At 38.8% G+C, this 57,671-nt stretch carries 50 protein-coding genes (1 of these 50 running past the window's edge); 41 read left to right on the top strand and 9 right to left on the bottom strand.

The features are described 5' to 3' along the window. From BM176_RS31655 to BM176_RS31625, 7 genes are all read left to right on the top strand, one after another. Positions 1 to 228: the final stretch of a FecR family protein gene (locus BM176_RS31655; protein ID WP_090108427.1), read on the top strand. 969 nt of this gene lie to the left of the window's left edge; 228 of the gene's 1,197 nt are visible here — the last part of the coding sequence; its start codon lies beyond the left edge, outside the window; the stop codon is at positions 226 to 228. A gap of 215 nt (positions 229 to 443) precedes the next feature. Then, on the top strand, positions 444 to 3,704 hold the full coding sequence (locus tag BM176_RS31650; RefSeq protein ID WP_177230626.1) for a SusC/RagA family TonB-linked outer membrane protein: 3,261 nt from the start codon (positions 444 to 446) through the stop codon (positions 3,702 to 3,704). Positions 3,705 to 3,715: 11 nt separating this feature from the next. Then, positions 3,716 to 5,101, top strand: a complete 1,386-nt coding sequence (locus BM176_RS31645) for a RagB/SusD family nutrient uptake outer membrane protein (RefSeq protein ID WP_090108425.1) — start codon at positions 3,716 to 3,718, stop codon at positions 5,099 to 5,101. An 11-nt stretch (positions 5,102 to 5,112) separates the two neighbouring features. Further along, positions 5,113 to 6,198 (top strand): TlpA disulfide reductase family protein, encoded by a 1,086-nt coding sequence (locus tag BM176_RS31640; RefSeq protein ID WP_090108424.1) that lies wholly within the window; start codon positions 5,113 to 5,115, stop codon positions 6,196 to 6,198. 182 nt (positions 6,199 to 6,380) lie between these two features. Continuing rightward, positions 6,381 to 7,613 carry a PQQ-dependent sugar dehydrogenase gene (locus BM176_RS31635; protein ID WP_090108423.1) on the top strand — a complete coding sequence of 411 codons (1,233 nt, stop codon included), beginning with the start codon at positions 6,381 to 6,383 and terminating at the stop codon, positions 7,611 to 7,613. A 125-nt stretch (positions 7,614 to 7,738) separates the two neighbouring features. Continuing rightward, positions 7,739 to 9,643, top strand: coding sequence for an eCIS core domain-containing protein (locus tag BM176_RS31630; protein WP_090108422.1), 1,905 nt, complete (start codon positions 7,739 to 7,741; stop codon positions 9,641 to 9,643). A gap of 423 nt (positions 9,644 to 10,066) precedes the next feature. Further along, entirely contained in the window at positions 10,067 to 11,665 is a 1,599-nt protein-coding gene (locus tag BM176_RS31625) for a PAS domain S-box protein (RefSeq protein ID WP_177230625.1), read from the top strand. On the opposite strand, the gene BM176_RS31620 is transcribed toward BM176_RS31625, so the two are convergent. Beyond that, positions 11,643 to 12,092: a response regulator gene (locus tag BM176_RS31620; protein ID WP_090108420.1), complete on the bottom strand. Its 450-nt coding sequence runs from the start codon at positions 12,090 to 12,092 to the stop codon at positions 11,643 to 11,645. The genes BM176_RS31625 and BM176_RS31620 overlap by 23 nt on opposite strands. Before the next feature lie 471 nt (positions 12,093 to 12,563). Between BM176_RS31620 and BM176_RS31615 the strand changes: the two genes are divergently transcribed. The 10 genes from BM176_RS31615 (at position 12,564) to BM176_RS31570 (ending at position 24,062) form a co-directional block, all read left to right on the top strand. After that, positions 12,564 to 13,691 carry a sensor histidine kinase gene (locus tag BM176_RS31615; RefSeq protein WP_090108419.1) on the top strand — a complete coding sequence of 376 codons (1,128 nt, stop codon included), beginning with the start codon at positions 12,564 to 12,566 and terminating at the stop codon, positions 13,689 to 13,691. Next, complete coding sequence (locus BM176_RS31610) at positions 13,660 to 14,415, top strand: LytR/AlgR family response regulator transcription factor (protein ID WP_090108418.1); 756 nt, start codon at positions 13,660 to 13,662, stop codon at positions 14,413 to 14,415. Before BM176_RS31615 ends, BM176_RS31610 begins: the two co-directional genes overlap by 32 nt. 147 nt (positions 14,416 to 14,562) lie before the next feature. Continuing rightward, the gene (locus tag BM176_RS31605) at positions 14,563 to 15,693 is read left to right on the top strand and encodes an efflux RND transporter periplasmic adaptor subunit (protein ID WP_090108417.1); all 1,131 of its coding nucleotides are present in this window, start codon (positions 14,563 to 14,565) and stop codon (positions 15,691 to 15,693) included. Between the two features lie 20 nt (positions 15,694 to 15,713). Beyond that, a complete protein-coding gene (locus tag BM176_RS31600) occupies positions 15,714 to 18,857 on the top strand; it encodes an efflux RND transporter permease subunit (protein WP_090108416.1) in 3,144 nt (1,047 codons plus the stop codon). Then, complete coding sequence (locus BM176_RS31595; RefSeq protein ID WP_090108415.1) at positions 18,857 to 20,260, top strand: efflux transporter outer membrane subunit; 1,404 nt, start codon at positions 18,857 to 18,859, stop codon at positions 20,258 to 20,260. The genes BM176_RS31600 and BM176_RS31595 overlap by 1 nt, the downstream gene beginning before the upstream one ends. 231 nt (positions 20,261 to 20,491) lie before the next feature. Beyond that, positions 20,492 to 20,821, top strand: a complete 330-nt coding sequence (locus BM176_RS31590) for a DMT family transporter (protein WP_090108414.1) — start codon at positions 20,492 to 20,494, stop codon at positions 20,819 to 20,821. A 298-nt stretch (positions 20,822 to 21,119) separates the two neighbouring features. Then, complete coding sequence (locus tag BM176_RS31585) at positions 21,120 to 22,556, top strand: cellulase family glycosylhydrolase (RefSeq protein WP_090108413.1); 1,437 nt, start codon at positions 21,120 to 21,122, stop codon at positions 22,554 to 22,556. A 39-nt stretch (positions 22,557 to 22,595) separates the two neighbouring features. Next, on the top strand, positions 22,596 to 23,054 hold the full coding sequence (locus BM176_RS31580; protein WP_090108412.1) for a hypothetical protein: 459 nt from the start codon (positions 22,596 to 22,598) through the stop codon (positions 23,052 to 23,054). A 198-nt stretch (positions 23,055 to 23,252) separates the two neighbouring features. Then, a complete protein-coding gene (locus BM176_RS31575) occupies positions 23,253 to 23,645 on the top strand; it encodes a hypothetical protein (RefSeq protein ID WP_090108411.1) in 393 nt (130 codons plus the stop codon). A gap of 33 nt (positions 23,646 to 23,678) precedes the next feature. Next, positions 23,679 to 24,062, top strand: a complete 384-nt coding sequence (locus BM176_RS31570; protein ID WP_090108410.1) for a hypothetical protein — start codon at positions 23,679 to 23,681, stop codon at positions 24,060 to 24,062. Positions 24,063 to 24,132: 70 nt separating this feature from the next. Here the strand turns inward: BM176_RS31570 and BM176_RS31565 are convergent, their stop codons facing one another. Further along, on the bottom strand, positions 24,133 to 24,870 hold the full coding sequence (locus BM176_RS31565; RefSeq protein ID WP_090108409.1) for a hypothetical protein: 738 nt from the start codon (positions 24,868 to 24,870) through the stop codon (positions 24,133 to 24,135). A gap of 68 nt (positions 24,871 to 24,938) precedes the next feature. Between BM176_RS31565 and BM176_RS31560 the strand changes: the two genes are divergently transcribed. After that, positions 24,939 to 25,331 carry a hypothetical protein gene (locus BM176_RS31560; RefSeq protein ID WP_090108408.1) on the top strand — a complete coding sequence of 131 codons (393 nt, stop codon included), beginning with the start codon at positions 24,939 to 24,941 and terminating at the stop codon, positions 25,329 to 25,331. A 547-nt stretch (positions 25,332 to 25,878) separates the two neighbouring features. Here the strand turns inward: BM176_RS31560 and BM176_RS31555 are convergent. The 3 genes from BM176_RS31555 to BM176_RS31545 all read right to left on the bottom strand — a co-directional run bounded on the left by BM176_RS31555 (position 25,879) and on the right by BM176_RS31545 (position 29,496). Beyond that, a complete protein-coding gene (locus BM176_RS31555) occupies positions 25,879 to 26,472 on the bottom strand; it encodes a dihydrofolate reductase family protein (RefSeq protein WP_090108407.1) in 594 nt (197 codons plus the stop codon). Positions 26,473 to 26,585: 113 nt separating this feature from the next. Continuing rightward, entirely contained in the window at positions 26,586 to 27,461 is an 876-nt protein-coding gene (locus BM176_RS31550) for an alpha/beta fold hydrolase (protein ID WP_090108406.1), read from the bottom strand. A gap of 529 nt (positions 27,462 to 27,990) precedes the next feature. After that, a complete protein-coding gene (locus BM176_RS31545; RefSeq protein WP_090108405.1) occupies positions 27,991 to 29,496 on the bottom strand; it encodes a DUF1565 domain-containing protein in 1,506 nt (501 codons plus the stop codon). Between the two features lie 349 nt (positions 29,497 to 29,845). On the opposite strand from BM176_RS31545, the gene BM176_RS31540 reads away from it, so the two are divergent. Next, positions 29,846 to 30,418, top strand: a complete 573-nt coding sequence (locus BM176_RS31540) for an NUDIX hydrolase (RefSeq protein ID WP_090108404.1) — start codon at positions 29,846 to 29,848, stop codon at positions 30,416 to 30,418. 66 nt (positions 30,419 to 30,484) lie between these two features. On the opposite strand, the gene BM176_RS33045 is transcribed toward BM176_RS31540, so the two are convergent. Further along, the gene (locus BM176_RS33045) at positions 30,485 to 30,619 is read right to left on the bottom strand and encodes a hypothetical protein (RefSeq protein WP_255373625.1); all 135 of its coding nucleotides are present in this window, start codon (positions 30,617 to 30,619) and stop codon (positions 30,485 to 30,487) included. Positions 30,620 to 30,765: 146 nt separating this feature from the next. Between BM176_RS33045 and BM176_RS32675 the strand changes: the two genes are divergently transcribed. Both BM176_RS32675 and BM176_RS31535 read left to right on the top strand, forming a co-directional pair. Next, positions 30,766 to 30,918, top strand: coding sequence for a hypothetical protein (locus BM176_RS32675; RefSeq protein WP_177230624.1), 153 nt, complete (start codon positions 30,766 to 30,768; stop codon positions 30,916 to 30,918). Continuing rightward, complete coding sequence (locus BM176_RS31535) at positions 30,902 to 31,372, top strand: DUF6169 family protein (protein WP_090108403.1); 471 nt, start codon at positions 30,902 to 30,904, stop codon at positions 31,370 to 31,372. The genes BM176_RS32675 and BM176_RS31535 overlap by 17 nt, the downstream gene beginning before the upstream one ends. Positions 31,373 to 31,429: 57 nt before the next feature. On the opposite strand, the gene BM176_RS31530 is transcribed toward BM176_RS31535, so the two are convergent. Continuing rightward, entirely contained in the window at positions 31,430 to 31,711 is a 282-nt protein-coding gene (locus BM176_RS31530; RefSeq protein ID WP_143097975.1) for a hypothetical protein, read from the bottom strand. A gap of 410 nt (positions 31,712 to 32,121) precedes the next feature. Here BM176_RS31530 and BM176_RS31525 point away from each other — a divergent pair, with 410 nt between their 5' ends. The 15 genes from BM176_RS31525 to BM176_RS32670 all read left to right on the top strand — a co-directional run bounded on the left by BM176_RS31525 (position 32,122) and on the right by BM176_RS32670 (position 47,160). Then, positions 32,122 to 32,511 carry a hypothetical protein gene (locus tag BM176_RS31525; RefSeq protein WP_090108401.1) on the top strand — a complete coding sequence of 130 codons (390 nt, stop codon included), beginning with the start codon at positions 32,122 to 32,124 and terminating at the stop codon, positions 32,509 to 32,511. Positions 32,512 to 32,783: 272 nt separating this feature from the next. Beyond that, a complete protein-coding gene (locus BM176_RS31520) occupies positions 32,784 to 35,147 on the top strand; it encodes a TonB-dependent receptor (protein WP_177230623.1) in 2,364 nt (787 codons plus the stop codon). Between the two features lie 32 nt (positions 35,148 to 35,179). Continuing rightward, entirely contained in the window at positions 35,180 to 35,371 is a 192-nt protein-coding gene (locus tag BM176_RS31515; protein ID WP_090108399.1) for a hypothetical protein, read from the top strand. 72 nt (positions 35,372 to 35,443) lie between these two features. Then, positions 35,444 to 35,635, top strand: coding sequence for a hypothetical protein (locus BM176_RS31510; protein ID WP_090108398.1), 192 nt, complete (start codon positions 35,444 to 35,446; stop codon positions 35,633 to 35,635). Positions 35,636 to 35,794: 159 nt separating this feature from the next. Then, positions 35,795 to 35,986: a hypothetical protein gene (locus tag BM176_RS31505; protein ID WP_090108397.1), complete on the top strand. Its 192-nt coding sequence runs from the start codon at positions 35,795 to 35,797 to the stop codon at positions 35,984 to 35,986. A gap of 181 nt (positions 35,987 to 36,167) precedes the next feature. Beyond that, positions 36,168 to 37,463 carry a radical SAM/SPASM domain-containing protein gene (locus BM176_RS31500; RefSeq protein ID WP_090108396.1) on the top strand — a complete coding sequence of 432 codons (1,296 nt, stop codon included), beginning with the start codon at positions 36,168 to 36,170 and terminating at the stop codon, positions 37,461 to 37,463. A 10-nt stretch (positions 37,464 to 37,473) separates the two neighbouring features. Next, the gene (locus BM176_RS31495; protein ID WP_090108395.1) at positions 37,474 to 38,316 is read left to right on the top strand and encodes a hypothetical protein; all 843 of its coding nucleotides are present in this window, start codon (positions 37,474 to 37,476) and stop codon (positions 38,314 to 38,316) included. Positions 38,317 to 38,351: 35 nt separating this feature from the next. Then, entirely contained in the window at positions 38,352 to 38,555 is a 204-nt protein-coding gene (locus tag BM176_RS31490) for a hypothetical protein (protein WP_090108394.1), read from the top strand. 6 nt (positions 38,556 to 38,561) lie between these two features. Continuing rightward, positions 38,562 to 38,768 (top strand): hypothetical protein, encoded by a 207-nt coding sequence (locus BM176_RS31485; RefSeq protein WP_090108393.1) that lies wholly within the window; start codon positions 38,562 to 38,564, stop codon positions 38,766 to 38,768. 43 nt (positions 38,769 to 38,811) lie between these two features. Next, a complete protein-coding gene (locus BM176_RS31480; protein WP_090108392.1) occupies positions 38,812 to 41,112 on the top strand; it encodes a peptidase domain-containing ABC transporter in 2,301 nt (766 codons plus the stop codon). Positions 41,113 to 41,123: 11 nt separating this feature from the next. After that, positions 41,124 to 41,858 carry a putative HlyD family type I secretion protein gene (locus tag BM176_RS31475; RefSeq protein ID WP_090108391.1) on the top strand — a complete coding sequence of 245 codons (735 nt, stop codon included), beginning with the start codon at positions 41,124 to 41,126 and terminating at the stop codon, positions 41,856 to 41,858. Positions 41,859 to 41,966: 108 nt separating this feature from the next. Continuing rightward, complete coding sequence (locus BM176_RS31470; protein ID WP_090108390.1) at positions 41,967 to 45,032, top strand: lantibiotic dehydratase; 3,066 nt, start codon at positions 41,967 to 41,969, stop codon at positions 45,030 to 45,032. Between the two features lie 79 nt (positions 45,033 to 45,111). Beyond that, a complete protein-coding gene (locus tag BM176_RS31465; protein ID WP_177230622.1) occupies positions 45,112 to 46,122 on the top strand; it encodes a sensor histidine kinase in 1,011 nt (336 codons plus the stop codon). A gap of 21 nt (positions 46,123 to 46,143) precedes the next feature. Then, positions 46,144 to 46,872 carry a LytR/AlgR family response regulator transcription factor gene (locus BM176_RS31460; protein WP_218162323.1) on the top strand — a complete coding sequence of 243 codons (729 nt, stop codon included), beginning with the start codon at positions 46,144 to 46,146 and terminating at the stop codon, positions 46,870 to 46,872. Positions 46,873 to 47,022: 150 nt separating this feature from the next. After that, entirely contained in the window at positions 47,023 to 47,160 is a 138-nt protein-coding gene (locus BM176_RS32670) for a hypothetical protein (protein ID WP_177230621.1), read from the top strand. Between the two features lie 315 nt (positions 47,161 to 47,475). On the opposite strand, the gene BM176_RS31455 is transcribed toward BM176_RS32670, so the two are convergent. Beyond that, complete coding sequence (locus tag BM176_RS31455) at positions 47,476 to 48,177, bottom strand: family 16 glycoside hydrolase (protein WP_177230620.1); 702 nt, start codon at positions 48,175 to 48,177, stop codon at positions 47,476 to 47,478. A gap of 533 nt (positions 48,178 to 48,710) precedes the next feature. Between BM176_RS31455 and BM176_RS31450 the strand changes: the two genes are divergently transcribed. Together BM176_RS31450 and BM176_RS31445 are read left to right on the top strand one after the other, a co-directional pair. Beyond that, positions 48,711 to 51,725, top strand: a complete 3,015-nt coding sequence (locus BM176_RS31450) for a SusC/RagA family TonB-linked outer membrane protein (RefSeq protein ID WP_090108446.1) — start codon at positions 48,711 to 48,713, stop codon at positions 51,723 to 51,725. 5 nt (positions 51,726 to 51,730) lie between these two features. Further along, positions 51,731 to 53,491, top strand: a complete 1,761-nt coding sequence (locus BM176_RS31445) for a RagB/SusD family nutrient uptake outer membrane protein (protein WP_090108386.1) — start codon at positions 51,731 to 51,733, stop codon at positions 53,489 to 53,491. 121 nt (positions 53,492 to 53,612) lie between these two features. Here the strand turns inward: BM176_RS31445 and BM176_RS31440 are convergent, their stop codons facing one another. Further along, on the bottom strand, positions 53,613 to 54,356 hold the full coding sequence (locus BM176_RS31440) for a hypothetical protein (protein WP_090108385.1): 744 nt from the start codon (positions 54,354 to 54,356) through the stop codon (positions 53,613 to 53,615). 363 nt (positions 54,357 to 54,719) lie between these two features. Between BM176_RS31440 and BM176_RS31435 the strand changes: the two genes are divergently transcribed. The 3 genes from BM176_RS31435 to BM176_RS32665 all read left to right on the top strand — a co-directional run bounded on the left by BM176_RS31435 (position 54,720) and on the right by BM176_RS32665 (position 57,517). Next, positions 54,720 to 55,256, top strand: coding sequence for a Panacea domain-containing protein (locus BM176_RS31435; RefSeq protein ID WP_090108384.1), 537 nt, complete (start codon positions 54,720 to 54,722; stop codon positions 55,254 to 55,256). 11 nt (positions 55,257 to 55,267) lie between these two features. Continuing rightward, on the top strand, positions 55,268 to 57,265 hold the full coding sequence (locus tag BM176_RS31430) for a hypothetical protein (RefSeq protein ID WP_090108383.1): 1,998 nt from the start codon (positions 55,268 to 55,270) through the stop codon (positions 57,263 to 57,265). 102 nt (positions 57,266 to 57,367) lie between these two features. After that, positions 57,368 to 57,517: a hypothetical protein gene (locus BM176_RS32665; protein WP_177230619.1), complete on the top strand. Its 150-nt coding sequence runs from the start codon at positions 57,368 to 57,370 to the stop codon at positions 57,515 to 57,517. The last annotated feature ends 154 nt before the right edge of the window (positions 57,518 to 57,671 follow it).

Genomic DNA, 57,671 nt, shown 5'->3' with positions numbered 1-57,671 from the left:
AAGAACGGGCTGTTCAATTTTGAAGATGCCAGTTTACGGGAAGTAATGCAGGAACTGGCTCGCTGGTACGATTTGCAGATTGTTTATGAACAAAATGTACCGGATATGTATTTCGAAGGAGAAATGAGCAGAGATATGAACTTATTACAGGTACTGACCGGTTTGCAGAAAACCGGAGTGCGGTTCAGAATAGAAGAGGGGAAACGGCTGGTAGTGTTAAAACAATAGGGTCAACCAATTAATACAGAGGATCAGTCATTAAAAAAAAGAAGCCGGAGGTGCTTGGAACCACTTCCGGCTGTATTGTCAGGCCGATCCTTATTGAGCAATGTGAATGTCAATTATTTAATCAACCAAACTATTGCAAATCTATGCAAAAATTCGATGTTTTGCTTTTGCCGCGCCCGTGGCGGCGTGACTGTGTCAACCAAATACTGCGTGTCATGCGAGTAATTGCTTTTTTCCTGTTCGTGTGTTTAACGCATGTTTCAGCCGGTGTTTTTTCTCAGACTATTACCTTATCGGCCAGGGAATTTCCTTTAAAGAAGGTATTTGCAGAGATCAAGTTGCAAACCGGTTATGTGTTTTTTTATAACAAAGGCGCGCTGGAAAATACACAGCCAGTTTCTTTTTCCGTGCGTAATATGCCCTTGACGGATCTCCTGGATATTGTTTTAAAAGATCAGCCGCTTACTTATACGATTGCACCAAAAACCGTTTTCATCTCGCGTAAGCCCGATGTTACTCCGCTTTTCAATGAGCCTGTAATACCGGTAGATACAATTCACGATGTGAATGGAGTGGTACTCAATGAAAATGGTCAGCCTCTTCAAAACGCTTCCATCAGGATCATTGGCCGGAACAAATCTGCAGCCGCTAATGAAAATGGTGCGTTTACATTGAAGAATATGGCGAACGGAAAATACAGGGTAGAGATATCTTTTGTGGGATACGAAAAATATATCACCAACATTGATGTAACAGACAATGCGGTGAAAGTAACGGCAGTACTGAAACAGGCGCAAAGCAAGCTGGACGAAGTGCAGGTAGTAGCTTATGGTACTACCATTCAGCGTTTCAATACAGGTGGTTTAAGTACTATAAAAAGTGCAGACATAGAAAAACAACCGGTTACGAATATACTGGCAGCTTTACAAGGCCGTATGCCTGGGGTGTTGGTTACCAGTGCCAACGGTATTCCCGGTTCCGGCATTACAATGCAGATAAGGGGCAATAACTCTATTTCCGCGCTTTCCAATCCGCTGTATATAATAGATGGTATCCCCATTCCGGCTACATCTCTCAGTAACGTTAACACCGCTGCCGGGGCTGTAAGCCCCCTGAATGGTATCAATCCGCTGGATGTGGAAAGCATTACCGTTTTAAAAGATGCAGATGCTACGGCCATTTATGGTTCCCGCGGTTCTAACGGAGTAGTATTGATCACCACGAAAAAAGGAAAGGCAGGTAAAACAAAATTTGATGTAAATGTATATTCCGGTGCAAGCGTTACTACCCGTGTGCCAGAATTTTTGAATACCGATCAATACCTTAACATACGAAAAAAAGCCTTTGTTGCTGACAATATCACACCCACTACAAGTAATGCACAGGATCTTTTATTATGGGACCAAAAAGCCTATACGAATTTTCCGAAACTGATACTTGGTAATACAGCTCCACTTACCAATGTAAAGACTTCCTTATCCGGTGGTAAGGAAAACACCCGTTATCTGTTAAGCACAGGTTATCATCATGAGGGGGCCGTCATTTATGGAGATAATTATTATAACAGGGTAGATGGTCATATTAATATTGACCATAACTCCACCGATAAGCGATTCAATGTAAATACATCCGTTACCTATACGAATGATAATATTAAAACGCTGGCATCAGATCCTTACCTGGCTATTTATGCGCCACCAAATTTTCCGCATTACGATACTACCGGCAAACTATATTGGATACAGAGTAATACAACGGCGCCACTTACAAATCCCTGGTCATATCTGAATAAAGTGGGTAAAACGGCGACTGATAATTTTATAACAAATGCATCGTTGAGATATGCGCTAACACCTGGATTGATTGCCAGGGTGAATATGGGATTCACCAAGATGCATATGAGCCAGCAAGTAGTGGCTCCTACTACTGCTTTCAATCCTACATCCAGCTCTGCGACTAAAAGCTCGGCTACTTTTGGTAACAGCAGTGTGCAAACTTATATTGTAGAACCACAATTGGATTATACCAGGAAGATAAGTAAAGGGGTACTAAATGCTATGGCCGGTGGAACTATACAGTCCAGCGCTTCCCAGAGCAATTCCATAACAGGAATCAATTTTACCAGCGACGATCTGATAGAAAGTATTTCCGCTGCAAGTACTATTACGGCTACAACGCTTACCAGCTCACAGTATAAATATATCTCCGGATTTGGAAGATTGAATTTTCGCTGGCAGGATAAATATATCTTCAATGGTTCATTCAGGAGAGATGGCTCTTCCCGTTTCGGTCCAGGAAAACGGTTTGGTAATTTCTGGTCGGTTGGAGGTGCCTGGATATTCTCCGGAGAGAAGATGATGGAACAGCTAGCTCCGGTTTTAAGCTTTGGAAAACTGAGAGGCAGTTATGGTATTAGTGGTAATGACCAGATCAATGATTACAGATATCTTGAAACATATACCAGCAATCAACAGGCTTATAATGGTAACCTGGGCTTGTATGCCAACAATATTGCTAACCCGGAATATCGCTGGGAAACCAATAAGAAGTTGGAACTGGCACTGGAATTGGGTTTTCTGAAAGACCGTATTTTATTTACATCCACTTTTTACCGCAGCCGTTCGGACAATCAACTGGTACAGACTCCTCTGCCTGCACAAAGCGGATTTGGTTATTATCAGGCCAATATGCCTGCGCTGGTACAAAACACCAGCTGGGAGTTTGAGCTGAGTACGACTAACGTCGCTACTAAAAACTTCCGCTGGCAAACCACTTTCAATATTACCATTCCGAAAAATACATTGGTGAAATTTCCCGGTCTGGCTTCATCAGCATATGCCAACTACTATGTAGTCGGACAGCCTCTAAATTTATTCAGGGGCTATCATTATACAGGTATTTCGGATTCAACCGGCGTACCTCAGTTTGAAGACCGTAATAAAGATGGCAGCCTTACTTCCTCTAACGATTATGTGAACATTGGCTCTTTAGACCCTAAGTATTATGGGGGAATGGGTAATACGTTCAGCTATAAAAACTTCAGCCTCGATTTGTTTTTTCAATTCGCGAAACAAAATGGTTTTAATGCTTTGAGAGCGTATTACTTCCCGGTAGGTTACAAGGTCAATCTGCCCGCTTATCTGGCAGAAGATTACTGGTCGCTCACCAATCCTCAGGCCAGTCGTCCCGGGTTAACTACCAGCGCTTCCCTGCCAATAGGATCAGCGTATGTGAACAGGTTGTATGCATCCAATGCTGCTTATTCGGATGCCTCCTATATCAGGTTGAAAACGCTTTCTTTTTCCTATCAGCTACCCGTTAAGCTGGTGCAAAAAATAAGAGCGCAAAATATGATCATCTATGTGCAGGGGCAAAACCTGTTCACGATAAGTCCGTATAAAGGACTTGATCCGGAAGTAAAGAATGCAACACCTGTATTGAAGACTTTAACAGGCGGTGTTAAATTAACTTTTTAAAGCAAAAGCTTATGCAAAATATTAAACGTATCATATTTATGATGGCCGCCCTGTATTTTACAGGTACACTGAGCGGTTGCCGCAAATACCTTGAAATAGATCAACCAAAAGATCAGATCACATCCGAAGCTGTTTTTGATAATGCCACAAATACCCTGGCAGCTGTAAACGGGCTCTATACCTATGCTTTAAAACCTTCCAACTTTCTTACTTACCAGGGAGATTTCCTGATGGGCGTTAATGCAGATGAGTTTACGTATGGACTTGACACTTACGATGGCTTTATGAATAACAGCATACCGCCTGCTAATAATGATCTGCTGAATATCTGGACAATATTTTACCAGGTGATTTACCAGGCGAACAGCATTATAGAAAAAGTACCAGGCAGTCCTGTATCAGACAGCTTAAAAGCTGTATATATCTCTGAAGCAAAAATATTCAGAGCATTTTGCCATCTTTATCTGACTTGTTATTTCGGCGATGTGCCGCTGATCAAAACAACAAATGTAACGATAACCTCCACGATGCCACGTACTCCCAAAGCTACTGTGCTGGAGGCCATAACCACAGACTTGAAAGAAGCGGAAGCAGTATTGCCTGTTGGTTCGGTAAGAAACGGACGCTTTAATAAATGGATGGCAACCGCACTGCTGGCAAGGGTATATTTATATCAGCAGGACTGGGCGAATGCAGAAGCCAAAGCCAGTGTTTTAATTTCTTTATCAGATTTTTCGCTGTTGCCGGATCTGAACAAAGTTTTTTTAAGAGGCAGCAAGGAAGCCATCTGGCAGGTTAATACTGCCGGTGGAGCTAATGATAATTATACCTATTTCGCTGGTATAAATGTGCCCACGGCCAATACTGCTTTAATACGAATTACACAGATCCGTCCGGAGCTTTACAATGCATTTGAAACAGGTGATGCCCGTAAAACGGCGTGGATTGGCACCGGTACTATTTCAGGTACTACCTTTAATTATGATTATAAGTATAAAGCTACCAGCACACCTACCAGTTCTGCCGCAATAGAAGATTTTATGCTGCTACGTTTGGCGGAACAATATCTGATCCGGGCAGAGGCAAGAGCCCAACAGGATAATCTGCAGGGAGCTATAGATGATATCAATGTCATACGGGCTAGAGCGGGACTTACAGGGACCAGCGCTACTACTAAAGATGATGTGCTGCTGGCCGTAGAACAAGAGAGGAGAGTAGAGTTGTTCGGAGAGGGTTATGGTCATCGCTGGATAGACCTGGTGCGTACTGGTCGTATTGATGCGGTGATGACTGCAGAAAAACCCAATACATGGAAAAACACTTCTGTACTGCTTCCTATTCCGGCTACAGAACTGGCAAATAATCCAGCGCTTAAACCGAACCCTTCCAATTATTAACCGACAATGAGATGAATAATATATTAGCTTGTATAATCGCAATAATATTTCCGGTGCTTGCAACAGCACAGGAAAAGAAATTTAACATCAGAGGGGAAATAGCAAAACTGGAAGCGCCTGCAAAAGTTTATCTTATGTATAGATCAGGTGATAGTTTTTTCCGAGATTCTATACTGCCTGAAAAAGGTAAGTTCAACTTTAACGGTAATATAGAAGAGGCAGTCCTGGGCACTGTGTTTATCAATGAACATGGAACAGGAATGGATGATATCCCTGCCGACCACCGGTTTAACTTTTACCTTGAGCCCGGTGTGATCACTATTAAAAGTCTTGATTCTGTTAAGGATATTAAAATCAGCGGCACCCCGCTGAATATGGACCTTAATAATCTGCGGCTGGCATTAAAGCCTGTCAGCGATAAAAAGGCCGCAGCCGATGAAGCTGACAGAAAGGCCTTACAACAACAACGTAATGATATTTTAGAGCAATTCATTAAAACACATCCTGGTAGCCTTGTGAGTTTTGATGCATTGAAAGAGTATGCCGGTATAATGCCTGATCCCGAACGCGTAATACCTGTTTATGATTATTTGTCTGATGCATTAAAGGCCAAAAAAGCCGTAGCGGCTTATTACCAGCTGCTGCAGGATATTAAGAAAACCGCCGTTGGCCAGATGGCTCCTGATTTTACCGAAGCAGATACATCCGGCAATAACGTGTCATTACATGATTTTAAAGGCAAGTATGTTCTGCTCGATTTCTGGGCTAGCTGGTGTAAACCCTGCAGGCATGAGAATCCAGCTGTTGTGAGTGCTTTTAACCAATACAAGGACAAGGATTTTACTATCATCAGTGTTTCGCTGGATGCGCCGGGGGCCAAAGCCAAATGGATAAAAGCGATCCACGACGATGGACTTACTGGCTGGACACATCTATCAGACCTGAACTTTTGGGGGAACGTTGTGGCCAGATTATATGCTATACAAAGCATACCACAAAATTTCCTCCTGGATAAAGAAGGGAAAATCATTGCAAAAAACCTTCGCGGAAAAGACCTGGAAATTAAGCTGCATGAAATACTGGGAAACAGTAATTAGTTGACTATTTATTCCTCTACCTTTGTATCGTCGGAATCACAAGAGGGCGTCTTTTAAAAACAGAAGGCACCCTCTTTTTCAAAGTTATGAAATTCAGATAAAATTGTACCTTCAGGACCTCAAAGAAACCAACGCCAGCACGTGTGAAGAACAAATCAATTTTTTAAGATAAATTGAAACTTATGGGAAAACCTATTCTGACAATTATTTCAGGGATAATATTTGGCCTTGCAGCCTGTAGCTCACCATCGGTGAAACCTGTCGAAAATGGGCCGGATAGCAGTGCTCATGCTCCCGTTGAAACTAAATCTCCCAATTCAGATTATAAGCCGGCATTTGCCGGGCAAACCCGGATTGCGGGTGTGAAAACTAAAACTCCTTATGAAGCGACGGTTTTAACCAGCGACCTCAAAAGTCCGTGGGGTATTACCAGCTTACCAGATGGAAGATTGCTTATTACTGAAAAAGAGGGTGTGATGCTTATAGCTACGGTATCAGGACAGCTGAGCGCTCCTATTACAGGCATTCCCAAGGTAAATTCTGCCGGACAGGGTGGACTGCTTGGACTTCGGGTAGATCCGGATTTTAGTAATAACAGAATGGTGTATTGGGTATTCTCCGAACCGCTTACTGAAGGGAATTTAACTTCAGTAGCCAAAGGAAAACTCTCTGCAGATGAGAAAACTATTGAAGGCGCAACTGTTATTTATAGGGCAACACCTGCCTACAAAGGAACGCTTCATTATGGAGGAAGAATCGTTTTTGATAAAAATGGTAATTTAATAATAAGTACAGGAGAACGTTCAGATCTGGAAACAAGACCACAGGCTCAATACCTTAACTCTGCGTTAGGGAAAGTTTTACGCATTACAAAAGACGGAAAACCAGCGGCAGGAAATCCATTTACTGGTCAGAATGATAAGCGTCCTGAAATCTTTAGTTATGGCCATAGAAATGTACAGGGACTTGCCTTTCATCCGGAAACAGGCGATCTTTGGGAAACAGAATTTGGTCCGCGGGGAGGAGATGAATTAAATCGTATTGAACCTGGGAAAAATTATGGTTGGCCCATCATAACTTATGGGATTGAGTATAGCGGACCAAAGGTAGGAGATGGTATCCAGCAGAAAGAAGGACTTGAGCAACCCGTTTATTATTGGGATCCTGTTATATCTCCCAGTGGTATTACCTTCTACTCAGGTAGCAATATTCCTGAATGGAAAAATAACCTGTTTATCGGTGGTTTGAGCGGCATGCATATTGACAGGCTTGTTATTGAAAAGAATAAGGTAGTGGGAGAGGAAAGACTGCTGGTTAGCGAAGAGCAACGCTTTCGTGATATAACAGAAGGGAAAGATGGAGCATTGTATACCATCACAGACAACGGCAGGTTATACCGCATTCATAAAAAATAGTTTCTCAGCGCCGGATAGAATCCTTTAGAACGATTTTTAATCATTAAAATCCACTTGCTATTTTTCACTCATTTTATATTATCTTAGTAATAGTTTAGCCCATTTGTTATTATTAACCCTATTCTATGCGTCAACAGTATACCAGCCGGGTTGACCGGACTGCAAAAGACCCTACTCCTGTTAAGGAAAATTCTTTTTTTACAGCCAGAAAATCAACAGATTCAGCTACTCCTCAGGCATTTTTTACTAAAAGAACTATAGGGCGGAATACGCTTCCAATTCAGGCAAAGCAATCTTCCCCAAAGCAGACAGATACTCCTGCAGCAAAAAAGAATAATACGGGATTGCCCGACACTCTTAAAGTTGGTATAGAAAATATGTCTGGATTAGCAATGGATGATGTAAAAGTACATTACAATTCAGATAGGCCGGCACGGCTTCAGGCAGCTGCTTTTACACAAGACCGGGATATTCATTTAGGCCCCGGAGAAGAGAAACATTTGCCCCATGAAGCCTGGCATGTAGTACAACAATCGCAGGGCCGCGTGCAGCCTACAACACAGTTAAAAGGCGTATCTGTAAATGACAACGCCACGTTAGAGCAGGAGGCAGATGTAATGGGAACAAAGGTTGCTACAGGGCAGAGTCAACACATGGATACTATTGCTCAAAATGGGAAGGCCACTTCGCAGCAATTTACCTCATCCGGGCCGGTTGCGCAATTAGTGAGAAAAAAGCTGCCAGTTACTGAAAAGCCTAAAAAAGATAAAGAGAAGAAAGAAGAAACATCTGATGATGAAAAAATTCCTGAAACTCCCATTGACGTATTAGTGATATTCTTTGGTATAAAAGAAGATGATGCAAAAGAGTTGTTTGTAAAAACAAGTGAGTTTAAATTTTTAAATGATCTTGATAAAAATGGTTTAACCCGTATAATTTATAATTCTAAACCTAGTCAAGCTGAACGAGAGAATAAGGGATTAACTCCAGAAACGCTGGAGAAGGCACGGGAAAAGCTGAAAAAATATGTAGTGCTGGAGTCAATCTTAGGCAAGGATGAGGATCTGCTTTATTTTGCTATTAATCATTCAGCACTTTCAGAAGAAGTATTTGGTTTTGACACAGATATGAAGATCTCAAAAGAGGCCTTCATAGAGGATAAGAAATTCTCTACCTTTTTGAAATTTATAAGCTATCTGGAAAGAAATAAAATGGTTTTATCTGCTGAGGAAAAAGATAATGATTCAAAAGGGTTAAAGGATTCAAGAGCACTATTAAGAAAACATAAATTTAATGACCCGGGAAGTATAAAAGAATTGATAAAGGGACTAAAGGAAGAACAGATTGACCTGGAACGATTTGGTGCACTAATTAGCGATATACATTCACAGGCCTTAACTGGATTTAGTGAGAATATCCAACAAGAACAGGAGAACTATTATGCTAATCTTCCATCTGCAGGTGGAGGAGGTTCCGGAGATTGGGCTATGGGGCGCATCCGGACTGAAGCTAGAAATTTGGCTTCGGATTCACGTAATAAATCAATTTTCCCAAATGGAAAGTACACCATTCATCACAAAGTTTCACAATCAAAGCTGAAAAAACTCCATGAGGGATTTGAGTTGCATCCGAGCGTGGCTGCTTCTTTTGGAAATAAATTACTATCTATTGGACAAGATTATTTTAATGGTAGCACTAACACTCGTAAGATTTTATTAAACCTCCCTTTTAATCTTGAAGTCGGCCCACCGGGAGATAGAAGAATAGATGATCCTGGAAGCGGATTTGATTATAACAGATCGGGCAATGGCATCATAACCCCACGTAGTAAAGTTTTGGAGGATATTGATGCTGCTGCTGGAAATGAAGATCAAATGGGACAAAAACCATTCTGGGATGAGCTTGCAGTAAAACTAGAACGGCTCAGGAAATTACAAAATGATGAAGAGAAGAATAATTCCTCAGCTCTTTCAACTCCTAAGCTGGAGCAGTGGCAGGAAGAAAAAGGTAAACACAAGCGTGTTAATTAACTCTTTCAAAAACGATACGCAATTCATCTTTCAACCTAACAACAACTTTCATCTCAGTCCATTTAAAGATTGCGGAACTATATACTCATCCAATTGGGGAATTCAGTAACAGAGTGGGGTCATAAACGACTTTTCCAGTCACGGAAGAGGCTGTAATATAATATGGAACAGTTTTAGTATGTGATAAGAGAGGATTTAATTTGGGTATTTGACTTTACAGGTATTGCTGCAGCTGCGTCCGGTATAGTCAAAAGAATCTTCTTTATATTTATTGTTATGATACTGGTTTTATAACTCAATAATTCCCAACCAGAAATTTATGCTTAACTGATTTCCATGAATAATTTACCTTCTGAACATGATGTTTATGGGCTTTTTTTTGATGAAATAAATAATATAAGATCACATCAAAAAAATGGATCAATGTATCATGAGTTAATGGAAAATTTGCCCGTTGCTATATATACTACTGATGCTAATGGTTATGTTTCTTCTTACAATCAGGAAGCTGTAATGCTTTGGGGGCGTGAGCCGGAGATAGGAAAGGAGCTCTGGTGTGGATCCTGGAAAATTTACAATACAGATGGTTCACTGCTTCCATTGGATAATTGCCCGATGGCGATAATATTGAAAGGAGGCAAAACAGAGGGCGCATCGCGGATAATAATTGAACGGCCAAATGGAACCAGACGTTATGTTAAACCATATCCAAGCCTTTTTTATGATGAGCAGGGAAAAGTAGCAGGAGCTATTAATATGCTGATTGATCTCACTGATTTGCTGGAGTCAGAGCAGGCATTGTATGAAAACCACCAGCGGTTAGAGGTCCTGACAACCAATCTTGAAAATAAAGCAGGGGAGAGTGCTGCAGAAATGGCACAGAAAAGCTATCAGCTTAAGAATAGTGAAGAACGTTATCATAAGATGGTTGATGAGGTGGAGGATTATGCCATAATAATGATAGATCAGGATGGGTTTATTCAGAACTGGAATAAGGGAGCGGAAAAAATAAAAGGGTATAAGGAAGCAGAAATTTTAGGAAAGCATTTCAGGATATTCTATCTGCAGGAGGATCAACAAAAGAAAGTGCCTGAAAGATTAATACAAAGTGCCAGAAAAATGGGAAGGTCCGATTATGAAGGATGGCGTGTGAGGAAGAATGGTACCACATTTTGGGGAAGTATTGTATTGACAGCCCTGCACGATGAACAAGGAGAAGTTATAGGCTTCACCAAAGTAACACGCGATCTTACCGAAAGAAAAACATTTGAAGATAAGCTTAAACAATATACCCGTGAACTGGAAACCAGGAATGCAGAACTGCAACAATTTGCCTATGCCGTTGCGCATGATATGAAAGAACCGCTGAGAAAGATATCTTATTACACTTCAGCCATCAGTGGAGGTGCTGGAAGATTGCTGCCTGTAAAAGAGAAGAACTACCTGGAACGCTCTGCCAATGCGGCAATCCGGATGCAAACTTTTATTGAAGATCTGTTGGCATATACATGGGTGTCAGGAAAGGCTTCATGTTTTGAGCAGGTGAACCTGAATATTATTCTTGAAGAAGCACTGGTACTTCATGAGGAAACAATTAAACAGACAAATGCGGTTATTGAAACATGCCTGCTCCCTGTTATATCAGGAATACCTTTTCAGATGCGGCAATTGATGAATAATCTCATTGGTAACGCTCTTAAGTACCATCATCCGGAACATGTTCCTTATATCCAGATAAGCTATAACAATACTGATAATGTGCTTTCCTCTGAAAACAACGGCATAGATAATCTGAAGCGTTATCATATTATTACTATACAGGATAACGGAATAGGTTTTGAGCCGGAATACGGTGAGAAAATATTTGAGATTTTTGAACGGCTCCACGGGAAGGAATTTTATCCGGGTACCGGTATTGGTCTTGCTTTATGCCGGAAGATCGCTGAGAATCACAAAGGGCTGATAAAAGCACAGGGTATGCCGGGACAGGGGGCAGTTTTCATAATATATCTTCCCCGTTAACTTTGTGACTGGTATATTCCTGCTTATCGCATATTTCGAATATTTCAGAAACCAGTTTGTTTAATTCCTGTCCTGAATTTGGTTTGGTGAAATAGCGTATAGCTCCGGCTTTCATACATAATTTAATATGCTCCGGCTGACTTGAGGTACTCCATACTACTTTGGGTATATGTGTATAACGGGGGTTCTCCAAAAGTATTTGTAAAACTTCCACTCCATTCAGAAATGGCATTTTGTAGTCCAGGATTAGCAGATGAGGTAACATACTGTCAGCTGTTTGTTCCAGATAATCAACCATCTGCAGACCATTGCATACACAGCGTAGGGAAGCAAATGGCTTGCTTTCCTGAATAGCTTCCTGTAAGATCTCCTGGTCTTCCAGATCATCATCAGCTAAAAGAATATTGTATGTAATTTTATTTGTCATTAACGAATTACTTTATTTTATAGCCCCGAAATAAAGAACTAGCCTGCACAGATAAGGTATACTAATACGGGTACTGGTGGAGAACTACAAGGTACGAGATTATCACATGGTAAATTGAATTTGAATTTTGATTATATGTTGTTTGTTTTTGCTCTTTAACCGGACAATAATAATACCAACCATACATAAACTAATGACAGGAAAGGATTCTGGAGGATATTGAAGAGATATCCGGGCATATTTTCCATTATCTGTGGACACAATAATACAGAATGAGGAAATGTCAATTAAAACGACCCTCTTGCTGTTTCAGTTAACCAATTTGAGGAATCAGCAGTGAATCTATACGGTTAAGACACAAAACCGGACTTTGAGACTAATAAAAATCCCACCTTCGGTTAAAAACAGAACAGCTGTGAACACCTATACAGTATGATCTCTGTCTAAACAATAATTGGCTATTTTTACAAAATGGATATTATAAAAGATACATTCTTAAGTAATAAAGGCAAACGGATTCTGTTTGTGTTTTTTGCTTTTCTATTGTTGTATCTGGTTGCTTATATAATAGATCCCTATTCAGATTACTGGATAAACTACTTTGAGCGTAGTACCAGTTCAATTATTGGTGAATGGGTTATTTCTTTCCTCTCTTGCCTTTTGATTTCTGAATCAAGCATTTTTATTCAGACCAAACTAAATAAAGTACTTCCCTGGACGGAAAACCCTGTTAAAAGATTAGTTACAGAAACCGTGATTAATGTAGCTACAGTACTTTTTATAATCTTTCTTACCACATTGTATTTCTATTTAGTAGACCATAACTACAGGCATGGAAGTCTTTCAATTGAAGAAATAAGAGGTTTTATGCAATGGATTATTGTTAGTTTGATGATAGCTTTTATCATTAGCGCGATCAATACAGGCAATTACCTGATCGTAAACTGGAAGAATACTGCTATCGAAGCTGCGGAACATAAACTGGCTGCGGCAGAACAGAAACAGGTAGCGATGGAAGCAGAATTACAGGCTTTAAAACTTCAGATTGACCCGCATTTTGTTTTTAATAATCTCAGTGTACTTTCAGAACTTATCCTTGAAGATCAGCAACTGGGACATGAATATGCAGAAAACTTTTCCAAGGTATACCGCTACCTGTTAGTTAATTCAAAAAAGGATGTAATAACATTGGAGGAAGAGCTGAGGTTTTTGAATGCTTATGTTTTTCTATTAAAGAACCGGGCTGGAGAAGGGGTGATTTTTAATATAGAGATTGATAAAACCTATTACAACTATCATCTGCCACCACTCACCTTACAGTTGCTGATTGAAAATGCCTTGAAACATAATAAAACACTAAGAGGTAACCCTCTTATTATTTCAATATCCAGCAATGAGAATGAACAACTGGTTATTTCAAATACGCTGATACCACTGGAAAAACAAGCTCCGTCATCAAAAACCGGACTGAATAATATAATAAACCGATACAGACTATTGGGTGATAGTGTCCCGGAAATAACAAATAACGGACTTTCATTCACAGTTTCTATTCCCTTGCTAAAATATGATACAAAACATACTGATTTTAGAGGATGAAAAGCCTAATGCAGACAGGCTTAAACGGCTGATTAAAATGATTCGCCCAGGCATAAACATAATTGCTGTGCTTGAAAGCGTGACCGAAGCCGTAACCTGGATCTCACACAACGAGTCTCCAGATCTTGTTATGATGGATGTTAGGCTGGCAGATGGTTTGAGCTTTGATATATTTGAGAAGGTTGAATTAAAATGCCCGATTATATTTACAACAGCTTATGACGAATATGCTATAAGAGCCTTTAAATATAACAGTATAGACTATCTGCTAAAACCTGTTGAGACGGAAGAACTGGAACGTGCATTTACCGTGCTTGAGAGTCGTTTGCAAAATGATACGCAAAAATCGATAGAAAACGTATTAAACTTTATCAATCCAAAGGATTACCGGAGCCGCTTTTTACTGCCCTTTCGGGATGGTTACAAAACACTACTTGTGGATGATGTGGAATATTATTATTCTGAACTTAAAATAACAAGAGCGAAACTACTCAACGGTAACGAAGAAATTTTACAACAGTCTATGGAAGAACTGGAGCTGCAACTTGATCCAACACGTTTCTTTCGTGCCAACAGACAATTCATTATCCACATAGATGCAGTTCAGCAAATACACAATTACTTCAACGGTAAATTGAAAGTAATTCTTAAAAATAATAAGAACGTTGAAATTATAGTGAGCCGGGATAAAGCCAGCCTCTTAAAAAAATGGATGGATTTCTGATCTTCCCCAGCCCGAATTACCGCAAAATCCACCTTGTTTCGGTTTAGCAAAATATCGATTCAGGATCCAATAAATACGTTTCGGCATTCTATTAAAAAATGCGCCCGCTTTACGTTGTTAATTTGCCTTTAAATCAATCATAGGAAAATGATAAGGCAAATTTTAAGGACCGAAATACTTATTGTTATGGTAGCCTCTGCGCTTGTTTCATGCAGCAATGCAGGCGGATATCCAGGTACGGGTCAATATCCTGCACCAGAGGTAGATTTTTTTCAAACCGCTGCTACTACTGTAGCCGTTGAGAAGAAATATCCTGGCATGATAGAAGGTAGCGCCAACGTAGACATCAAAGCACAGGTATCCGGCTACCTGGAGGCTATATTCGTAAAAGAGGGCGACTATGTAACGAAGGGCCAGGCATTGTTTAAAATAAAAGGAGACGTATTTAATGAGCAGGTTAATAATAGTCAGGCTGCCCTAAGGACTGCCCTGGCAAACCAGGCAAATGCGAAACTGGAAGTAGAAAAAATAAAACCCCTGGTAGAAGGCAATGTAGTATCAAAACTACAACTCGAAACCGCTAAAGGGAATTATGAGGCTACTACTGCTCAGGTGGCTCAGGCAAAAGCATCTCTGGGCACTGCTACCATAAACGCTGATTTTTCAGTGATTAAATCCCCTGTTAGCGGGTATATAGGACGGATCCCCAACCGTATAGGCAACCTGGTTACTCCATCAGATGCAATACCGCTGACAACACTCTCTGATATCAATACCGTCTTTGTATACTTCTCCATGAGTGAGGCTGAATATTTGTCTTTTATGAAAGATAAACAGGCAATGAACGGCAATACAGTGAACCTGATTATGGCAGATGGAAGCGTATATGAACATAAAGGAAAATTGGAAATTGCCAGTGGGAATATAGACCGCGCAACAGGCAGCATAGCTCTCAAAGCCGTTTTCTCCAATCCTGATAAACTGCTTCGTTCCGGTGGATCTGGGAGAGTCATATTGAACAAAACTCACCCGGCTGTTGTCACAATTCCTATGGCCAGCGTAAGGGATATTCAAAATAAATATTTCGTATTCGTACTGGCTGACAGTAACAAAGTATCAATGAGGGCACTCGAAATTGCAGACAGATCCGGCGAAAAATACCTGGTATCGAGCGGTGTACAGTCTGGCGAAAAGGTTGCATTGACCAGCATTGAATCCCTGGTTGATGGTATGCCTGTAGTACCTAAAATGATTGCCATAGACTCTTTGGGCAAATAATCAACAACAAAAAGCATAAGATGTTAAAGAAAATAATAGGCAGGCCCGTAATGGCTACGGTCATCTCCATCGTGTTGGTAATATTGGGTATCATTGGCTTGTCGAGATTATCGGTAACCAGGTTCCCGGATATTTCACCTCCAACTGTAATGGTAAGCGGTTCTTATCCGGGAGGGAATAGCCAGGCAGTGATCCGTTCTGTAGTAACACCATTGGAGGAAGTGATTAACGGGGTAGAAGATATGCAGTACATAAAATCTACTGCAAGTAATGATGGGAGCTTTTCAATCAGTATAATATTCAAACAGGGGGTTAATGCTGATCAGGCTGCAGTAAATGTTCAGAACAGAGTGCAACAGGCAACTCCAAAGTTGCCAGAGGAGGTAATAAGAATGGGGCTTACTACTTCCAAACAGCAGAACAGCATGATCATGATCTTTAACCTGTATACGGACGACAACAAAAAATATGATGAGTTGTTTTTGCAGAACTATGCCAATATTAATTTAATTCCGCAAATCAAACGTGTTCCGGGTGTTAGTCAGGCGCAGGTATTCGGGGCAAAGGATTATTCTATGCGTATCTGGCTTAACCCAAGAAAAATGGCAAATGCCGGGTTGATTCCTGAGGATATCAGAGCAGCTATTGCAGACCAAAGCCTGGAGTCGGCACCTGGTAAACTGGGAGAAGAATCTGACGCAGCACTGGAATACGTGATACGCTACGAGGGTAAGAAAAATCTTCCTGAACAATATGAGAACATAGTTGTAAAAAACAACGGCAGTAATCTGCTTCGTTTGAAAGATGTTTCCAGGGTTGAGTTTGGCTCTATTTCTTATAGCGGAAATAACAAGTCGAATGGTAAGAATGCCGTCACGATGGCCATAATCCAAACTTCAGGTTCTAATGCAAATGAAATTGAAATTGGTGTAAGAAAAGAGATACAAAAGCTATCCAGGTCATTTCCTCCCGGGATGAAATATAACTCCCTGATGAGTACCAAAGAGCGTTTGGATGAAGCTACGGGCCAGGTGAAATCAACATTGATAGAAGCGTTTATATTGGTATTTATTGTTGTGTTCCTGTTTCTTCAGGACTTCCGTTCCACTATTATACCAGCCATCGCCGTACCTGTTGCAATAATCGGTACATTTTTCTTTCTGCTGATATTTGGCTTCACTATAAATGTGCTTACCTTATTTGCATTGGTGCTGGCCATTGGTATTGTTGTGGATGATGCCATTGTGGTAGTGGAGGCCGTACATAGTAAAATGGAGGGCACACATCTTTCAGGTAAAGAGGCTACATATAGTGCCATGAGTGAGATAACAGGAGCCGTTGTGTCCATTACTCTGGTAATGTCTGCCGTATTTATTCCAATCGGTTTTATGACCGGCTCTTCAGGTATTTTCTATAAACAGTTCGCGTATACCTTAGCTATTGCTATTATTATATCAGCATTGAATGCACTGACGCTGACTCCTGCCTTATGCGCTTTGTTTCTGAAGAACAATCATGCGGATGGAAACATTAAGAAAATGAATTTCAGTCAGCGATTCTTCACGGCCTTTAACTCAGGCTTTAATAACTTAACCGGAAAATACACAAAGGGATTAAAGTTCCTTACCAGGAAAAAATGGTTAGCCATTGGGTTGATAGCCGGTGTCAGTGGTTTGGCAATTTGGTTTATGATGGTTACACCAAAGAGTTTTGTGCCTATGGAAGATGATAATTTCATTGTGTATAGCGTAAGTATGCCTCCTGGTACAGCGCTGGATCGTACGACTAAAGTGGTCGATAAAATTGACAAATTATTAATTGATGTAGAGGCCATTGAGAATAACACGAACATCACCGGATTTAATATTTTAAGTAATAGTGCGAGTCCTGCATATGCTATGGGTTTTATTAAACTTAAGGACAAAAAAAACAGGGGAGCAGTTAAGGATATTGATCAGGTGATGGGTATTATCAGCGGCAAATTGGCAGCTATAAAGGAAGGATCGGTAATGGCATTAAGGATGCCTCCTGTAGAAGGCTTCGGAATAAGCGGTGGAGCTGAAATAGTATTACAGGATAAGTCGGGGCGTGATTTATCTATCTTAAAATCAACGGCAGATAAATTGATAGGTGAAATTATGCAGCAACCTGGTGTACAGTATGCATATACTTTGTTTCGTGCCGATTATCCGCAACTGGAATTGGAAGTGGATGAGGACAAAGCCCGGCAGATGGGTGTAAGCGTAAGTGGGTTGTTGAATACTATTCAGACCTATTTTGCAGGAGACCAGTCATCAAACTTTTCCCGGTTCGGTAAATTTTACAGAGTAAACGTTAAGGCGGATGGGATATTCAGGACAGATGAAGATGCCTTCAATGAGATATTTGTCCGTAATAACGAGGGACTTATGGTGCCTGCAAAATCGCTGATAACATTAAAGAAAGTATATGGACCTGAAACGGTAAACCGTTATAACCTATATAACTCGGTTAACATTAACGTGGTCGCATTGCCGGGATACAGTAATGGACAGATTATGGAAAACCTTGAGAAAGTTTTGAACAAACTGCCATCGGATTATAGCTACGAATGGACAGGATTAAGTCTGGAAGAAAAGGCTGCAGGAAATCAAACACTCATCATCTTCAGTCTGGTATTACTGTTTGTGTATTTTCTTCTGGCTGCTCAATACGAAAGTTATCTGTTACCATTATCGGTGATCTTATCCATTCCAACAGGGTTGCTGGGAGCATTTGCAGGAATAAAACTGGTAGGGCTGGACAACAATGTATATGTACAGGTAGGTTTGATTATGCTTGTCGGACTGCTTGCAAAGAACGCTATTTTGATTGTGGAGTTCGCTGTGCAAAGACGGCGCTCCGGATTATCTATTGTTGATGCAGCACTTGATGGAGCAAAAGCAAGACTTCGTCCCATCATCATGACCTCCCTTGCCTTTATCGTAGGTATGATACCGTTAATGATTGCTTCGGGTGGTACTGCTGTTGGAAACAGATCAATCAGTATTGGTGCAGCATTCGGAATGCTGACAGGCGTAGTGCTGGGTGTGTTTGTAATACCGTTGTTGTTTATGTTGTTCCAATATTTACAGGAAAGCGTTTCAGGAAAAAATAAGATTGTCCAACTTACAAATCCTTCTTAATGAAATTTCATAATAGATATATAGCAGTCGGCCTGGTCACTATTTCCCTGCTTTCATCATGTACTGTGAGCAGAAAATACAGCCGGACGGACCTCAATATGCCGGAGAAATTCCGGCAACAGGCAACCGTCACCGGTGATACCGTATTATTACCGTGGCGCACATTCTTCAAAGATGCACAATTGGTAAGTCTTATTGAAAAGGCCTTGGCTAAGAATAGCGAGGTGTCCATTGCTATGATGAATATGGAACAGCTGGAGCTTGCCTATAAACAGGCAAAATCGGGGCTCTTACCAACGCTTGATTTAAATGTAGGTGCCAGCAGGAATTACCTTTCTAAAAATTCATTAAATGGCTCGCTGAGTTCCCAGTTTTTGGGAACCAGCTATATGGACGACTATAGTGCAACCCTGAGATTATCCTGGGAAGCGGATATATGGGGAAAGGCAAAAATGCAGAAACGCTCAGCCTGGGCTAATTATTTCGCAGAGAAAGAAAACCTTTTGGCTTTGAAAACAAGAATTATAGTACAGGTAGCACAAGCATACTATAATCTTATAAGTCTGGATGAGCAATTAAAAATTGCGCAGAAGAATATCGCTCTCAGTGATAGTACGCTGTCTATGATACGTTTGCAATTCAACTCAGGTCAAATAAATTCTTTGGCTGTAGAGCAGGCCGAAGCGCAGAAGAAAACGACGGAGCTTTTAGTACCATTGGCTTTGAAGAATATCGCCGTACAGGAAAATGCGCTAAGCTTATTAAGTGGAAGTTATCCAGATTCGATTGAACGTACTACAAATCTGATTTCTGAAGAGGTATTCTCTTCAGGTGTCCCTGCACTATTATTGAGCCGCAGACCTGATATAAAAGCTGCAGAATATGCCGTAGTTTCAGCCAATTCAAAAACGGGTTTGGCCAAAGCTGCCATGTATCCTGCAATCAGTTTAACACCATCTATTGGTGCTAATTCATTCAAAATAAATACATGGTTCGATCTGCCAGGTTCATTGGTGAAAAATATAGGAGTCAATCTTACTCAGCCTATTTTCCAGAAACGATCTTTGAAAACGGCCTATGAGGTAGCGGAAATTGAGCAGAAGAAATCAATAGTACAGTTTAAGCAATCGGTATTGACTGCTGTAGGTGAGGTTTCAGACGCGATGGCCCGGTCACAATATGCCAGTGAGCGTATTGAACTTGCAAACAGAAAATCTGCCTCACTGGCAAAGGCGACGAAGGATGCGATGATGTTATATCAAAGTGGAATGGCTACTTACCTTGAAGTGATTACTGCGCAGAACAATGCATTACAAAATGACCTTGAAGCTATAAGCATCAAACAGGAAAAGGTAAATGCTATCACAGATCTTTACAGAGCATTAGGAGGGGGGACTGAATAGGTGGTTCTTCTGCCACTTTGGATTCAGTTGGGATTGCGGTCTGTACCCATTTGGTATTAATTTTACCTGGCATTATTAATCGTGTGGGCTTTAGTTATTTATTGGACGGTATCAAGCGTATGTCAAATGGGGAAGGCCCGCAATTGCCCATCTGAATCCATAACTATTCAGACTACTTCTTTAATCAATTTTTATCAAGCTTAATAATATACAGTAACAAACTTTTGACTCATGAAATATTTATATCTCGCTTTGGCCATAGTTTCGGAGGTAATCGGTTCAAGTTTCCTGAATGCCTCTAACCAGTTTACCAAACTGGTGCCAATTTTAATTACAGTGGTGGCTTATCTGGCGTGCTTTTATTTTTTATCGCTTGCATTAAAATATATTCCTTTAGGTGTTGCATATGCTATCTGGGGTGGACTTGGTATCGTCCTTACTGCTATTATATCTGTTGTTGTATTTAAGCAGAAATTGGATTTACCCGCAATAATTGGTATTGTTTTAATAGTTGCCGGTGTTATTGTTTTGAATTTCTTTTCAAAGACAAATGCGCATTAATCTTTTCAAGAGCCAGCTTATAAATTGTGTTTTCAATCGTAATTTATAAGCTGGCTAAATTGTCTAGTGATACTAAAAATTTCTATTGTATCCCCAAAAAATACATATTTATACGTATTCTCTCCCCGTGATTTATGAATTTATTTATTGCTTAATTTTCCTTTTGATTTAATAATGAGCACTATTAACTGGATGGCTCTGCTTTTATATGTAACACCTATAATGTATCGTTCTTTTAAATATGTTATTTTGATTTAAATTTGTTATTAACCATATTAACCTTCAATGCGATTAAACTATGAGAAACCTATCTGCTATTTCTGTATTATTTGCCTGTATTTCAATTAACACATCCTGCAACAAACCATCATCTGCAGTAACAGATCCTGAAAAGAATGCTCTAAAGCTTGCCGCAGCAACTGCCACCAGCATTACGGTTAACTGTTCTTCCAATGAAGGTGCTGTTAATCCGCTTAACTGGGGAGTAGGAGCACCCGATAAGTATATGTGGTGGCCTGGCAATACCGCTCTGCAGCAACGGATCAGTGATGCAAAAATAAAAATCGTGAGAGTTGGCCCTGTACAATTAGGTAACTACAATGGCCGGGATATGTACCCTGCTGTTGATAGCTGGAATTTTACAGATATGGACAAGATACTGAACAGCATCTTTGACGCTGGTGCTCAGCCATCATTTACCATTGTAGGATATCCAAAAGGAGTTGCGGAAAAGGATTGGGCAGCATATGCGCACTTTATGGAAGGCGTTATTAAAAGATATAACGTACAAAAAGCGTTGGGTGATAACCGTACTGTTAAATACTGGGAAATGTGGAATGAGTCTACTAATGAAGGTGATGGTATTCTAAACCAAACCGAATACAAAGCATTTGTTCAAACAGTTGGTAATGCGTTGAAAGCCCAGGATCCTACTATTAAGTTAATAGGCCCCGCACATAGCTGGTCCGATTTGGGTACCGGCGGTTGGGTATCTTTTGCTGCAAAAGAGCTGGAATCACAATTGGATATTCTTTCATGGCATGATTACGGTCCGGACCCTGTGAGCAGCGATGCTGAAAGAATGAACTGGCAAAAAGAGCATTATTATGATAAAATCATAGAGGGAAGAACAGGCGGCATTGGTGGGGCTTTAACAGGACCATCAGGAAAAAAATATGGCGCAGCTATCACCGAATATAATATGAGCCACGCAGATGGAGGCAGCACTTATAACCTGAAATATCACAGTGAATTTAATGCCACTTATGCTGGTAGTGCCATTATTAATGCATTGAAGGCAAAGGCGGATCTCTTTTTATTCTATAATCTTTCAGAAACAGGTACTAATCTTTTAGGGCTGTTGGATAATTCAAGTTTCGCGCCATACAAGCCATATTATACTATCTATCTGTTTGGCAACTATACCGGTACCCGTGCATTAACTGCTACTGGTGGCGCAACATCCCTTGATTATTATGCGTCAAAGGATACTGTTTCCGGTAAATATTACCTTACGCTGGTGAATAAAAGTGTAGATGGAACCACCTTTAATGTAACAGTAAATCTCAGTAACATTTCCGGTGCTACAGGAACAGTGAAGATTCGCAAGGTGGATGCCAGTACTAATCCTACCAGCAATACTTCTATAAGTTATTCAACATCGAAATTTACCTATAGCATAGCTCCTTACAGCGTAGTATCGTTTGAGGTTGCTGCTGCAACAGGTACACTATAAATCCATAGTTGACACAATTTTAACGTAGCGTAACTAACAATGAATGAAATTAAAGAAAAAGAGCTTTTTTCTAAAAGCTCTAAACTTTTGGATATTGCAGCTTACTACGACTTTGAACATTTGGATTTTCATAAATTTCTAAAAAAGTACAAATACTTTGGAGACGGAATTTATAACCCCACTGAAATACGGTTTCGGTCGAACGATTTTGCTTTCAAAGAAGTGATGAAAATTCTGGAGATAAATAAAGAATATTATTTTATTCCTGTTGATGGAGATACACTAAAAGTATATAAGGCAAATAAGCATGAAATAAACACATCTTTGTGCGAAAATTCAGAGTCTCATTTTATTATTTTAGATGATACACTGGAATGGGTATTAATCAAAACCAGCTATAATAAAATCATTGGACTCGGGGATATAATGAAGAATAAAATTAAGTCAATTGCAGCAGGTATCGATATGAAAAACGTGATGGGTATGGTGAATTGCTGATTGCTTTATATCCAGGTGGGTTATTGCGGGCTGTACCCATTTACTATTAATTCTATTTAACATTAACCTGATGCTGCAATCCTTATTCGGACAAAATACAATACTCTGTTTATCTGCCAGTTTCCTTTTGGTAATACAATTTAATTTTACTCTATGAAATACGATTTTTTTATTTTAAATTAGAGTAAACCTTGAAATATGCAACCCCAACCCCAAACCCATCAAACCCCCGTTGCTCAAATAGGTGAGCATGTAGGTATCGAGCTAGGTACCAAATTAGTAAAAGATTATTTTGATGCTTATCCTGAACAGGCCTATGGGCATGTTATCGGTAGAGCTATTATTGACAAGATCCTGGCACAACCAGGTTGTGAAGGGATTATCATTTACCCTGCTTTAAATGAAGACGGCAGAAGAACCCTCGTATATGCCGGTGTTGATGCTAAAAGAAAAGCTATCGTAAAAATACCGATAGTAAACACGGATGGAGTTATTCGATTCGAAGATGCGATTGTTGCTGACAGGTCCGATGATGACGGAGAAGATCCTATTGGAGATGCCGGGGATACCGCTATAACCATTGCATGGTAATATCAGCATTTTGTTTTGTTAAAACCTTGAAATATGGAAACAAAAACCCAACCCCCCGTTGCTCAAATAGGTGAGCATGTAGGTATCGAACTAGGTACCAAATTAGTAAAAGATTATTTTGATGCTTATCCTGAACAGGCTTATGGGCATGTTATCGGTAGAGCTATTATTGACAAGATCCTGGCCCAACCGGGTTGTGAAGGGATCGTCATTTACCCTGCTTTAGATGAAAGTGGCAAAAGAACTCTGGTATATGCCGGTGTTGATGCCCAAAGGAAAGCTATCGTAAAAATACCGATAGTAAACACGGATGGAGTTATTCGATTTGAAGATGCGATTGTTGCTGACAGGGCCGGTAATCCTGGCGACGGCGATGAAGAAGATCCTGGGGATACTGCTATAACTACTGCGTGGTAATATCATCCTTTAAAAAGCTATCAGGGTTATTAGTCCTGATAGCTTTTTATATTGTCAATCGTTATATCTTTTACTTCTGATTATTATAAAGACTCGGCTGCAGGAGCGTGATGCAGGCCTCAAAATATTGAGCCAGTTTGTTATTGATATAGGCCAGGGGTTTTACATTCTCATAAAACATGGATTGTATCTTTTCCATGGCTGCCTCATTACCGCCCAGTTCAATAATTGAATTTTCTTCCCCGCTTATTTTATCCGGTTCAAGATCATTGATATCATCCAATATCAGAGCATTGACTTTTACATACGACCAGGCTTTTATAATACGCTTTAGCAACTGTTCTTCAATAGGAATGTCGCATAAAGTAAAGAAAAAGGCATCCGCCCGGTTCAGTGCCTTTACAGGTGATCCCAGCGTATAATGTTCAGATGTTCCATTGTATAAATACAACAGCAGGTCACTGAAAAAATTGTTGTTTACAACAGCTGGTGCAAATAATTCCTTACAGGCGTCAATAAAATCTTTGTACCCGATCTTTTTTGCCTCATATTTCGACATCAGATCAAAACCATCTTCCATAAGCCGGATATGCTTTTCATCCAGCAGGATGGATTTTTCCACGCCAAGTTTATATTGCAGGTCAAAAAGAAATGGAATAATGGTATAACCTAATGAATTGGACAAATAAACATACTTTCCTTTCCAGAAATGGTTATTAGCAGGAGGGATGCGGTCTGCAAAAAACGTGGCAATATCATAATCAATACCTTGTTTATCTGCCAGTTTTCTTTTGGTAATGGGGAGCATATTAACAATTTAAAATTGTCCTAAAAAATACGATTTTTTTATTTTAAATTAGAGAAAACCTTCAAAATATGCAAACCCAAACCCAAACCCCCATTGCTCAAATAGGCGAGCATGTAGGTATCGAACTAGGTACCAAATTAGTAAAAGATTATTTTGATGCTTACCCCGAACAGGCCTATGGACATGTTATCGGTAGAACTATTATGGACAAGATCCTGGCACAACCAGGTTGTGAAGGGATCATCGTTTATCCAGCTTTAGATGAAAGCGGCAAAAGAACTTTGGTATATGCCGGTATTGATGCCAAAGGAAAAGCTATCGTAAAAATACCGATAGTAAACACAGATGGAGTTATTCGATTTGAAGATGCGATTGTTGCCGACAGGTCCATTCCTACTGGCGACGACGATGGTGGTGGTGGTGAAGGTGTTGAGGATACCTCTATAACCACTGCCTGGTAATAACAACAATTAAAAGCGGCCACAAGCTGGTTTCTTTAACTACTTGTGGCCGCTTTTATTATCTACATTACTGGAGATCTACAGCAAAAGCTATCATTCATTCCAATTCTCCTTTGTTGCATCCCACCATTCCAGTTCTTTTGTCTTACATAATCCCATCTTTTCCTGTACTTCAGTCTTTCACCAAAAGTAAAATAGAGTACCGTGCTCTTTATAAATAAGGACTGTATAAAATATCATACAGCCAGATCGTATTCCTCGTTACTACTCGACTCAAAAACATAGCCTTTAATGTAATATTCTCCTTCGATATGATAGATCAGATCACAATGGATCGCATAACCTTTAATATGAGGCAGTATAATTTCTTTTAGCAGCTTGTTTATTTCTTTTACTTTCATAACTATGATGTGACGCTGTTTTCAGGAATACCGGAAATTTGTCAATCAGTCCCTGTACAGGAGTGTACTTTAAGTGGCGAAATAGCTTTATTTTGGAGTGGTTTATCCACTCCAAAATAAAGCTATGTTTTTTATATTATACCTCCTTAAGCTCCAACAGTACCTGTCTTGACATTTCCAGCCCGCGTGTAATTGGCTATAATAACCCCTTTTGATGTAACATGGCTTTCTGTTAGTGTAAATGCTGCCGGGGTTGCGCCGTTTTCGAACAGCTTTTTTCCTTCACCCAAAATCACCGGGTAAATTTTGAGCCGGAGCTCATCCACCAGATCATGCTTAAGAAGCAGTTGAATGAGTTTACTACTACCCCAAACCTGAATGTCAACACCCTCCGAATTCCTGAGCTTTTCGATATCTGCCAGACTTTTGATGAAAACAGTATTTTTCCAATCTGATTTTTCCATGGTTTGCGACAGAACGTATTTGGTGCCATCATTGATGCCTGGCCAAAAGTCAGCATGTTGGGGCCAGTAGGGCGCCCAAATCTCAAATGTTTTTCTGCCCAAAAGATAATCTGCCGGTTTCAGCTCTTCTTTCATAATCTTTCCAAAAAGCTCGTCACCATAAGATGCTGTCCAGCCGCCGTATTTGAAGCCGCCTGATGTGTCTTCCTGGGGGCCACCCGGTGCTTGCATTACACCATCTAATGTAATCATTGATAAAACAATTATTCTTCTCATACTATTATAGTTTATTGTTTAACAAAAGCAAAAAAGGTTTTGTTATGATTCAAGGATCGCTTTCTAGATGCCCGGGCAACATCTCTTCTAATTAACACAAGATATAATTATGGTTACTTTAAAAAACTATCCAGATAACCCAATATTGTTTTGGTCTGCATCATCAGGCTGACATGCCCCTGCGAAGGAACAATGGCCAATTGCGATTTTGGCATTGCTCCAAAATCAGCACATATAGCACCTCCAAGTAGTTGATATGTTTTTATCAACTCAATTTTATCCAGGCCATCATTGTCGCCCGAGATCAGTAATACAGGCAAAGTAATTTTCGCAATATTTGTTTCACCCAAGTTGAATGGTATCCCAGCAAAAGCAATCATCTGTTCTAAGAAATTTGTCCATTTTGTTTTATCAGGTGCTACTGCATCGTATGCCGCCTTCATAGGAGTATTCGTAAAAAATTCAGGCTTCATATTTTTAAACCCATTAGTTACTTCGGGCATCCAACCACTACTTTTATAAGTAGAAGAAATGATCACTAATTTTGTTACCCGTTTAGGGCTTTGTATTGCCAACTGGTAAGCTACGTAGCCACCCATGCTATATCCTGCAACATCCGCACTGTCAACTTTTAAGTGATCCATTACTCCTTCCACATCACTTGCCAGGGTAGCAAAGTTTAATTTTCTGTCTGAAAACTGTGTGTGCCCATGTCCCTGCAATTCAATGGCAATTACTTTTCTTGTTTTTGACAATTCAGGTATTAATTGTCCCCAGTTCATCTCAATGGTCATAAAAGCACCATGCAGTAAAATGATAGGTTTACCCTCACCATATACTTCGTAATAAACTTTAATGCCATTAACAGGTACGTAGCCACTGTCGGCAGGTTTAATCTGTTGCCCGTTAGACTGAAATACTGTAAAAAAAAGTATAGCAATTATTAATACCGGTTTGAATACATTAGATCCTTTAAATACTCTTTTCATAAAACGTTATTTAAATTATTTTGAACTTATCGACAATGCAAAGATGACACCCATTTCAAGATTTAACACTGTGTAAACGCGACAATTTAGGGGGTGAATTCCGACAAAACATTGATTTTAGGTACCTTATATTTTGCAATGGATAAATTTAGAAAAAATGAAAAGGAAGAACAGTTGCTTTACTTTCGAAATCTCTTCTAACCGTTGTACTTGTGCTAAAGCCGGCCTTGTAATATTTTAAAGGGGTTGCATCAAAAATAAAAATAGGGCCTGAGAATCGCGTAAATGACTATACGTCTCCTTCAGGTATCCAAATAAAAAGAGGCTGCTCATTACTTTGAGACAGCCTCTTTTTAAAATTAACTAGCAAAAATGTTAGACATAAGAGATTGTAAAACTCCTAATACCTGTGGGTTGCTATATGCAGAATTGATATTATAGTGAATGCACAATGCTCATAAAAAATAACTGTATCAGGTAGTACCACCGTCTCCATTAGCGCAGAAAAATGGTCAAAAACCTGACTTAATTATTGTTGATAAGCACCCATACTGCTAACATTATTCTTCACCAACGGCAGACCGTCTTTATCAAGCTGTGTAACATCTGTAATCACACTAATGTTTGCTATATTACGGGAAGGACTGCTACTTTGCAGATGGAAATCACTTGTATTTACAAATAAAGGATCTTTATTAATGGAGTGTGCATCCTGTTTAGCACCTGACTGATAAGCGGTAAAGCTGGAATAGCTTTTACCAGCCCATTGTACAGTCACAGTACCTGTAGGTGTAAACCATGTGTTATAGTCAAAACGGTTGTTCTGCTGAGGACTGATAGATTCTACATAGAAAAGCAATCTCGCATTGGTATAGAATATATTATTCGAGATCACGCAATTGGATGCTTTTGTCATTGCAATTTCTCCGGAGGATGCGTCTGTACTGTTCCGGTAAAAAGTATTGTTGATAATAGTTGCGTTTAGTACCTGTCCGCTGGTACCTGAATTGTAACCTCCAAGTGCCAGACCAGTTTCCTTGTTTCCCAGCAGTACATTTGCAACTACGGTGATATTGGAAGCAGAACCATTTTCTTCGGCACCTACTTCGATACCGTAACCGTTAGCTTTACACCAGTTCCTTTCAATCTTGATATCACGTGCGCCATCTACATAGATACCAGCACTTGTAGCATAGTTAGAAACGTTATCATGGCAGTTATTCAGACTAACAACACCATTGCGGGCCTGATCAAGAGATGCTGTGCTGCTTACACCATAGTTACCAATTAATGCAATACCAATGTTGGTGTTGTTATACACATCACAATGGGTGATGCGGAAACCATCGATGTTACCATCGAGAGAAATAGCCTCGCTGAAGCCAGTGATGTTGTCGAATACTTTACAGCTGTCAATACGGATGTTGCTAACTGCATTGGCCTGAGCCTTACCTTCTCCGTAGATGATAATACCTTGTGCATTATCATTGCTTCCGGGAGTTTTAGTACGCTGAGTAGTCCATGCTACTTCAGATACGTTTACATGATTCAGCTCAATATCTGTTACACTGCCTGTTGAAGTTGCAGAGATCAGGATACCCTGGGCATCTTTTTTAGTTACCTTACCAACATTCAGGCCATAGAGGCGAATATGGCTCTGGTTTTCGATCGTTACAATTGCACTATTGGCACCGCCCTGTTGGATATAGGCTGCGGCATCGGGAGAGCCGCTGAAAGTAATCGGCTGGTCGGCTGTTCCGGAAACATTGATTTCCAGTTGTTGCTGGTAAACACCTCCGGCCAGATGTACGGTAGTTCCTGGTTTGGCAAGGTTAGCTGCTTTTTGAATTGTTTTAAAAGCTTTCGCCGCTGATTTACCATCATTGGAGTCACTACCAGTAGGGCTTACATAATAATCCTGGATTGCGAGGGCTGCTGCTTTGGATAAATAGGCATTGCTTTCGAGTTGCTCCGGGTTTTTCGAACAGGATGTGAGAACTATTGCACATGATGCTACAATAAACAGTGGTTTCATAATGGTTAAATTTGTTAATTTAACATCAACGTGCGAAATGCCTAAGAAAGTATATCTACTATCTCCAATTTTAAAATATATGCATGAAAGTTATTCAGGGGTATTTATTTTTTAAAAGCTATTTTATTGAGTATCTGATCTCTACGGTTTAAAAAGGTTCCGCTAACTTCAATTGTTTTTATACCCAGGTCACATATCCAATTATTAAGTATATCATTTACCTTGTACCTAAGTTTTGGTAAATCTGCTTTCTGGTTGCACTTCCGGGTCAACCCTGTGGTGTTTGGACGTAGATGGGAGATGCCATAATAAATTTTATCACTATTATATTATCACATTATTCTTAAACATGCAATACATTACCTCCTTCCTTTTGTTTCTTTTATTGTTTAATGATGCTGCTGCCCAAACAAAAGCTGACAGTATCAGCCCAATGTTTCCCAAAGTTATTATTACCAATAACAAGCAAGAGATATTACTAGCATTCGACAATAATAGAAAAGCTTATGAATTGCCAAGTATCGGATTTATAGAAGGTCCAATATCTCTCAGAGAATATATGAGCCGTACGGCTACAGAAATTGGGATTACTTGCAAGTCTTTCCGATTAGGCGGAATGTTTACCTACATCTTTCCGAATAAATACAGAACATTTATAAGACCATATTTTATCATGCAAATGGATGCTTATTCCAATGGGCGGAGCTTCAGTGATTCTTCCTATAAATGGTTTTCCCTGGCAGATGCAGTAAAAGCCATTCCTTACCCTGCATCTGCTCAAATTCTACAAAGGGTAATAACCCAGCCAACATATATTTGGGCAGCAACATTTGAGGAATATGGCTATACTAATCCGGTTGATCCTGAGAAGATTAAATTCAGAATACTGGAGGACTTTTATAAGCTGAACGAAATACCATGAGCCCGAAGCATGACCTGGGCTATTGATGTTCCCGAATTTAGCAAAGGCAGGAGTAGAGGCTTTCGTTCAGGATGCTTTTGCCATCAGGTTGCCATTGGTGGTGGTAATTCTGCCCAGGCAATAGTCATTGGTCCAGCTACCGCTGGCAGAGTAAATGATGTTGACTGTATTGTTGCTAATCAGCGAAGTTGGAACCTTCATTCACTGTAGGGGTAATATATTAAATAAATTAATTTATATCTAATTGTTTTTCACATAAAATTAAATTCCCTTTGTTGGAAAACAGAATATAAAAAATATTTTTTCACACATTTTTTTTGGGGAAAAGTGTTTAAATTTGTATTGTCATGAAAGAAAAAAAACCTATAAATAGCAAAAAAAACAAAAGGGAGAATCCTTTTGCTAAAATGATCCGTGATAAGGAACGGATCAAGAAAGCTATTGCTAAGGGTATCCCTTTGTCCTCTCTCAAAGATATAGAATTTGTACACCCCGTATGAAGTAACCTTAACTAAAGAAGGATACGAGTTTACCACAGATACAGAAATTGTCTATAAGCTATATTTCAGCAGTTATTATCTCACCGATGAAGCTGGTGAAGATGTTAAAGTTTTGTCATTTGGCTTTTATAATGTACCTGAAACCGTTCACATTAAGGATCCTAGGATTAAGGAGACTATAGTTGGTTTTATAAAGGATTTTTTTGATAAAAATCCAGATATCGGAATGTTATACCTCTGTGATCAAAAAGGAGATTTGGCTAGGCAGAGAAGAATTATTTTTGGAAGTTGGCATCGTGAAGTTAAGAACGAAATTGAAAAGCATGATTGTAAGGAGCATCATGCCAGACAGGGATACTATTCTTCTTTATTGATTAGATCAGATAATCCATTAAAGCAATACTACATTGATGCTTTTTATCGGAATCTCGACGAATATCTTGGAGAAGGGTGAAAACAAAGGTAAAGCTGTCCTGATGATTCTTCCGCCCTATTTATGCATAGCTACATATCATTTATTTGCAGTCATCCAACCCAGAATGTCATATTTATCTTTGCGGTTGTTATATCTTAGCCTTATATCAATATCCTGATAATCTGTATGAATGGTTAGTATGTAATCAGCTCGGTTATCGCCATACGGATATCTTAAATCGCCTTCTCTTACTTTCAACTGATAAGATTTTGCATGGGCTTTTATAAGTGCCACTTTCTGCACCAGGTGGTCTCCAAGTATAACAACATCGGCCACTTCCCTGGTTTTAGGATTTAAAGTGTCCAGCTTTATTATCATTTTTCCTATGTTTATTATCCTTTTTTCACTGCCTTTAAAAGCATCACAGGCGTTTAGGAAGAACAGAATGACCAATATGGTATTTAGTTTATACATTCCAACTATCTTATCGGGTTTAAAGCTTGAATAAACTATTAGTTTTATAACAACAATATTAATCAATTGGCTCCTCAAAAGCAGTATAGGACATTTTTATTGTCTGAATTAAAATAAATAACAAGTGCGGTCAGAATTACTACAATAAAGATTAACACACAAAAACTCCTTTTTTCTATACATTTCAACTTAATGATAAATATATTCCTGTTTATCATTAAGTTTTCTTTTGGTAATAGGGTGCAAGTTTACAACCTATTATTTCTCCCAAAAAATACGGTTTTTTTATTTTAAATTAGGGAAACCTTCAAAATATGCAAACCCAAACCCAAATCCCCGTTGCTCAAATAGGCGAGCATGTAGGTATCGAGCTAGGTACCAAATTAGTAAAAGATTATTTTGATGCTTACCCCGAACAGGCCTATGGACATGTTATCGGTAGAGCTATTATGGACAAGATCCTGGCACAACCCGGTTGTGAAGGGATCATCATTTACCCAGCTTTAGATGAAAGCGGCAAAAGAACTTTGGTATATGCCGGTATTGATGCCAAAGGAAAAGCTATCGTAAAAATACCGATAGTAAACACAGATGGAGTTATTCGATTTGAAGATGCGATTGTTGCCGACAGGGCCGTTCCTTCTGGCGATGAAGATGGTGGTGGTGAAGGTGTTGAGGATACCGCTATAACCACTGCATGGTAATATCAGCACTTTAAAAGAAGCTACCAGGTTTGTTAGTCCTGGTAGCTTTTTATATTGTATTACTGGCTCCCCTCCAGGAATTTAACCCCATCCGGAATAAGCTTCATCGAACCGTTACCCCTTCTTCATCGAAAAATCGTGTATACTCATCGAAGTCGTTTTCTATTCATGGGAATGTTTTAGAAATTCAGTTCAGAAAGGAATAACTGCTTCGACTGCATAGGCATTACAAATTTTATTCGATGAAAAATATAGTCTTTTATTTGGTGTTTATGGTTTTTGCTATAGGGGCTAGCGCTCAGGCAGTTTCTGTTGCAGGAAGGGTTATTGATGAAACTGGGCAGCCGGTTGCATTTGCCTCTGTTGTTATATTAAAAGGCTCTTTAGTTATTGGAGAAAAAATTGCCTCTGAAGATGGCAGTTTTAAATTAATGATTGATAGTGTGGGCAGGTATGTAATGAAAATCAGGCATACATCTTACGTAGATTTTTCAAAGGAAATACAGCTACAAACTTCACTGGATTCGGAAGTAATTGTTTTGAAGAAAAGCGAGAAACAGTTACGCGAAGTAACAATAACGGCCAGTAAACCCTTCGTAACGAGAAAGATAGATCGTGTTGTAATGAATGTGCAGGATAATGCCATTGCAACAGGAAAATCTTCTATCGACTTATTCCGTTTGGCTCCCGGAGTCTTCATAAATAACGGCAATATCTCTATTAATGGAGTATGGGGAACCCGTGTAATGGTTAATGGAAGAATGCTTAATCTCAAGGGAGATGATTTAAAGAACTACCTGGCCAATTTAAAATCAAATGATATTAAATCCATAGAAATTATAGCTCATCCTCCGGCAGAATATGATGCAGAAGGTAGTGGTGGTATTATTAATATCGTGCTGAAGAAAAATCTGAATAGTGGCCTGAATGGTTATGTAGGTGCAGATTATTCTATTGGAATAGGAAAATACCCCGCCTATCGGCCTTATCTGAGTCTAAACTACAGAAAGAAGAAAGTAGGGTTAAGTGGAAGTTATTCCTACGGATGGGAGAAAAATTTTCAGGATATTACCCAGGAGAGGAGCTTTACTGATAATGGACAGTATCATTCTGCTACATCTTCAACCGGGTTGCGAAATTCGAATAATGTGAAACTGGGTGCCACCTACGATATTAGTAATAAGCAATACATTGCTATTGATTATACCGGCCAGTTTGGGTCATATAAAGATACCAGTCATTCAGTAACAAATATAGATTATCCGCTTCATCAGAATAATACCCTTTCCGATGGGATATTCCCTTCTTATACAAAAACGAAGTTTTCCAATATAGGCCTGAATTATGGTATCACTACAGATTCTTTAGGCTCTAAATTTACCCTTGTTTCGGATTATACCTATAATGATAGAAAAGGGGTGAGTGGAACCTATAGCAAAACATTTGATTTCAATAATACCGTAATTGAAGACACTGTTTTTAATTTTCTGTATCCCAGTATTGCAAAAATATTTACGGCAGATGTGAAGTATAACAAGATGTTTAAAGGGGGAATGGGACTGTCTTTCGGAGGAAAAGCTACCGTTACTGATATTAATAATGAGAATTCCTATCAGAATTACAATAACGGTGAATGGGGCAAGATACCCGGTCTTGGATTTAATTATAAATACAGTGAGAAGATATATGCGGGCTTTGTTAATTTTAATGGAACCGTGGCGGGTGTAGAATATAAACTGGGACTACGGGGTGAAAACAGTGATATTGCCGGCACCTTAGCGGGTGGTGAGCAGGATACCGTTATAGCACGGAATTATTTTAACCTTTTCCCGTCAATCTTTTTAAAGAAGAATCTTAATAAGGACGAAAGCAATTCTCTTACTCTTTCTTATAATAGACGAATTAAGCGTCCTTCCTACTTTGAGTTAAATCCATATAAATATTTTATTGATAATTACACCATACAAACGGGTAATCCCTTTTTGAATCCACAATTCACCAATTCTGTTGAGCTGGGCTATATTTTTAAAAGTCAGTATTATATTGGCTTAAGCTATTCTCATACAAAAGATGTTATTAACCAGGTAATTGAGAACGATCCTGCTCTCAAGCAAATGACAATATTGCGCAAAAATACAGGCAGTAATACTGTATATACCGGCACATTCAGCATTCCTGTTAAAATAACTGAATGGTGGAATACCAGTAATAATCTATTGCTAACCTATACAGAATCTATTGCACCTGAGTTTTCTATTAAAGAAGGATCATTTGTACTGCAAACCGAACAGGATATTAGTCTGACTAATGGATTTGGTATAAATCTGAACGGGCTTTATACGCCGAAGGTTGTTACAGGTAATATTGTTACCGGACGTATCGCAAGTGTTGATTTGGGTATACAGAAGAAACTGATGAAGAATAAACTCACTGCAAAGGCATCAATAAGCGATATTTTTTATACCAATAATTTTAAGGCAACCAGCTATTATAATGAATCTGTTATCAGGATAAGACAGAAAGAACAAAGCCGCGTTTTTTCACTTTCGTTGGTGTACAGTTTTAATCTGGGAAAATCCTTTAAGTCGAAAGAAACAAAAAGTAGTAATGCTGAAGAGAAAAGCAGGTTGAAATAAAATGTTTGTTGAACACTTTCAAATTTTAAACTATGTCCACAGAAAAAAAGTCAGCTAATAAGAAAACTGCTAAAGATCTTGATTTTGAAAAATTGAATGAAAATGAAGAAGGTAAGCTAACAGGAGGTTTTTCAGATGCAACGGAAGTCCAAAGCGCCGATGATGGTGGGATTATTCTGAACATGTCTAAATGTAATTGCCCTTATACGCCTACTACAAACTAAATATTTCTTTTAACAATATGGGGATGCCGAAAACCATTATAAAGAGTAGGCTCAAATTTCAAATTTAAAGCTATGTCTACAGAAAAAAATTCACCTATTGAGAAAGCTGCTAAATCTCTTGAGTTTGAAAAATTGAGTGAAAATGAAGCAGGCCAGTTAGCAGGAGGTTTTTCAGATGCTCTTAATGACGAAAGCGCCGATGATGGTGGAATTACAATTAACTTTTCCAAATGTCATTGTACTTCTACGCCTACTACAGCATAGGCATAGCAGTTTTAACCCGGGAAATGTCTTTAATTAAAAAGAGACAGGAAGTAGCAATGCTGAAGAAAAAAGCAGGCTAAACTAAAATATTTGTTTGTTACAATATGGGGATGCCGAAAACCATTATAAAGAGTAGGCTCAAATTTCAAATTTAAAGCTATGTCCACAGACAAAAAATCAGCTATTGAGAAAGCTGCTAAATCTCTTGATTTTGAAAAATTGAGTGAAACTGAAGCCGGCAAGTTAGCTGGAGGTTTTTCAGATGCTTTGGGTGCCGAAAGCCTTGATGAAGCAATTGAAATTAATTTCTCTAAATGCCATTGTACTTCTACGCCTGTCGAGTCTGCATAAGATAGGCATGTATGGAGTAAAAATGTTAGGATAGGTTTCTGGAAGGCATTCCTTACACTTAATGAATGAATAGCCTGTCAGATTAAGAAAAGATAGGCTATTCATTTTAAGCTACGATCTACTATTTGTTCGGCTACTGATAATCTTGTTTTGTTTTTTATTATACTTAAATGTTTGTATTATGAAGAAAAGTCAGTTTAATACCAGTGTGGTTTATGAAAACAAAAATTATATCTATAATGCATTTAGCAATAAATTCATTGGCATAGATCCAACCATTTCTGACATTCTTGACTCTATCAGAACGCCGGAGAATATAAAAGAGCTTTCAGAGTATCATCCAACATTGTATAGTTCTCTTTGTAAAAATGGATTTTTTGTAGATGATGAGGTGGATGAGGTGGAAAAAGTAAAACAGTTAAGTGCTAAAGTAGATAAGAACGATACACATTTTGAATTGGTGGTAAACCCTACCATGAACTGTAATTTTAAATGCTGGTATTGTTACGAATCGCACGTGAAAGGGTCGAAGATGAATAAGGAAACAGTTAATAAAACCTGTTCTTTAATTGCAAATGTGATTGAATCTAACCCCAATCTTAAATCCTTTCATATTTCATGGTTTGGTGGAGAGCCACTAATGTATTATCGTGATGTTATTGAACCTATCATGGATTTTGCAGAAGACTTCTGTGCCATTCATAATATTTATCTTGATTGCCATTTTACTACCAACGCCTTTCTGCTTACCGATGAGATTATTGAATCATTGAAGAAATATACAGTTACCGGTCTGCAGATTACGCTGGACGGGAATAAAGAAACACATGATACCGTAAGGTTTGTTAGTGCTACGAGGGGATCGTACGATACTATTATAAATAATATCGTGAAGTTGTGCGAGAACGATTTTCGTGTGGGTATAAGAGTGAATTATACCAGTATTAATATGGGCGATTTTGAAAATGTTTTTGACGATCTGTGCGCTATTTCTAATGAAAAAAGACATTTTGCCACCATATCATTTCACAAAGTATGGCAGGTGAGTGAGGATAAAGTAATGTCTGATAGGGTAAGATTCCTGATCAGGTTAGTTAGAGATATTGGATTCCGGTCGGAAGAGGGCGCCATTCCGGATAGTGTAAGGCACTCCTGTTATGCGGATAAAATAAATCACGCAACAATTAATTATAATGGTGACGTATATAAGTGTACAGCACGAAACTTTTCACCCGATTCTAAGGAAGGGGTACTGAATGATGAGGGTAAGATCGAATGGAATTCAAAATTCCATACCAGGATGGATATTAAATTCAAAAACAAACCCTGCCTGGAATGCCCTATTCTGCCATTGTGTAATGGAGGTTGCTCACAACACGCTATTGAAAATGAAGGGAAAGATTATTGCGTGTATAATTTTGATGAGAATAAAAAGAAAGAAATAATAGTTAAAAAACTGATGACTATAGTTGATTAAAATAATAGTAATGAATACAGCCGCTAATAGTATTGCCAATGAGGACTTTTTTTCCAGTATATATTCCAGAGAAATTCTGGCAAAGGTGGCATGCGGAGATGAATTATTAAAATATGATTACTATGAATCAGTTTTTCAGAATGCTTTAAACCTGGCAAAGAGCAAGGAAATAGAGGAGAGTGTCAGGGTTTTTGAAGATGGAGAGAAAAAACTTGAAAATGAAAAGAAAGGATCAGATCTGAACGCTGTTTTGTTAGATACTTTGTATCCCAAAAAAGCCTATCTGTACTATAAGTTAAAACGCATGTCACTTGCCCGGCTGCTTACTTATAAGTCAATCATTACGAATGAAGGTTTGAAGATATCAAGGGGATATAATTTCCTGGTATTTATTCAGATTCAGCAATATCATAACATCGCCAGAATCTTTTTTGCTGAATCAAAGCTAAAAGATGGCATTCAGTTGAGCTACCGGCTGATATGGTTTCTTTTAACCAAAGAACCGGCCGGAGTAAAATACCTGGATAAGATAGCGCATCCTGTACCGGAAGAAGAGTCGCAAATGAGGTGTGCTATGACTTACCAGGTTCTGTTTGAATTATTAGGTGTGCTGGCTAAAATGAAGAACAATGTAGCGCTCTATTTGAAATCTTTAATTGTTTTCTTAAAAGAGATCATTCAGTATTTCAGTGTGCGTAATGAAAGAGAACATACACTTAAAAACTTTTTGATTGTATTCTCAGGCATAGATCTTCAAGACCGTAGCCACTATATTAATGCGGCCAATCATTTTTTACAAACGTCAAAGGATATGTTTCCTAATACTGAAAAAGTTATTAAGTTATTCTATTGATTGGGTGTAATATTTAACCCTATAAATCTGTTAAAATGAAGAAGCTAAAAGATTTATTTACTAAAAATATCAATCCTGGATTGGAGCAATGCAAGGATTTTGAGATAAAAAAAGAAGAGTCAGATGCATTGTATGGCGGGTTTAAGGAATATAAACCTCCTATTTATGAACAGGATGATTCTACTAATTATTCATTCAAAACTACCGATTTGTTGATCGATATTAATCAAACTAAATAACTTGTCATGTCACAGAAAAAAAAGAACAAAAAAGAGAAACCAAAAGACAAAAAGAACAGCATCGTGGATGTTGATAAACTGAAGTCCTTTGGAATTATTAAAGGCGAAGGTGAAGATAATATAGAGGAGATTGATGGTACTGATGTTTCGGGAGGGAAAACAGATGATGATACCACTGTAGATACGCACTGGCCTACTCAAATAGGGGAGTAATGAATGGCTGAATGCGGCAACTGATTTTTTAAACTCCAATGCAATGGCTTTGTTTAGTAAAAAATACAAATTTTATAAACAGTTGGACTACATGGATTGTGGTCCAACCTGTTTGCGTATGATTGCTGCCTACTACGGGGAAGAGTATTCACTGGATTACCTGAGGGCAAATTCATATATTACTAAGAATGGCGTTAGTTTATTGGGATTAAGTGAGGCAGCAGAGAAAATTGGATTCAAAACATTGTCTGCGAAATTGACTTATGATCAGCTAACCCAGCAGATTCCTCTTCCATGTGTGTTGCACTGGAACCAGGAACATTATGTGGTACTGTATGGGGTAGAGAAGAAAAGTTTTTTTCGCCCTGTAGAACGGATTATCATTGCAGATCCCGGCCATAATCTGGTAAGGGTGGAAAGGGATGTGTTTGAAAAGTGCTGGATTAGTTCGGCCGACAAGAAGGGGATTGCCTTATTGATGGAACCTACTCCCGAGTTTTATAGAAACGCAGAAGAGGTACAAACTGTAAAAAGCGGATTCGGTTTCCTCATGGGCTATTTAAGGCCCTATAAACGTTATTTTGCTCAGCTGATTCTGGGAATGCTTCTGGCCAGTCTTATCAGTATGTGTTTCCCGTTTCTTACGCAAAGCCTGGTCGATTTTGGGGTAAGTCGTAAGAACATGAACTTTATATATTTGATCCTGCTTTCTCAGTTACTGCTTTTTCTTGGCGGAATAGCGGTAGATCTTATAAGGAACTGGATTCTGTTACATATAAGCACACGTATTAGCATCAGTATTATTTCAAATTTTTTGATTAAGCTGATGAAACTTCCCATTAATTTTTTTGAATCAAAAAATGTGGGAGATATTACACAACGTATCAATGATCATAGAAGAATTGAGTCTTTCCTAACGGGATCAACGCTTAGCACGCTGTTTTCTATCATTAATCTCTTTGTTTTCTCTTTCGTTTTATCCCTTTACAATACAAAATTATTACTGGTTTTTGCTATTGGAAGTGCGTTATCCATCTTTTGGATTTCTATTTTTCTGAAAAGAAGGAAGAATATTGATTATAACCGTTTTCAAAGGTCCAGGGAAAATCAAAACAGCTTGTTTGAAATTATAACAGGCATGCAGGAGATTAAACTTTATAATAGCCAGAAAGCAAGAAGATGGGAGTGGGAACGCATTCAGGCTAAATTATTCAAGGTGAATATTAAAAGCCTTGCATTAGAGCAATACCAGGGGATAGGTGCATCTTTTTTCACGCAGCTTAAGAATATTGTGATAAGCTATTTAGCAGCTAAACTAGTTATAGAGCAACAGATTACTCTTGGCGTGATGCTTAGTATTTCTTACATAGTGGGTCAGATGAATAGTCCTTTGGACCAGATTATTTCATTTATAAAAAGCGTTCAGGATGCAAAAATAAGCCTTGACAGGCTTAATGAAATTCACAGCAAGCCTGAAGAAGAAACAAGTGAAGACCTTATCGGGTATAATGAGAATAAATGGCCCAGGGAACCTGCAAATAGTTCGGACTCGCTGTATTTAAGCCATGAGCTTTTTACAAAAAGCATCCGGAAAAATAGTGGCGATGGAATTACTATTTCTAATCTTTCTTTTAGATATGGAGCACCCAAAAGTCCGCTTGTGCTGAAGAATGTTTCTATGCATATTCCCAGGGGAAAAGTTACTGCCATAGTAGGAGCAAGCGGAAGTGGGAAAACCACTTTGCTAAAGTTATTATTGAAGTTTTATCCACCTTCCGAAGGGCAAATTTTAATTGATGAGGTGAATCTTCAGGATATATCTGCTCAGTTGTGGCGTAACAACGTAGGAACTGTAATGCAGGATGGATTTGTTTTTTCCGATTCCATTGCAAGAAATATTGCTGTGGATGGAGAAAGAATTCAGGAAGAGAAACTTTATGAAGCGGTAAGAATTGCCAATATGCATGATTTTATTTCGAAACTGCCTTTAGGGTTCACTACGCGGATTGGCAATTCCGGGTCTGGTTTAAGTGGTGGACAAAAACAGCGTTTATTTATAGCCAGGGCGGTATATAAAGATGCGAAGTATTTATTTTTCGATGAGGCCACCAGTGCACTTGATGCGAACAATGAAAAGGTAATTATGCAAAACCTGAACCAGTTTTATAAAGGAAGAACGGTAGTGGTGATTGCGCATAGGTTAAGTACTGTTAAAAATGCTGATCAGATTATTGTGATGAAAGATGGAGAGGTGGTAGAAGAAGGTCATCATAGCGAATTGACAAGAAGTAAAGGGTATTATTTCGAATTGGTTAAAAATCAATTAGAATTGGATGTTGCATAAATAATAAAGATATGCCAGAGAATAACCAATCTTTAGAAATCAGGAGTAATGAAATGGAGGAAGTGGTGGGAAATATTCCTACATGGATCATCCGTTGGGGGATAACTGTTTTATTTGCCGTAGGTATATTAGGTTTACTGATTGCTAACTTAATTCGTTTCCCTGATACACTTAATGGAACGGTGCTGATGCAGGGCGAACATCAGCCGGGGAAAGTAACCGTAAGAAGAACTGATGAAAATGCTAATTTCAAATTTAATTACTTTGTGAAAGATGGAGATGAGGTTGTGCCTGGCGATACATTGCTAACGCGATATGACCCAAAGGAAGGGAAAAGTTATTATACCATTACCCCTATGGAGGGTAAAATTTATATAGCTAAGGGTATAGATCAAAAGAATACATTAGATCAGATTATATGGGTAGTTCCTAAATCATCCAGGGCCGAAATAAAAGTAAGGTATAAAAGCAAGCGTGCCGGAAACGTAAGGGTAGGTCAGTCGGTTAAGATTGAACTGTCGGACTTTCCAAGTAATGAATATGGATTTTTGGAGGGAACTATTTCTTCCATTCTCCCCGTACAAATGGATGGCGATCATCTGGCTTATGTTGAGCTGAATCAGAAAAAGATAATTACCTCGCAAAAAAAGGAAATACCCATATTGCCGGTGATGGAAGGGAGTGCTGAGATAGTGTTAAGTGACAGAAGTATTTTTCAAAGAATATTTGGGAGTATGTTTAATTGATCCCGGGTAGAATCCTGTTTTGAGAAATTCTATTTTTTGCATATATTGGTTGTTGGTAGCCCATTTCTATTGTATATATTATCTGCAACCCAGTACTTAACAAATAATATGCAGGAAGGATCCTTTAAAGACTACGGTAAGGTTGTTGTTCGAACACCCCTATATTCCTATCAGCGTTTATTTGATCAGCAGAACAGAACTCTCGATCTTGATAAGGTTGTTTTTAGCATGCTGGGAGATCCTGTATTTGTTGAAGGACTTTACTGGAGTTCTCCACAACTTCGTGAAACGGTGCTGGAATTTAAAAATGGAAATGTTGATACATCGAGGCAACATAAACTAATGCATACTTTAAAAAAGTATGCTATTCGTGCAAGTACCCGGTCTACCCCTTATGGTATTTATGCAGGATGCGCTTTAGCCGGTATAGATAGTCGCGAAGAGCTGGCCGATAAGACCAGCAAACGAAAGGTGCGCATTGATATGGGGCTGCTTCAGCAGATCATAAAAAAAGTGGAGCAACATCCTGCCTTATGGGTTCACCTTCGTTACCAGGTAAATGACTCTTTATATCATATCGCTGGTCAGTACCGTTTTATAGAGGCCATTATAGAAGAAGGCAAATGTCAGTATCAGATCAGTTCTATTGACCAAACGGACTTGCTGGAAAGGCTTATAGCACTGATACGGCAAAATAAAGCGCTTACTATTGCCGATATGTACGCTATGCTTGATGAGGATAACACCTATGAAGAGTTTGAAGTTTTTGCAGGAGAACTTATTGAAACACAGCTATTGGTTAGTGAATTGCAGTTGGGATTGACTATTGAAAATGAGGCAGATAACATCCGGTGCGTGCTGGAAAGGTTAGCGAAACTGCCTGTTGCAGCGGCCACGATTTTTCTTGATTTATTCGAAGAAATTCAAAAGATACTACGCAAATTTGAGAACCTCCCCCTTGGCGTTTTACCGGTCGATGATATCAACCATTTAGAAAAGGTATTAAAGGAACTGGATATTGAAGTGGCGCAACGCCATATTTTTCATGCCGACCTGAAACAACCGGTACCTGCTCCATTTATGTTCCCCAGGTCGGGCTTAAAGGAAATGGGGAAAGCAATTTCCATATTAAGCAAACTTTCTCATGCTGTTTCTCCGGTAGAAGTACAGCTGGACCGGTTCAAGAAAAAGTTTACTGAAAAATATGAAACCCAGGAGGTTTCATTGGCAGAGGTATTAGATCCTGAATTTGGCATAGGGTTTCCTGCTACTGACAATATTGGCAATGTGGCGCATAATTCATTAGCGGAAAGAATGAATTTGCCTGCTAAAAAAAAAGTAAGCAAAAGAACCGGTGAATGTAATGCCTGGCTGCAGGATAGGATGGAATATTGGGATAGGGATACCTTGAAAAAGGGGATTCAGCTACAGGATAAAGATTTTGAGAAACTGGAAGATAAATCAGGCCAGCTTGCCAATTATTTTACTGTAATGGGTGCCTGCCTTCCTTCCGGGCATATGTTGCTGCAGCATGTAGGTGGCGCACATTCCAATATATTATTAGGCAGGTTTGCACATCTTGGAAAGGAGATGAGTGCTTTTTGTAGGGAGCTGGCCGAAGATGAAATGAAGGCAAATGAACACATAGCTTTTGCCGAGATCATACATATTCCTGAAGGCAGGGTAGGTAATATTGCAAGAAGAGAACAACTTTTTCACTATGAAATTCCATTCCTGGGTGCCAGTGCTGTGGATGGTGAAAGGCAGCTGACTATTGAGGATATGATGGTTTCTATTCAGCGGGATGAGATTATTCTCCGGTCGCGCAAATGGGAAAAGCGTATAATCCCAAGATTATCTAATGCCCACAATTATGCAAACAGTTCCATTGCTGTATATAAATTTTTAGCAGCACTGCAGCATCAGGGGAGGTCGGGGTTTGAAATTAATTGGGGATCGCTGGCTCAGCATAAGCGTTTTTTACCTCGTATCAGTTATAAACATTTCATTTTACATCGTGCTACGTGGTTTCTGCGGGAATCTGATATACAGGATATTATGCAGGTTGATGATCAACTGGCAGCACTCAGGCTTTTTTTATCCAGGTGGGAAGTGGCAAAACTGGTATGTTTTTGCGAAGGCGATAATGAACTATTCATAGACACAGAGAATGATACTTATTTGCAGGTACTGCTAAAAGAGATGCGGGGATGTACTACGGTAAAACTGGTGGAATGGTTATTTGATAATAGCACACCTGGTCATGGCGAACCTTTTGTTCAGCAGTTCATACTTCCCTTAGCTAAGCAAAAGCCAGTGAATATACATTCATTTGTAAAAGAGGGGAAGGGCAGAATTCAGCGTGCTTTTGAACCTGGCAGCGAGTGGGTGTATTTTAAAATATTCTGTGGAGCGAAGGCGTCGGATAAAATTTTATTAAAGGTGATAAAACCTGTTATCGATTTTCTGTTGAAGGAGGAGGTTATCAATCAGGCTTTTTTCATTCGTTATACCGATCCGCATTACCATATCAGGTTCCGGTTACATTTAGTTGATAATGCAGGAGGGGAGCAGTATTCTGCTGCTATAAAGTACATTTATAATATATTGCATCCGTATTTAGAAAACAGGCTGGTTTGGAAGGTACAGCAGGATACTTACCAGAGAGAAATAGAAAGATACGGTGAGGGCTATATGTTACCAACAGAAGAGGTTTTTTTTCATGATAGTCTTTTGTTTCTTACCTGCGTGGAGGAGGAAGACTTTGAAGATGATCAGCAGATAAGGTTTTTAACTTCTATTAAAAATATGGATAACTGGCTATCTTTGTATGGAATGTCGTTACGGGAAAGAATTACTTTCTGTACTGAGATGTCTGATGCTTTTGCCAGTGAATTTGGACGTGATGTAAAACGGCAGTTGAATGCAGAATACCAGGAATGGAGAAAGCCGATTGCAGATTTTTTAAGTGGAGAGCGATTTAATGAGGTCTTTGCTGAAAGGGCCGTTAAGTTAAAGAGTATGGCATTGTCTTTAGACAATATTTCGAGTTACATACATATGAGCATGAACAGGTGGTTTACTACCGAACAGCGTTTTATGGAATATATGGCATATTATTTTTGTGGAAAGTATTATAATCAAATAGTACATCAGAAAAATGGAGCGAAGTAACGAGTTTTCTGTATATCCGAATCAATCAACGAAGCATTTGTTGCATATTTTGTATTGGGTGATAATGTTGTTTTTTATCATGGCTATTACATCATACTCTTTCAAGGCAAGTGTTTTTATTGCTGAAAATGTACTCTTTTCGTCTAGTGTACTATTCAATGCTATCCTGATTCATTACTTTGTATGCCATTTTGTTTTTCAGCATATAAGGAAAAAGAGATGGGCCTTAATTATACCGGATATCCTGGCTATATACTTATTGTCATTATTGATAACAACCAGTTCTTTGAACCTGTTGCGAAATCTGTATCCTGAAAATGAAGTTATTACCAGGTTGTACCAGAAATATACGGTAAATAGTTTCGGGAAACCTTTCGATGGTGAATTGCTCCTGTGGGTACTTTCCTTAATAATATGGTTTAACACCTTTGGGATAATTATAAAAATAGTTAAAGATTTCCATGAAAGCTCCCTGGAAAAATTAGCCATTGCCCAGGAAAAAAATTCCATGGAAATAAGCTTTCTGCGTGCGCAGATACAGCCGCATTTTTTATTCAATACTTTAAACAGCATATACGGGTTGATTATTCATAATGAGGAAGCGAGCAAAGTGGTAATTCAATTGTCAAATTTGCTGCGTTTTTCTCTGTATGATTCTGAAAAAGAGCATATTACACTTAAAGAAGAGATTGAGTTTTTGAGTAATTACCTGCTTCTTGAAAAAATGCGGTATAAAGAAAGCCGGGTGCAAATTGAATATGATTTTGGGCAGATTGAAAACAAAGAAAAAATTATTAAACCCTTAATTTTAATTAACTTTATTGAGAATGCTTTTAAGCATGGGGTAAATGCTACTATTAAGAACGCATGGATAAAGCTGTCTATGACTGAGAAAGAGGGCCTTTTAACTTTCCATTGTGCAAACAATAATCCTGTTACTGCCACTGGCAAAAAGAATAATGAATCAACCGGTGGTCTGGGACTTAAAAATGTACGACGCCGACTGGAGCTGGAATATCAAACGCGCTACAGCCTGGACATAAAAGAAACAGACGATGTTTATGAAGTATCGCTGATACTAAAGCTATAACCTATACTATACCCTTTTACGATGAAAATTCTGATTGTTGATGATGAACCCATAGCCCAGCAAATACTGGAGAATTTATCCAGGAAAGTAAGCTATTTAAACATTGTAGGTATTTGTGACAATGCTATAATTGCATTGGAATCGATACAGGAATTGCAGCCTGATTTAATTTTTCTGGATATACAAATGCCGGAAATGACAGGATTGGAAATGTTGCGTATTCTTCGTCAAAAAAACATCCTGGTTATATTTACAACTGCTTTTCATGAATATGCCCTGGAAAGTTATGAATTGGATGTGGTAGATTATCTGCTTAAACCTGTTGCATTTGAACGCTTCCTCAAAGCGGTTACTAAGGCAAATGAACTTTTTAAATTGAAGCAAATACAACATCCTTCCGTCAATACCCCTAAAAATAACGAAACGAAAAACTATGTATGGGCCAGAGAAGGCCGTAAGAGAGTGCAGATATGTATAGAAGATATTATCCTGGTACAGGCGTTAAAAGATTATATGGAATTACAGTTGCCAACCGGGAAAGTTATTTTGAACGTGACCATGAATAAAATAGAAGAATTGCTGCCCCCTCCCTTTTTTCTACGTGTTAATCGCTCCTGTATTGTCCGTAAAAGCGCTATTAAATATATTCAGGACATGCATATAGAAATTATCCTACCTACGGTAAAAAGGATCCCTATAGGCCCCACCTATTGGGAAGATGTGAAAAAACATATTGTAGAATTGTTTTAATACATAAGGTACAATTACTAATATTTATAATATGATAGGGTATAAACCTATCTTGTCGAATAACAGATGTGCTTGGTCGAAAGAATTATGTTTCTTTTTGATAAAAGACAAACTTAGGTGTAGATAATCATTAATCCTAAATCTAACTCTATGTCGACCAAAAAACTCCAGATCAAAAAACGCGTGGTTTGTAAATGCAAAGTAGCTGAACAACCTGTATCTCTTAAAAACAACCGCGACGTTAAGACAGTTCCTAACAACAGCTACACTCTTCCTACTAACTTTTAGTATTATTTTCTACAGCTACGTACGACCCATTTTTTTCTTTTAATATTCTTCTCCCTCGGGTAACCTTTCTCACTAAACGTGATGCAATTTCAATTGGGGGGTTGTATCACGTTTTTCGTTTCCCCAAAGCCCGGATTACAGTTACTTTTTTCCACTTGCTGGCTACCTTTTTCTTAACAGTCTTGGTTTGTTATCTGGATTAATCAACATTTTAAAAGCTACCAGGTTTATTAGTCCTGGTAGCTTTTTAATTTATGGTATTTCGGATTAAGTGGAATCGCGATGACAATTTTTCATCGGTATTAATAAAATGCTCTAATTGGTTTTTACTGCAAGATTGGCAAAATCACCGTCTGAAAAATTCCCAACCCATAAACCAATCTTTCCACTTTTCTTCTTGTTTAAAGATCTAACCTCCAGGCAAGATTCGGGTGAATTATTCACATATACTTTAATTAATTCTTTCTGCACTTCAATCTTCACATGAAACCAGTCATTTGGAGCAGGAGGGGAGAGAACCTTATTTTCGTACACACCAGGATGTTCATCTCTAAGACGCTCCCATCCATAGGTTGTATCAAGAACATACTGTACCATATGCATTCTGGGAAGGCTGTCTTTTGCAACAAAATTGAAAGGCCTGAAATAGATTACCTCACAATCATTCTTCGATGTGCCATGAAAAGCAATTCCTAAAAAACTGCCTTGTTTAATATCTTTACCACGTAAATCTACTTCAATAGTTCCCTTAGAGAATTCAGTATTCTTTATCCAGGCAACGCCAGATCCTTCTGCTGCTGAAACCCGGACCGCATATTTATCAGGTAGTGAAGATACCGTTCTGTTTTCTGTAATAAATAAGGATTTGGATTCAAGCTCAGATAACTTGTAGGCCACCTGTTGTGCCGTAACTTTGCTATTGGTTGAGACAACAAAAACAAAGAAGCACAAAAAGATACGGAAACTAAGCTGTTTCAAAGAAAAACTAACATTGGGTTTTAGAACAAATCTTTTCATAATCATGTTTTTCTGTAGAATTTAAAATATGCTTTATCAGGTTCAAATGATATTTAGATAAGCCGGCATCGGATCATTATATCCGCTATCAGCAGAATAATTGCCATAATACTAATTTTGACATAAATTGCCAAATAAATCAACACACCCATGATCCCTGAGTTTCAATTTATACATTCCATGGAGTAGTCTGGAAAAACTCACATCGTGTATGGGTGAAAGGTTATCAATCAATGCACTAAATTTATTTAAAGTAAACATAACTTTGAGTTAACAACAAATTCTGAAAAGCGCCTTAACATTGCAACCTATTTAAAAAAGGACAAATCACCTATAAGAACTTTTTCGCACAACAAAACATATTGTGTTTTACCTATGGTATTTTCATTGCTTTTTCTTTAGAGTGTATATTTTGTACAGGAAACTCCCTGTCAACCCACTTTACACAATGATGATCCAACACATCTGAAATAATGGCCAACAGGTCAGGATTAAGTATTTCTTTTAACATCAACCGTAATAGCAGATTGACTATGAACAATCAATTTCTTTTAATGGTAGCGGTGTGGCTTTCAGCCGTAAGCCCTTCCATCGCCCATGCGGCACATCATCTTAATTATGATCAGGTAGCCCGGCAGGAACCCATCAAGGGGGTTGTCGTTGGCTCTGATGGTACTCCTATACCAGGTGCCTCCGTGAAATCGCTTTCTTCCAACCGGGTAACAACGACAAACGACCGCGGTGAATTTAGCATTGAGGTAGCCAAAGATGATAAACTGGTTATCTCTTCCATTGGTTACACATCACAGGAAGTGTCTGCCAGTACCAAATTTCTGAACATAACGCTGGCCATAAGTAATAGCCAGTTGGGAGAGGTGGTAGTGGTAGGTTATGGTAGCCAAACCAAAGCTGACGTAACAGGCGCATTGACGCAATTGAAGGCCGAAAATATCAAGCAGGGTGTCAATATTTCTGTTGATAACATGCTTCAGGGGAAAGTTGCGGGCGTCCGCCTCGCACAATCCAGTGGTGAACCTGGTGCCGGCGTGGATGTTTTCATTCGCGGTGTGGGATCTATCAGGAGCGGTAGTACGCCATTATTCGTTGTAGATGGTGTGCCGTTGAGTAATGATAATGTAAGTGCTGGTGGACCGGATTTCGGATTAGGTAGTTCTGAGCCTAAAAATCCATTGAACTTCCTGAACACCAGTGATATTGAAACCATCACCATTTTAAAAGATGCCTCTGCAGCGTCTATTTATGGTGCCAGAGGTTCTAACGGTGTGGTACTGATCACTACCAAACGTGGAGGCAAGGGTGCTGCTAGTTTGACCTACGATGCGTATTTAGGTACTTCTAAAGTGATAAAAAAACTGGACGTACTGAATGCTGATGAATATCGGAAAGCACTGGTAAATCCGGCTTACGATCATGGCGGTAATACCGATTGGCAGGACGTGATTTACCGCAATGGTTTTGTTCAGAATCACAATCTGTCGTTTGCGAAATCTTCTGCTACCGGCAGTTACCTGGCATCTCTTTCCCGTATGGATCAGGATGGAATTGTTGAGAAAAGCAGCTTCAAAAGAACTACTGCGAGGCTGAATGCTGAGGAGTCATTTTTTGATGATAAACGTCTGACCGTTAAGATGAATCTGACAGCCAGCGACATTAATGAAACAGCTATCCCTAATGGTAATACGGCGGGTTCGGATGGTCAGCTTATTATACATGCCCTGATGGCCAATCCTACACGTTCTTTGCGTGATTCAACCGGCGGATATACGAATTTCAATATGAATGCTCATTATAACCCTGCTTACCTGTTGAGCATTTATGATGACAAAACGAATACGTTCCGCGTATTGGGAAATATCGAAGCCTCATTCAGAATATTGCCCGGATTAAACTACCGTTTCAATTATGGTGTTGATAAATCCACTTCAGAGCGTAATAGCACTATCTATCCGAACGTTACAGACAGACAGCCAACAGGTGCTTATGCACAGAATAACCTGTCATCCTTAACTACTTTACTGGAACATTATCTGACATATAATCTTGCTATCAATAAACATCAGTTTGAAGTACTGGGTGGTTTTTCCTACCAGCAGTTCAAGTTCTCCGGTACTACTTTTGGCATGATTGGTATCACTAAGCAGGGACAGGGGGTGGATCCGGAATACAATCCTGGTTATTCAGGAACATCTACCAGCCCAAGTGGTTATGCGCAGGAAAACGAACTGCAATCTTATTTCGGACGTGTCAACTATAATTATGACAGCCGTTATATGTTTACAGCTTCTATCCGTGCTGATGGTTCTACCCGTTTCGGAGAAAATAAGAAGTATGGATACTTCCCATCCGTAGCATTGGGCTGGGCATTATCGCGTGAAAACTTCCTGAAAGATATCAGCGCTATCGAGGAGTTAAAACTTCGTGCCAGCTGGGGACAGACCGGTAACCAGGAAGTGCCTAACAAGCTCACGCAGGCTAGTTACTCATTGTCTACAGCTGCAGGATATTACCTGTATGACAATCTCAATCTGGTGAATGGTACTACCGTAAACCGTACTGCTAATCCTGATCTGAAATGGGAGTTGGTAGAACAGTATAACATAGGTGTGGATTTCGGTTTTTGGAAAAACAAAGTATACGGTTCACTGGAATATTATAACAAGACCACTAAAAATCCTATCCTGAATATTCCTTCTGGTCCACTAAGTCCTACTACCACTATATGGAAGAACGTAGATGCCCAGATCGTAAACAAAGGATTTGAAATCATGTTAGGATCACAACTGATCCATACAAAAGATTTCAGCTGGTCATTGGATGTGAACGGATCTACATTATCCAACAAGATCAAAGACCTTCCGGTTTCTGAGCTTTACTCCGGTAGTATATCCGGTCCTGGTCTTTCCGGTGTTAATGCCAACATCTATAAGAATGGCTATGAGGCAGGTTCTTTCTTCATGTTGAAACACCTGGGTTATGATAAGGATGGCAAGGATATTTTTGAGGACAAAAAAGCCGATGGCGTTATCAATGCAAGCGACAGGCAGATTTTTGAAGGTGCTATCCCTAATTTCAACTTTGGTTTGAACAGCCAGTTGCGTTATAGGAAATTTGACTTTTCGTTTTCCTTCATCGGACAAACAGGCGGATACCTGGTTAACAATACAGCATTAGATCTGAACATCAACAGTCTGGCATCTGACCGTAACGTACTGAGGAAATATTATGAAGCGAAAGCCAGCACTACCAATCCAGTGCAGCTGTCGTCTTTATACCTGGAAAAATCAGATTTCGTTCGTTTAAACAATATCCGTTTCGGATATACTTTTGCATTCGACAGACTTAAATGGCTGAAATCGTTTAACCTGTACGTGAGTGCCCAGAACCTGATGACAATCACTGGTTATTCCGGGTATGATCCATTGGTTAATACAACGAAGAACTCGGGTGGCAACCAGTCGCTCGGTATCGATTATACTACCTATCCGGCTGCAAAAACATTCCTTTTAGGTGCAACGGTTAAATTTTAAGAAATATGAAATCATTACAACTACATAAATTAGCGGGTATCTTCCTTACTGTGGCAATGGTAGGATGTACAGACCTGCACGAGAAAGTGATTGACGAGGTATTAGGCTCTAACAATTCAAATCCGGAGAATGCAATTGCTGCAGCATACGGACAAATGGGAGATGCTACTTTTGTAGATCATGGTAACGTGTTCGGATTACAGGAATATTCAACGGATGAAGCGTTACTGCCTCAACGTGGTAGTGACTGGGGCGATGGTGGTGTTTGGCGTGCCGTTCACGAGTTTACCTGGGGACCCGATAACTCCGTTGTTACCAACACCTGGAATAACCTGAACAGCGGTATTACCAAGTCGCTGACAGCTATCAGCAGTATCAATAATGCGCAGAATTTTGCCAATAAAACACTGTTCCTTGCAGAAGCAAGAGGGTTGCTGGCATTTTACACTTACCATACACTGGATCTTTTTGGACAGGCTCCATACCGGAATCCTTTCGTTGCAAATGCTCTGGTGGAAGTTAAAAAGGCAGATACTGCTATCAATGGTCTGATCAAAGAAGTAGAAGCAATACTGCCAGACCTGGCTAACCTGAAAGAACAGAATACACATAACGGAAGATTCACCAAACAGGCTGCATATGCCTTGTTGGCCGATATGTACCTGAACCGTGCAGTGTTTAAAGATCGTTATGCTACTACCGGCTTCAACTTCTTAGAAGCTGCAGTTGACAATAATGGCACTGATATGGATAAGGTGATCTATTATACTTCCCTGCTCATAGACAATTCGCAGTTCTCTCTGGAAAGTAATTATTTCAGGAACTTCGATATAGACAATGCCGGCAGACCAGAACTGATTTTCGTAGTATCGCAAGACGTTAATACCCTGAGAAACAGCGATAACGATTTTGCTTACATGACTATGGAAAGGAATCAGAAACCTTCTCCGCTTAACAGGGGTACCAACGCTGTATGTACTTCTCCTGAATTTTATGCTACCTGGGATGGAAAACACGATGATCCTCGTTTTTCCAGACATTATCAGTATGCAGATGGCACCTGGTTCATGAACGATGGTACAGATGTAAGCGTGCCAGCTACGAGCATTGTAGTTGCCAGCACTGTGCCCTGGTTCCACTTCAACCGTGGCCTCCTGGCAGGACAGCAGTATGGACCTAAACTGCTAAACGGTACTTTCGAGATGACAGCAGATAACCGTATCAAAGTATCAATGCTCTATTGTGAAAAGAATACCTCTCAGCTGATGGATTTTACTCCTGAACTTAATTTTGATAATCCTGCACAGGCTGTTTTCACACAGGCACAAATCAATCGTGGCGTGCGTGTTTTCAAGTTCGAATTCGATCCTGAAAAGGGGAGTAATAGCACCAGTAATGTGGATATCCCGCTATATCGTTTAGGTGTTATTTATTGCTTACGTGCTGAAGCATATTTCCGTAAAGGTCAGACAGATCTGGCGATGGCAGATATTAACAAGCTACGGACAACCAGAACCCGTGAAGCACTTTATAGCAACGCTCCGGGAACAGCTATTACTACACTGGATGAGCAATCACTGTACAATGAGATAGGTTACGAGACTTATTGGGAAATGTACAGAAGGAAACAAATGATCCGTTTTGGGAAATTTGAGGCTACTGGTACCGCGAAGGTAGTAGCATCAGAACCTTACCGGAGGATTTATCCGATTCCGCAATCAGCAATGGATGCTTCGAATACATTTGAGCAGAATTTTAAGTATTGAGGATATTTGGATTGTTTTCACCAAGTATATAGCCCGCCTTGGCGGGCTATATACTTGATGATTATTTGTCAACGTTGCACTTGAGAAAGAATAATTTCAGTTACAGATTATAGTCGGGATATTACTTAAGTTCGATTGATATACCCATATTACAATTTACAGGCTGACCTAATATAGTAGCAGATTTCCATCCATTGAGAGGAAGAGTATTACGGATCTGGTTTTCCAAATACTTCTTAAATTGTTTATTATTTGTATTCCTGATGACTGATATAAATCCAGTAATTACTATCTCCCCCGTTTTTTTTACCACAAATTTGACATACATTAAATCTCTGGAAGCAGTTTCAATTCTGTTCTTGTATCCTTTGGGATACTTCACCAGTGAATCAAAGCGAGATTGGAATAAATCGCTCTCATCGAAATTTTTAGTACTTCCCGGGTAAGCCGGTCTGGTATCGCAGTCCTCTGGCTCAATTGTATCATTAATATGTTTTACAAGAAAAATACTATCCGACATACGTTTTACCGAAGTAATAAAATCACCTCCAAAATGCCTTTTTATTTCATCTTCCATTGACTCACAATAGCATTTGCTGCTTTGGTTATAATTTCTAAAATCTTGTATCACTATGTGTTGTTTTAGCAATAGCTCAGACATTTCATCTATATACCTTAATGGCTGAAACTTCGGATTTGTATAATTACAGTAAACAATTTTCCCATTTTTTATATCAGCTTGTGCCTTTTTCGTTTCATCCTGACATGTTATTTCCTGAGGTGACAGTTTTCTTGTATTAGTGGAACAACCAATAAACAATAGCGAAAGCGGGATAATAAGTATATTATTGAGATTAAGGTACATAGAGATATTTCTTATAAGATGCCGGAATCAACTTATTCCATATGAAAAGTGATTTTTTCAGGGACCATATTTAACTCTACATAGTTTAATGCCATTTATGTGAATTTAATCAAGAAATTGGCACTTAAAGTATGATAAATATGGTCTTCCATTCCTTCCCAATTGGCTAGAGACAATAAAAAGTTCCTGTATCAGTCAATTTGGCCAGGATGCCTCCATTGAGAACGGATCAGGTGCCAAAATCATAATTTTAACTCTATATACAGAGTTGTTAATAAATAAACTCAATTGTTTATAACTTTAACTCGCAATCCATTGGTTTATATGTTAATTTACTATGTAATTCCACAAAAGCCTTAGCTCATGAGTTTACACACAAAACTGGCTGCATTTGATTATGTGGTTTACCAATTAACGGAATGGTACTCGGAGAAAAATGGTCAATGGGCGAATAACGACCTATCACGATTAAAAGTTATAAAATTACTTTTCTTCACAGCCGCCGCTACGGCTTCAGTACATGATGCTGGATTATTAACCATCTTTGATTCTTTTGCGGCTTTACCATATGGACATGTAGAAAGTGAAATTCTTGATCATATGGATGAATCTGTTGTTTATGATATTTCCAGGAACAATACAATGTTTAAACCTGGAATACATGAATATCTTACAGAAGATTATCTGGACAACGATGTTAAGAATAGAATCATTCATTCGATTTCTATTTTAAAAGAGAAAAATCCCGATTTGATTAATATGAATGCTTTTGATCTTGTTGATTTAAGTCACCGGTATCAATCTTGGATAACCGTATTCTCACTGGCAAAAAGAAACGGTAAACTATCTATGCCCATTTCCTGCGAAATGATCATGAGTGAACCCAAAATCTTCAAATAGAAACCTGATACATGGCGTACATAGATGACGCGTTGACCTATATTCAAACAGACCTTACCTTTGATTGGGCTACTCAATACAACACTACGTTACCTTCTGATAATGTTGATAACAATGACGACAAAGCCTTACTTGAAGTGACTATTGCTGAAAAGTTGGATATTGTTGCAACTGGATTATTTGAACAATTAAACTTTTCAGTGTTATCCGGAGAGTACGTTTCTAATATTGCTGACCATCGGCAGAAAGTTGACAATATTGAAAATTATATTCAGCAAATTGCAAATTTCGATATACCGGGCTTTCCGAATATCACATTAGTAGCTCAGGAGCTATTTCAAACAAATTTTTATTATTCCTTAAGACAAACCCTTAAAAGATATAAATCATTACTTGATTTCGTCGAAAGTCATCTTGTTTATCATCCCAATACAAGCCAAATATTCTACGTAATTAAGAATGATGGCGATAAAAGAAAAGATGCCAATGGAGCTGCAAAACAGTTGGACAAATTGTTTGATTTGAATGTGGAACTAGCCCAAATTGATCATAGCATTTCTTTCAGTAAGAGCTATTTTACCAATCTTTTACTTATACAAGACCAGCTTAAAAACTTCAGGATTTCAAACACTGCCACAGAATTACTACTGAAGAAATGTGGTTTTTTATTATATAAAATTTCCTACAGACTAAAACAATCACAAAAAAATTATTTGTATGCGATTGATTTTAACTATTCGACAGTGCAGTTAAACGAAATCGCCGAATTCCGTAATTTTAATGAAATTATTAAAGGGCATTATGGCAGCAATTTTAACAATCCTATCTATGACCAGCGTCGGGATACTGCTTTATCTAAACTGGAAAACGATGTCGATCTTAATTTAGACGATTTTCATGCATTGATTAAATATTACAAAGATGACATTGGAGATTTGAGTAAGTTAAAAGGGCTAAGGACACCTTACCAGCAATATTATGACGGACAATTAACTAGCTCATCGCCATTTGACAAAAAAGCATTGCATATTGTTCATTGCTACTTAGAAAATAATATCCTTTCCCTTGAATTAGATAAAAAGGAATTTACGCTTGAAAACTGGAAAGTAAAACTTAAAGAATACACCGACAAGGCAGACACCTTTAAAAATAAAAACTTCTTCCCCTATTATAAGATCCTTACCCAATTTCTCAAAGAGGAAATTTCTAAACAATTTAAAGCAACAAATTACGATTTAAATATTATTAGCAACCTCATTGCTAGTTACAAAAGAAACCTAACTAGCCTGGTAGAAAATGTTGGTATTTGTGAAGAGACCGACTATTTGGCATTCCAAAATTCGTATGATGGTTGTAAAATAATTATTACTGACAGCTCCGGAACCCTGAGGACATGCTTCATATCGTCATCTTTTGTTTTGCCCTTAAACTATAAGGAAATAAAGGAAGAACTTGAAAGCTTTAAGGCAGAGTTGAATAAGTTCAATTCCATGTTTGAAATTCAGAAAATGATTGATGCGGATAGGAATGATGTTAAATTAGTAAAACAGGAAATTGAAAAAACAGACAAAAGGCATATCGAAATACTTTCCATTTTCGCCGCATTAGTGATGTTTGTCTCCAATGAAATTCAGATCTTTTCAAAGATACCAAACATGGGCGACGCGGTAATCTATACACTATTTTTCGCTTATGGATTAGGGCTTTTTGTTGTTATGATTTGGTTTATCACAAGGCCAGAGGGTGTTAAATGGAAAAACCTGCCGATATCACATGGCTTTATTGCTAGTTTCTTTTTAATGGGTTTGGTTACTGCAATTGTATATGTTGGGATAACGAAATTTTCGAAAGGCACTAAGGAAGCCCAACTTGAATATTTACAATTCAAAATCGATTCTTTACAGAAAGCCAAAGTCATTGACAGCTTATCAACTGTGTCTTCTACTTCACAGGATAATTCTCTGCGGGCATTTTCAAAGGATTCCATAGCTAAACAAATGGAAAAATAAGGTCATAACTAAGGTCCTTATATCATTAACTACTTTACCTTGTTCGTAAAAGCCGCCCAGCCCCTCCCCAAAATACAGGAATCAAAAAACAGATCTCAATTAATGGACGATCTTGAGATAATCGCTCCCCTCGATATTGTTGTAAATTCTAATGATGTGGCCATCTATGAATTAGATGATCATGGCAATATCATTAAGCTGAGTGATTATTATGGGGTGCCTTCCACTTCGATCAGCTCATCCTATAATTAAAACTTATAATTCAAACATGTTCCTGAAAAATATTAATGCCCTTCCCAATGAGGCTGATATATGGTGTACCCAATTGTTAGGACCAGCAGTTGGTATTTCTTCGCTTTGAGAGGTGCCAATTGATTGGATGAGTTTACTCATCTAAGCAATTGGT

The sequence above is a fragment of the Chitinophaga sp. CF118 genome, assembly GCF_900112615.1.
GTDB lineage: Bacteria > Bacteroidota > Bacteroidia > Chitinophagales > Chitinophagaceae > Chitinophaga.
The sequence above is the reverse complement of the archived record's forward strand: the minus strand, read 5'-3'. Positions and strand labels throughout refer to the sequence as shown.

What these genes read in the sequence shown, in the direction of transcription:
- BM176_RS31650 (WP_177230626.1), top strand. Translation starts at nt 444, where the DNA reads ATGCGAGTAATTGCTTTTTTCCTGTTCGTGTGTTTAACGCATGTTTCA.
- BM176_RS31645 (WP_090108425.1), top strand. Translation starts at nt 3,716, where the DNA reads ATGCAAAATATTAAACGTATCATATTTATGATGGCCGCCCTGTATTTT.
- BM176_RS31640 (WP_090108424.1), top strand. Translation starts at nt 5,113, where the DNA reads ATGAATAATATATTAGCTTGTATAATCGCAATAATATTTCCGGTGCTT.
- BM176_RS31635 (WP_090108423.1), top strand. Translation starts at nt 6,381, where the DNA reads ATGGGAAAACCTATTCTGACAATTATTTCAGGGATAATATTTGGCCTT.
- BM176_RS31630 (WP_090108422.1), top strand. Translation starts at nt 7,739, where the DNA reads ATGCGTCAACAGTATACCAGCCGGGTTGACCGGACTGCAAAAGACCCT.
- BM176_RS31625 (WP_177230625.1), top strand. Translation starts at nt 10,067, where the DNA reads ATGTATCATGAGTTAATGGAAAATTTGCCCGTTGCTATATATACTACT.
- BM176_RS31620 (WP_090108420.1), bottom strand. Translation starts at nt 12,092, where the DNA reads ATGACAAATAAAATTACATACAATATTCTTTTAGCTGATGATGATCTG.
- BM176_RS31615 (WP_090108419.1), top strand. Translation starts at nt 12,564, where the DNA reads ATGGATATTATAAAAGATACATTCTTAAGTAATAAAGGCAAACGGATT.
- BM176_RS31610 (WP_090108418.1), top strand. Translation starts at nt 13,660, where the DNA reads ATGATACAAAACATACTGATTTTAGAGGATGAAAAGCCTAATGCAGAC.
- BM176_RS31605 (WP_090108417.1), top strand. Translation starts at nt 14,563, where the DNA reads ATGATAAGGCAAATTTTAAGGACCGAAATACTTATTGTTATGGTAGCC.
- BM176_RS31600 (WP_090108416.1), top strand. Translation starts at nt 15,714, where the DNA reads ATGTTAAAGAAAATAATAGGCAGGCCCGTAATGGCTACGGTCATCTCC.
- BM176_RS31595 (WP_090108415.1), top strand. Translation starts at nt 18,857, where the DNA reads ATGAAATTTCATAATAGATATATAGCAGTCGGCCTGGTCACTATTTCC.
- BM176_RS31590 (WP_090108414.1), top strand. Translation starts at nt 20,492, where the DNA reads ATGAAATATTTATATCTCGCTTTGGCCATAGTTTCGGAGGTAATCGGT.
- BM176_RS31585 (WP_090108413.1), top strand. Translation starts at nt 21,120, where the DNA reads ATGAGAAACCTATCTGCTATTTCTGTATTATTTGCCTGTATTTCAATT.
- BM176_RS31580 (WP_090108412.1), top strand. Translation starts at nt 22,596, where the DNA reads ATGAATGAAATTAAAGAAAAAGAGCTTTTTTCTAAAAGCTCTAAACTT.
- BM176_RS31575 (WP_090108411.1), top strand. Translation starts at nt 23,253, where the DNA reads ATGCAACCCCAACCCCAAACCCATCAAACCCCCGTTGCTCAAATAGGT.
- BM176_RS31570 (WP_090108410.1), top strand. Translation starts at nt 23,679, where the DNA reads ATGGAAACAAAAACCCAACCCCCCGTTGCTCAAATAGGTGAGCATGTA.
- BM176_RS31565 (WP_090108409.1), bottom strand. Translation starts at nt 24,870, where the DNA reads ATGCTCCCCATTACCAAAAGAAAACTGGCAGATAAACAAGGTATTGAT.
- BM176_RS31560 (WP_090108408.1), top strand. Translation starts at nt 24,939, where the DNA reads ATGCAAACCCAAACCCAAACCCCCATTGCTCAAATAGGCGAGCATGTA.
- BM176_RS31555 (WP_090108407.1), bottom strand. Translation starts at nt 26,472, where the DNA reads ATGAGAAGAATAATTGTTTTATCAATGATTACATTAGATGGTGTAATG.
- BM176_RS31550 (WP_090108406.1), bottom strand. Translation starts at nt 27,461, where the DNA reads ATGAAAAGAGTATTTAAAGGATCTAATGTATTCAAACCGGTATTAATA.
- BM176_RS31545 (WP_090108405.1), bottom strand. Translation starts at nt 29,496, where the DNA reads ATGAAACCACTGTTTATTGTAGCATCATGTGCAATAGTTCTCACATCC.
- BM176_RS31540 (WP_090108404.1), top strand. Translation starts at nt 29,846, where the DNA reads ATGCAATACATTACCTCCTTCCTTTTGTTTCTTTTATTGTTTAATGAT.
- BM176_RS33045 (WP_255373625.1), bottom strand. Translation starts at nt 30,619, where the DNA reads ATGAAGGTTCCAACTTCGCTGATTAGCAACAATACAGTCAACATCATT.
- BM176_RS32675 (WP_177230624.1), top strand. Translation starts at nt 30,766, where the DNA reads ATGAAAGAAAAAAAACCTATAAATAGCAAAAAAAACAAAAGGGAGAAT.
- BM176_RS31530 (WP_143097975.1), bottom strand. Translation starts at nt 31,711, where the DNA reads ATGATAATAAAGCTGGACACTTTAAATCCTAAAACCAGGGAAGTGGCC.
- BM176_RS31525 (WP_090108401.1), top strand. Translation starts at nt 32,122, where the DNA reads ATGCAAACCCAAACCCAAATCCCCGTTGCTCAAATAGGCGAGCATGTA.
- BM176_RS31520 (WP_177230623.1), top strand. Translation starts at nt 32,784, where the DNA reads ATGGTTTTTGCTATAGGGGCTAGCGCTCAGGCAGTTTCTGTTGCAGGA.
- BM176_RS31515 (WP_090108399.1), top strand. Translation starts at nt 35,180, where the DNA reads ATGTCCACAGAAAAAAAGTCAGCTAATAAGAAAACTGCTAAAGATCTT.
- BM176_RS31510 (WP_090108398.1), top strand. Translation starts at nt 35,444, where the DNA reads ATGTCTACAGAAAAAAATTCACCTATTGAGAAAGCTGCTAAATCTCTT.
- BM176_RS31505 (WP_090108397.1), top strand. Translation starts at nt 35,795, where the DNA reads ATGTCCACAGACAAAAAATCAGCTATTGAGAAAGCTGCTAAATCTCTT.
- BM176_RS31500 (WP_090108396.1), top strand. Translation starts at nt 36,168, where the DNA reads ATGAAGAAAAGTCAGTTTAATACCAGTGTGGTTTATGAAAACAAAAAT.
- BM176_RS31495 (WP_090108395.1), top strand. Translation starts at nt 37,474, where the DNA reads ATGAATACAGCCGCTAATAGTATTGCCAATGAGGACTTTTTTTCCAGT.
- BM176_RS31490 (WP_090108394.1), top strand. Translation starts at nt 38,352, where the DNA reads ATGAAGAAGCTAAAAGATTTATTTACTAAAAATATCAATCCTGGATTG.
- BM176_RS31485 (WP_090108393.1), top strand. Translation starts at nt 38,562, where the DNA reads ATGTCACAGAAAAAAAAGAACAAAAAAGAGAAACCAAAAGACAAAAAG.
- BM176_RS31480 (WP_090108392.1), top strand. Translation starts at nt 38,812, where the DNA reads ATGGCTTTGTTTAGTAAAAAATACAAATTTTATAAACAGTTGGACTAC.
- BM176_RS31475 (WP_090108391.1), top strand. Translation starts at nt 41,124, where the DNA reads ATGCCAGAGAATAACCAATCTTTAGAAATCAGGAGTAATGAAATGGAG.
- BM176_RS31470 (WP_090108390.1), top strand. Translation starts at nt 41,967, where the DNA reads ATGCAGGAAGGATCCTTTAAAGACTACGGTAAGGTTGTTGTTCGAACA.
- BM176_RS31465 (WP_177230622.1), top strand. Translation starts at nt 45,112, where the DNA reads ATGGCTATTACATCATACTCTTTCAAGGCAAGTGTTTTTATTGCTGAA.
- BM176_RS31460 (WP_218162323.1), top strand. Translation starts at nt 46,144, where the DNA reads ATGAAAATTCTGATTGTTGATGATGAACCCATAGCCCAGCAAATACTG.
- BM176_RS32670 (WP_177230621.1), top strand. Translation starts at nt 47,023, where the DNA reads ATGTCGACCAAAAAACTCCAGATCAAAAAACGCGTGGTTTGTAAATGC.
- BM176_RS31455 (WP_177230620.1), bottom strand. Translation starts at nt 48,177, where the DNA reads ATGAAAAGATTTGTTCTAAAACCCAATGTTAGTTTTTCTTTGAAACAG.
- BM176_RS31450 (WP_090108446.1), top strand. Translation starts at nt 48,711, where the DNA reads ATGAACAATCAATTTCTTTTAATGGTAGCGGTGTGGCTTTCAGCCGTA.
- BM176_RS31445 (WP_090108386.1), top strand. Translation starts at nt 51,731, where the DNA reads ATGAAATCATTACAACTACATAAATTAGCGGGTATCTTCCTTACTGTG.
- BM176_RS31440 (WP_090108385.1), bottom strand. Translation starts at nt 54,356, where the DNA reads ATGTACCTTAATCTCAATAATATACTTATTATCCCGCTTTCGCTATTG.
- BM176_RS31435 (WP_090108384.1), top strand. Translation starts at nt 54,720, where the DNA reads ATGAGTTTACACACAAAACTGGCTGCATTTGATTATGTGGTTTACCAA.
- BM176_RS31430 (WP_090108383.1), top strand. Translation starts at nt 55,268, where the DNA reads ATGGCGTACATAGATGACGCGTTGACCTATATTCAAACAGACCTTACC.
- BM176_RS32665 (WP_177230619.1), top strand. Translation starts at nt 57,368, where the DNA reads ATGGACGATCTTGAGATAATCGCTCCCCTCGATATTGTTGTAAATTCT.